This window comes from Chryseobacterium sp. MYb328, from assembly GCF_037572595.1.
GTDB lineage: Bacteria > Bacteroidota > Bacteroidia > Flavobacteriales > Weeksellaceae > Chryseobacterium > Chryseobacterium pennae.
This window is the reverse complement of the sequence record NZ_JBBGZQ010000031.1, coordinates 1-57,034: the sequence shown is the minus strand read 5'-3', so window position 1 is coordinate 57,034 and position 57,034 is coordinate 1. Positions and strand designations below refer to the sequence as shown.

At 34.7% G+C, this 57,034-nt stretch carries 44 protein-coding genes and 1 tRNA gene; 29 read left to right on the top strand and 16 right to left on the bottom strand.

All coding sequences use genetic code 11. The features are described from left to right. Positions 1–437: 437 nt before the first annotated feature. The gene (gene gcvP, locus WH267_RS22905) at positions 438–3,296 is read left to right on the top strand and encodes an aminomethyl-transferring glycine dehydrogenase (RefSeq protein WP_340011221.1); all 2,859 of its coding nucleotides are present in this window, start codon (positions 438–440) and stop codon (positions 3,294–3,296) included. A 113-nt stretch (positions 3,297–3,409) separates the two neighbouring features. Here the strand turns inward: gcvP and WH267_RS22900 are convergent, their stop codons facing one another. Next, on the bottom strand, positions 3,410–3,808 hold the full coding sequence (locus WH267_RS22900; RefSeq protein WP_340011219.1) for an XRE family transcriptional regulator: 399 nt from the start codon (positions 3,806–3,808) through the stop codon (positions 3,410–3,412). 248 nt (positions 3,809–4,056) lie between these two features. On the opposite strand from WH267_RS22900, the gene WH267_RS22895 reads away from it, so the two are divergent. Then, complete coding sequence (locus WH267_RS22895) at positions 4,057–7,614, top strand: T9SS type A sorting domain-containing protein (RefSeq protein WP_340011216.1); 3,558 nt, start codon at positions 4,057–4,059, stop codon at positions 7,612–7,614. A 66-nt stretch (positions 7,615–7,680) separates the two neighbouring features. Here WH267_RS22895 and WH267_RS22890 read toward each other — a convergent pair whose 3' ends face one another. The 4 genes from WH267_RS22890 to WH267_RS22875 all read right to left on the bottom strand — a co-directional run bounded on the left by WH267_RS22890 (position 7,681) and on the right by WH267_RS22875 (position 9,850). Further along, entirely contained in the window at positions 7,681–7,854 is a 174-nt protein-coding gene (locus tag WH267_RS22890) for a hypothetical protein (RefSeq protein WP_165852266.1), read from the bottom strand. 92 nt (positions 7,855–7,946) lie between these two features. Beyond that, complete coding sequence (locus WH267_RS22885) at positions 7,947–8,378, bottom strand: hypothetical protein (RefSeq protein ID WP_340011214.1); 432 nt, start codon at positions 8,376–8,378, stop codon at positions 7,947–7,949. 6 nt (positions 8,379–8,384) lie between these two features. Further along, positions 8,385–9,134, bottom strand: a complete 750-nt coding sequence (locus WH267_RS22880) for a YggS family pyridoxal phosphate-dependent enzyme (RefSeq protein ID WP_340011213.1) — start codon at positions 9,132–9,134, stop codon at positions 8,385–8,387. Then, positions 9,131–9,850, bottom strand: a complete 720-nt coding sequence (locus WH267_RS22875; protein WP_340011212.1) for an AAA family ATPase — start codon at positions 9,848–9,850, stop codon at positions 9,131–9,133. The genes WH267_RS22880 and WH267_RS22875 overlap by 4 nt, the downstream gene beginning before the upstream one ends. Before the next feature lie 1,003 nt (positions 9,851–10,853). Between WH267_RS22875 and WH267_RS22870 the strand changes: the two genes are divergently transcribed. Then, entirely contained in the window at positions 10,854–11,189 is a 336-nt protein-coding gene (locus tag WH267_RS22870; RefSeq protein ID WP_123318797.1) for a DMT family transporter, read from the top strand. On the opposite strand, the gene WH267_RS22865 is transcribed toward WH267_RS22870, so the two are convergent. From WH267_RS22865 to WH267_RS22855, 3 genes are all read right to left on the bottom strand, one after another. Beyond that, positions 11,186–11,842 (bottom strand): glycosyltransferase family 32 protein, encoded by a 657-nt coding sequence (locus WH267_RS22865; protein ID WP_123318798.1) that lies wholly within the window; start codon positions 11,840–11,842, stop codon positions 11,186–11,188. The two genes, WH267_RS22870 and WH267_RS22865, sit on opposite strands and share 4 nt — an antisense overlap. A 578-nt stretch (positions 11,843–12,420) precedes the next feature. Further along, positions 12,421–13,155: a DNA-formamidopyrimidine glycosylase family protein gene (locus WH267_RS22860; protein ID WP_340011207.1), complete on the bottom strand. Its 735-nt coding sequence runs from the start codon at positions 13,153–13,155 to the stop codon at positions 12,421–12,423. Between the two features lie 194 nt (positions 13,156–13,349). Further along, on the bottom strand, positions 13,350–13,976 hold the full coding sequence (locus WH267_RS22855; protein WP_123318800.1) for a class I SAM-dependent methyltransferase: 627 nt from the start codon (positions 13,974–13,976) through the stop codon (positions 13,350–13,352). Between the two features lie 160 nt (positions 13,977–14,136). On the opposite strand from WH267_RS22855, the gene WH267_RS22850 reads away from it, so the two are divergent. Beyond that, on the top strand, positions 14,137–15,492 hold the full coding sequence (locus WH267_RS22850) for a deoxyguanosinetriphosphate triphosphohydrolase (RefSeq protein ID WP_115972225.1): 1,356 nt from the start codon (positions 14,137–14,139) through the stop codon (positions 15,490–15,492). Between the two features lie 145 nt (positions 15,493–15,637). Further along, a complete protein-coding gene (locus WH267_RS22845) occupies positions 15,638–16,576 on the top strand; it encodes an SPFH domain-containing protein (protein WP_115972200.1) in 939 nt (312 codons plus the stop codon). 206 nt (positions 16,577–16,782) lie between these two features. Here WH267_RS22845 and WH267_RS22840 read toward each other — a convergent pair whose 3' ends face one another. Continuing rightward, positions 16,783–17,397, bottom strand: coding sequence for a DUF4377 domain-containing protein (locus tag WH267_RS22840; protein ID WP_228438785.1), 615 nt, complete (start codon positions 17,395–17,397; stop codon positions 16,783–16,785). 278 nt (positions 17,398–17,675) lie between these two features. Here WH267_RS22840 and WH267_RS22835 point away from each other — a divergent pair, with 278 nt between their 5' ends. The 3 genes from WH267_RS22835 to WH267_RS22825 are packed head-to-tail and all read left to right on the top strand — an operon-like array spanning position 17,676 to position 19,429. Continuing rightward, positions 17,676–18,482 (top strand): hypothetical protein, encoded by an 807-nt coding sequence (locus WH267_RS22835; protein ID WP_340011204.1) that lies wholly within the window; start codon positions 17,676–17,678, stop codon positions 18,480–18,482. Beyond that, a complete protein-coding gene (locus WH267_RS22830; RefSeq protein WP_115972202.1) occupies positions 18,479–18,940 on the top strand; it encodes a lipocalin family protein in 462 nt (153 codons plus the stop codon). The genes WH267_RS22835 and WH267_RS22830 overlap by 4 nt, the downstream gene beginning before the upstream one ends. A 24-nt stretch (positions 18,941–18,964) precedes the next feature. Further along, a complete protein-coding gene (locus WH267_RS22825) occupies positions 18,965–19,429 on the top strand; it encodes a hypothetical protein (RefSeq protein ID WP_115972203.1) in 465 nt (154 codons plus the stop codon). A gap of 236 nt (positions 19,430–19,665) precedes the next feature. On the opposite strand, the gene WH267_RS22820 is transcribed toward WH267_RS22825, so the two are convergent. The 3 genes from WH267_RS22820 to WH267_RS22810 form a co-directional block, all read right to left on the bottom strand. After that, on the bottom strand, positions 19,666–20,001 hold the full coding sequence (locus WH267_RS22820; RefSeq protein ID WP_115972204.1) for a DUF962 domain-containing protein: 336 nt from the start codon (positions 19,999–20,001) through the stop codon (positions 19,666–19,668). A 132-nt stretch (positions 20,002–20,133) separates the two neighbouring features. Beyond that, on the bottom strand, positions 20,134–21,816 hold the full coding sequence (locus WH267_RS22815; protein ID WP_340011201.1) for an APC family permease: 1,683 nt from the start codon (positions 21,814–21,816) through the stop codon (positions 20,134–20,136). A gap of 104 nt (positions 21,817–21,920) precedes the next feature. Further along, on the bottom strand, positions 21,921–24,161 hold the full coding sequence (locus WH267_RS22810; protein WP_340011200.1) for a CocE/NonD family hydrolase: 2,241 nt from the start codon (positions 24,159–24,161) through the stop codon (positions 21,921–21,923). Between the two features lie 258 nt (positions 24,162–24,419). Between WH267_RS22810 and WH267_RS22805 the strand changes: the two genes are divergently transcribed. The 11 genes from WH267_RS22805 (at position 24,420) to WH267_RS22755 (ending at position 38,630) form a co-directional block, all read left to right on the top strand. Next, positions 24,420–27,383 carry a tetratricopeptide repeat protein gene (locus WH267_RS22805; RefSeq protein ID WP_340011198.1) on the top strand — a complete coding sequence of 988 codons (2,964 nt, stop codon included), beginning with the start codon at positions 24,420–24,422 and terminating at the stop codon, positions 27,381–27,383. Positions 27,384–27,455: 72 nt separating this feature from the next. After that, entirely contained in the window at positions 27,456–29,234 is a 1,779-nt protein-coding gene (locus WH267_RS22800; protein WP_340011197.1) for a TonB-dependent receptor, read from the top strand. Between the two features lie 75 nt (positions 29,235–29,309). Then, positions 29,310–29,381, top strand: a tRNA-Arg gene (locus WH267_RS22795). A 236-nt stretch (positions 29,382–29,617) separates the two neighbouring features. Beyond that, positions 29,618–30,151, top strand: a complete 534-nt coding sequence (locus tag WH267_RS22790) for a hypothetical protein (RefSeq protein ID WP_340011195.1) — start codon at positions 29,618–29,620, stop codon at positions 30,149–30,151. A gap of 221 nt (positions 30,152–30,372) precedes the next feature. Further along, entirely contained in the window at positions 30,373–31,155 is a 783-nt protein-coding gene (locus WH267_RS22785; RefSeq protein ID WP_340011194.1) for a hypothetical protein, read from the top strand. Between the two features lies 1 nt (position 31,156). Further along, on the top strand, positions 31,157–34,312 hold the full coding sequence (locus WH267_RS22780) for a DEAD/DEAH box helicase (RefSeq protein ID WP_340011192.1): 3,156 nt from the start codon (positions 31,157–31,159) through the stop codon (positions 34,310–34,312). A 77-nt stretch (positions 34,313–34,389) separates the two neighbouring features. Further along, positions 34,390–35,214 (top strand): helix-turn-helix domain-containing protein, encoded by an 825-nt coding sequence (locus tag WH267_RS22775; protein WP_340011190.1) that lies wholly within the window; start codon positions 34,390–34,392, stop codon positions 35,212–35,214. A gap of 77 nt (positions 35,215–35,291) precedes the next feature. Beyond that, entirely contained in the window at positions 35,292–35,927 is a 636-nt protein-coding gene (locus WH267_RS22770; RefSeq protein WP_340011188.1) for an NAD(P)H-dependent oxidoreductase, read from the top strand. Between the two features lie 164 nt (positions 35,928–36,091). Next, positions 36,092–37,123 (top strand): alpha/beta fold hydrolase, encoded by a 1,032-nt coding sequence (locus tag WH267_RS22765; RefSeq protein WP_340011187.1) that lies wholly within the window; start codon positions 36,092–36,094, stop codon positions 37,121–37,123. Between the two features lie 217 nt (positions 37,124–37,340). Continuing rightward, positions 37,341–37,514 (top strand): bacteriocin-like protein, encoded by a 174-nt coding sequence (locus WH267_RS22760; protein ID WP_185018740.1) that lies wholly within the window; start codon positions 37,341–37,343, stop codon positions 37,512–37,514. A 402-nt stretch (positions 37,515–37,916) separates the two neighbouring features. Continuing rightward, positions 37,917–38,630 carry a hypothetical protein gene (locus WH267_RS22755; RefSeq protein WP_340011185.1) on the top strand — a complete coding sequence of 238 codons (714 nt, stop codon included), beginning with the start codon at positions 37,917–37,919 and terminating at the stop codon, positions 38,628–38,630. Between the two features lie 159 nt (positions 38,631–38,789). Here the strand turns inward: WH267_RS22755 and WH267_RS22750 are convergent, their stop codons facing one another. The 3 genes from WH267_RS22750 to WH267_RS22740 form a co-directional block, all read right to left on the bottom strand. Then, positions 38,790–39,059, bottom strand: coding sequence for a hypothetical protein (locus tag WH267_RS22750; RefSeq protein WP_115972213.1), 270 nt, complete (start codon positions 39,057–39,059; stop codon positions 38,790–38,792). A 118-nt stretch (positions 39,060–39,177) separates the two neighbouring features. After that, positions 39,178–39,735 (bottom strand): hypothetical protein, encoded by a 558-nt coding sequence (locus WH267_RS22745; RefSeq protein ID WP_340011183.1) that lies wholly within the window; start codon positions 39,733–39,735, stop codon positions 39,178–39,180. A 32-nt stretch (positions 39,736–39,767) separates the two neighbouring features. After that, a complete protein-coding gene (locus WH267_RS22740) occupies positions 39,768–40,169 on the bottom strand; it encodes a hypothetical protein (protein ID WP_123318816.1) in 402 nt (133 codons plus the stop codon). 421 nt (positions 40,170–40,590) lie between these two features. Here WH267_RS22740 and WH267_RS22735 point away from each other — a divergent pair, with 421 nt between their 5' ends. The 5 genes from WH267_RS22735 (at position 40,591) to WH267_RS22715 (ending at position 45,972) form a co-directional block, all read left to right on the top strand. Next, a complete protein-coding gene (locus tag WH267_RS22735; RefSeq protein ID WP_340011180.1) occupies positions 40,591–41,127 on the top strand; it encodes a hypothetical protein in 537 nt (178 codons plus the stop codon). 114 nt (positions 41,128–41,241) lie between these two features. After that, positions 41,242–41,712: a hypothetical protein gene (locus tag WH267_RS22730; protein ID WP_340011178.1), complete on the top strand. Its 471-nt coding sequence runs from the start codon at positions 41,242–41,244 to the stop codon at positions 41,710–41,712. Continuing rightward, complete coding sequence (locus WH267_RS22725; RefSeq protein ID WP_340011177.1) at positions 41,702–42,259, top strand: alpha-ketoglutarate-dependent dioxygenase AlkB; 558 nt, start codon at positions 41,702–41,704, stop codon at positions 42,257–42,259. Before WH267_RS22730 ends, WH267_RS22725 begins: the two co-directional genes overlap by 11 nt. 245 nt (positions 42,260–42,504) lie before the next feature. Then, positions 42,505–43,908 (top strand): hypothetical protein, encoded by a 1,404-nt coding sequence (locus tag WH267_RS22720; protein ID WP_340011175.1) that lies wholly within the window; start codon positions 42,505–42,507, stop codon positions 43,906–43,908. 132 nt (positions 43,909–44,040) lie between these two features. Further along, positions 44,041–45,972 carry a hypothetical protein gene (locus tag WH267_RS22715; protein WP_340011173.1) on the top strand — a complete coding sequence of 644 codons (1,932 nt, stop codon included), beginning with the start codon at positions 44,041–44,043 and terminating at the stop codon, positions 45,970–45,972. 219 nt (positions 45,973–46,191) lie between these two features. Here WH267_RS22715 and WH267_RS22710 read toward each other — a convergent pair whose 3' ends face one another. Next, on the bottom strand, positions 46,192–47,034 hold the full coding sequence (locus WH267_RS22710) for a M12 family metallopeptidase (RefSeq protein WP_115972220.1): 843 nt from the start codon (positions 47,032–47,034) through the stop codon (positions 46,192–46,194). 626 nt (positions 47,035–47,660) lie between these two features. Between WH267_RS22710 and WH267_RS22705 the strand changes: the two genes are divergently transcribed. The 5 genes from WH267_RS22705 to WH267_RS22685 form a co-directional block, all read left to right on the top strand. Continuing rightward, positions 47,661–49,283, top strand: coding sequence for a T9SS type A sorting domain-containing protein (locus WH267_RS22705; RefSeq protein ID WP_340011170.1), 1,623 nt, complete (start codon positions 47,661–47,663; stop codon positions 49,281–49,283). A 7-nt stretch (positions 49,284–49,290) separates the two neighbouring features. Then, positions 49,291–52,077, top strand: coding sequence for a hypothetical protein (locus tag WH267_RS22700; RefSeq protein WP_340011168.1), 2,787 nt, complete (start codon positions 49,291–49,293; stop codon positions 52,075–52,077). 67 nt (positions 52,078–52,144) lie between these two features. After that, a complete protein-coding gene (locus tag WH267_RS22695) occupies positions 52,145–55,795 on the top strand; it encodes a DUF6443 domain-containing protein (protein ID WP_340011167.1) in 3,651 nt (1,216 codons plus the stop codon). A gap of 9 nt (positions 55,796–55,804) precedes the next feature. Further along, positions 55,805–56,269, top strand: coding sequence for a hypothetical protein (locus tag WH267_RS22690; RefSeq protein WP_340011166.1), 465 nt, complete (start codon positions 55,805–55,807; stop codon positions 56,267–56,269). Positions 56,270–56,574: 305 nt separating this feature from the next. Further along, on the top strand, positions 56,575–57,034 hold a 460-nt coding region (locus tag WH267_RS22685; RefSeq protein WP_340011164.1), incomplete at its 3' end, for an RHS repeat-associated core domain-containing protein.

The window sequence follows — 57,034 nt, the reverse complement described above, 5'->3', positions numbered from 1 at the left end:
AATATAATTAATAAAATTTCATAAAATTCTTAAAACCTGATGAATAGAAGATTGAGCTCCTTTTTACAATCTCAGATTACTTTAAAATCGTACTGTATTTTGAATTTAAATTTTCACATTTTCATACCAAAACATATACTTTTTACCTGTTATAAATAAAGATATTTTCAATCCTATTTTAAAATTTTTTCCAATTTTCAAGGAATAACTCATTGTTTTATTAATAATAAACTGCCTGTATTTTTGAATACTATTTGTAATATTGAGACAATAGTTGTTTAAAATAAACTAAACTATATTTAATAGCTATCAAAAGCTTATAAGGTTGTCGTAACTAAACTATTTAGTGAATTATCATTGCAGATATGCTGTTGTACAATCGTGTAAAAAATTGTAATTTTACCCATCTTTTTACAAACAAAATCTAATAAATAAAAATGAATACAGAACAGTTTGTGAGCCGTCACATTTCCTTAAATGAAGCCGATAAACAGGCGATGTTGGAAAAACTTGGCGTTTCTAGTATTGAAGAGTTAATTTCTCAGACCATTCCTTCTTCCATCCGTTTAGAAAAAGATCTTGAGATCTCAGAACCGCTTTCGGAGTACGAAATGCTGAATCACTCTAAAGAGTTGGCATCAAAAAACACTGATTATACAAGTTATATCGGTTTCGGATACCACAATACCCTTTTACCATCAGCTATTCAGAGAAATATCTTTGAAAATCCTAGCTGGTATACTGCATATACACCATATCAGGCAGAAATTGCACAGGGAAGACTGGAAGCTCTTCTTAATTTCCAGACTGTAGTGTGTGATCTTACAGGCTTCGGTCTTGCTAACGCCTCTTTGTTGGATGAATCTACTGCAGCTGCTGAAGCTATGCACATGTTCTTTAACAACAGAACGAAAGACCAGAAGAAAGGAGAAGCTAATAAGTTCTTTATTTCGGACCTTGTATTACCTCAGACAATCTCCGTATTGAGAACTAAAGCTGAAGGGTTAGGAATTGAAGTGGTTGTGGGTGACCACAAAACGCATGCATTTGATGCTTCTTATTATGGCGTTCTATTACAATATCCTGGTAAAAACGGAATTGTTCTGGATTATACAGAAAACATTGTAGAATATAAAAAAATAGACCTTCAGGTAGCTGTTGCATGTGATCCTATGGCATTGGTGAAATTGAAATCACCGGCTGAAATGGGTGCTGACTGTGCAGTAGGAACTTCTCAGAGATTTGGTATTCCATTAGGGTACGGAGGTCCTCACGCGGCATTCTTTGCTTGTAGAGAAGAATATAAAAGAGATATCCCTGGAAGAATCATTGGGGTTTCTCAGGATATGTACGGAAGACGTGCATTAAGAATGGCATTACAGACAAGAGAACAGCATATTAAGAGAGAGAAGGCAACTTCAAACATCTGTACTGCCCAGGTTCTTTTAGCGGTAATGGCAGGGATGTATGCGGTTTACCATGGTCCAAAAGGATTAAATTATATCGCAGATCAGATCCACTTTAAAGCAAATGCTTTGAAAGGAGGTCTTTCAGCATTAGGATATCAGGTTGTAGAGGAGCCAATCTTCGATACTGTAAAAATCACAATGCCTGAAGAAGAAAAAGGAAGACTGATGAGAATGATGCAGGACCACAGACTTAACCTTAACTATTTCACAGAAGGGGTGGTAAGTGTTGCGATCAACGAAAGTACTACATTAGAGAAATTAAACTATCTGATGGCTTCTTTCGCTCAGTTCAAAGACAAGCAGACTTTTAAATTAGAAATCAAAGAAGGATACAGCATTCCTGAAGAAAACCTGAGAAAAGATCAGATTCTTACAGAAGAAGTATTCAACAGATACCATACAGAAACCGAATTGATGCGTTACATCAAGCGTCTTGAGAGAAAAGATTTATCATTAACACATTCAATGATTTCTTTAGGATCTTGTACGATGAAACTGAACGCTGCGACTCAAATGTTACCACTTTCATGGGCAGATTGGGGAAGTGTACACCCATTTGTACCGGTAGATCAGGCTGGAGGATATCAGCAGATGATTGCAGAACTTGAAAAAGATCTGGCAACAATTACTGGTTTCGCAGGAACTTCATTACAGCCAAATTCCGGAGCTCAGGGAGAATATGCAGGATTAATGGTCATCAGAGAATACCATATTTCAAGAGGAGATCACCACAGAAATGTAGTATTGATTCCTCAGTCTGCACACGGAACCAACCCGGCTTCTGCTGCAATGGCAGGAATGAAAATCGTAGTTGTGAAAAACCTTGAAAACGGAGAAATCGACTTCGAAGATCTTAAAGCTAAAACAGAATTACATTCAGCGAACTTATCAGCTGTAATGATTACATATCCGTCTACTTACGGATTCTTTGATGCTAACATCAAGGAAATTACTAATCTGATCCACGAGCACGGAGGACAGGTGTATATGGATGGTGCTAACATGAATGCTCAGGTAGGATTTACAAGTCCGGGAAACATCGGAGCAGACGTTTGTCACTTAAATCTTCACAAGACTTTTGCAATTCCTCACGGAGGTGGAGGTCCTGGAGTAGGTCCAATCTGTGTTGCTAAACACTTAGTACCATTCCTTCCTTCTAATGCAAACATCAAAATCGGAACTAAAGAAGCAATCGATGGTATTTCTGCAGCACCTTACGGTTCAGGATTAATCCTGAATATTTCTTATTCTTACATCAAGATGTTAGGAACTGAAGGCCTGAAAAAAGCTACCGGACATGCAATTATGAATGCTAACTACCTTAAGTTGATTTTAGCGGAGCATTTCCCAATTTTATATTCAAACGAAAACGGAAGAGTGGCTCACGAATGTATCGTAGATTTCCGTCAGTTCAAATCTTTAGGAATTGAAGTGGCTGATGTGGCGAAGAGATTAATGGATTATGGCTTCCATGCTCCTACAGTTTCTTTCCCGGTTGCTGGAACATTAATGATTGAGCCTACAGAATCTGAAAGCAAGTCTGAAATTGACCGTTTTGCAGAGGCTTTAATCTCTATCAAACATGAAATTGATGAGATTGCTAACGGACAGGCTGATCCTGCAAATAACGTATTGAAAAACGCTCCTCACACAGAGCAATTGGTGATCTCTGATTCTTGGGATAAACCATACAGCAGAGAAAAGGCAGCTTATCCATTAGAGTGGGTAAGAGACCACAAATTCTTCGCTTCTGTATCAAGAGTGGATGAAGCTTACGGAGACAGAAACTTAGTATGTACTTGTGAGCCGATTGAAGCTTATATGTAATTAGAATTTTTTCTAGATATAACAAATCCCTTTCAGTAATGAGAGGGATTTGTATTTTTTGTAATTCTGCAAAGTCTCCTGACTTTGTAAAGTGTTATGTATTATAATCTTATTTATTTGCCTTTAATTAATGCCTCTAATCTAGACATCATATCATCCTTTTCCGTCAGCATTCTTTCGTAAAGAGCAATTTTTTCCTCATGAAGTTGGATGATTTTATCAATAGGATTGTAATTATTCACAATAACACCTGTTGCGTTATCATGAAAATTGCTTGAAATAATATTTATAGCTTGTTCTTCATCAAAATTCTGGAATGCTTCCACAGGAATTTTCAAAACTTCAGAAATTTTTTGAAGAAGAGGATCTTCAATAGTTTCTTTCTGTTCCAATAATGAGACTTTCTTTTGATTCCAGTCATCACCCAAATCCAATGCTAAAGATTCCTGTTTGATGCCCAGCATTTCTCTGAATCTTTTTACGTTTCTTCCCTGATGTATTTTTTGTTCCATTGGTGGTTTTTAAGCTTAATTGATGGTTCGGATAGTAAAGATAAAAAAATATATGGAAGCGTGAGGCTACTTTTGTAATTCAGTAGAAGCTTTGTTTTTGAATAATGAGTAAGTACATTCTATGGGGGTGTCATTGAATTTTAGTGATTTTTTATAGTATTAATGATAGTTATGTATATTTTTAATGAATACTTACTATTTTTTCTATTTTTGCTGAAAATTAAAATTAATAACCAAATAACTTTTGGATGAAAAAAATAATCATCTTAGCTTTTTCCCTGGCATCTTTAATGGGATTTTCTCAAACGGGGTTACCTCAGAATTTAATTATTGACGGAACTTTTGGGATCCCTGATCCTGAAGATATGCTCTCACGGGATCTTAATAACGATAACAAAAAAGACATTCTGGTTAAAACCTATTACCGCAATCTTTTCTGGATAAAGAATAAAGGCAATGGATTTGAACATCCGGAACTTATTTATGAATCTCCTGTTGAATATATTAATGATTTTGACAGTGCAGATTTTGATGGGGATGGAAAAGCGGATATTATTTTTAGTACGGCAAAAGGCCTGTTTCTCATGAAAGGAACTGGAGTTGGAGCTGCTGCTTCTTTCAGCCAGCCAGTTAAATTGGTAGATGAGAGTATTTCTCTTTTCAGGGTTGGTGATATCGATGGGGATGGAGATCTGGATATTTATTTTCATCAGCCTATCTCGGGAACATGGTTGATAAATAACGGAAATGGAACATTTACTCAGGGAGCACTTATTTTTACCTCTCTTCAAAAACCGGATACTGTTATTCTGAAAGATCTGGATAATGATAACAAACCGGATCTTCTGGTTAGATTTAATGCAACAAGGATATTAAGGTGGTACAAAAATAATGGGAATGGGAGCTTTACCTTCAAACAGGAGATTGATGATTTTGCATTAGGTGAGTTTTTTGACCTTGGTGATGTGGATGGTGATGGAGATTTGGATATCATTCACCTATTTGAAAATGGGAATGTTAAACAGTTTAAATGGTATAAAAATACAAATGGGGCAGGTACTTTCTCTCCCTCTATCTTAATATCCAATGTTCCTTATAAACCGTATACTGTGCAAAATGTAAAAAGGTTTGGAGTGAAAATGTTTGATCTTGATGCAGATGGTATGGAGGATCTTGTATTCTGTGTATTATGGGATAATAAATTATCATGGAAAAAGAACCTTGGGAACGGTATTTTCGGAGCTGAACAGATTGTTTCTCAAAATGCAATAAGAATTTCTCAGTTTGATGCTGCGGATTATAACAATGATTCAAAAATTGATTTAGTATCCGTTTCTGCAGGAGACAGTAAAGTTGCTTGGTACGAAGGAATTACCGGGACAGGCAATTTTTCTTCTGAGAAAATTCTTACAACAGATGTTTACGGGCTTTCATCAGTAGAAACAGGAGATATTGATGGGGATGGGGACGCAGATATTGTAGCAATGTCTTCAAGTAAAATTTCGTGGTTTAAAAATACAGATGGACATGGTGGCTTTTCAGATCAGCAGAAAATAATAAAAAATAATATGAAGTATGTTTCTGATATGTCGTTGGCTGATATTGATAATGACGGGGATACTGATATTATTTTTAATAAAGAATTGGATACCAATCCTACAACATACAAATATGTATGGCTTGAGAATAATGGAACAGGAGATTTTAATACAGAACATACGATAGGAAATAGCCTGAGTCTGGGCCATCTTAATACAGTAGGTGATTTTAATGGCGATGGTAAGAAAGATTTTGCTTATATAGGAAATGCCACTAAACTGACTGTATTAATGAATACAGGTAATGGGAATTTTGGTGCTCCTACAGAATTTTTGGATAGCATAACAAGTTATGTTACTTCATTTAAAAATGCTGATATGGATGGAGATGGAGATCTGGATCTTGTTATCGCTCTTTTAGATGGTAACATTATCTGGTATGAAAATGTAAACGGGCAGGGAAGTTTTACGGTAAAACATGTTGTCGCCAGCTCTTTGTTTGGATATATCAAACTTCATATAGCGGATTTGGATGGTGATGGAGATAATGATATTTCTTACGTAAATGATAATGGAAATAAAATAAGCTGGTTTGAAAATACTGATGGAGCAGGGAATTTCGGACAGGGGAAAATTGTAGGAGCCGGAACTGCAATAGGACCATTCGCACTCACTATAATTGATATTGATGGTGATGGACTTAAGGATATTGTCACTAACTCTAAAACGGAACCAAAACTAAGATGGTATAAAAATAACGGCAATGGAATTTATGACAACGTTCCGAAATTAATTACCAATAATAATATGGGAATTGCAGCATCTTTGCTGAGTACCGATTTAAATGGAGACGGAAATAAGGAATTAGTGGTAGGATCAAAATACTTGGCTAATGATAAAGAATACATGATCTCATGGTTTGAAACGGGAGCTGCTTTCCAAAATAAAATAAAAGGAAAAGTACGGTATGATATTGATAATAACGGTTGTGATGTGAATGATATTTCAGCGACTATGATGATGGTCTCCACACAGGATTCTGCTCATAAGTATTCCACTTTTACCAATGGGAACGGTGAATATTCGCTCGTAGCAAAACAGGGGCAGTATAACACGTTTGTGGATAAGGCTCTTCCTGATTATAGTATAAACCCTCAAAATGATTCCTATAATTTTGCAGCAACCGGAATGACACGTACTGCCGATTTTTGTATTACTCCCAATCAGGTATATAAAGACATAGAAGTGAGTATCTATCCGATTTTAACAGCCAGACCAGGATTTGATACAAAATACAAAATGATAATCATAAATAAAGGAACCCAGAAAGTGAGTGGAGATATTTTCTTCAGCTATAATAATGCAAAGATCAGTTTCCTTCAGGCTTCCGCCATACCTACATCACAAAATAATGGGAATATAATCTTTAATTATCAGGATCTGGCACCGTTTCAAACAAAAACTATTGAGCTGAAATTTAATGTTCTTCCAATGCCGGCAAACAATATTGGCGAACAGCTGGGTGTGCATGGAGCAGCCAATGTCATTGGTGATATAAATCCATCTGATAACGAATTTAATTTACTGCAAACTATTGTGGGATCTTATGATCCAAATGATATAACAGTTATTGAAGGTCCGCAAGTGCTTTTACAGGATGTTGATAAATATCTGCATTATATCATCCGTTTTCAGAATACAGGAAACCATTTTGCAGAAAAAGTAAAGATTCATAATCTTTTAGATTCCAAACTCGATAGCTCTACTTTAGTTTTGGAATCTTATAGTCATGCGAATGAGGTAAAAATTACTGATGGACATGATATAGAGTTTAATTTCAATGGGATCTATCTTCCAGGGTCTAATGATGAGCCAAATTCACATGGGTTTGTTACTTATAAAGTGAAGCCTAAAGCAAATGTTCAGGTAAATGATATCATTAATAATACTGCTGATATCTATTTTGATTATAATCCGGCAATTGCTACTAATGTGGTCTCAACTAAGATTATTAATCAGACATTAGGAACTCAGGAGCAATTGAAAAATAGTTTAAGGATTTATCCTAACCCAACTACTGGAATTATTACAATCAATACCCAGGCTATTTCTGAAAAGGTGGAAGTGTATAATATGGCAGGACAAAAGCTGAAAGAATTTCAGGATGTAAACAAAATCGATATTACGGAGCTTCCGACAGGAATTTATATGCTGAATATTACCTCAAAGAATAAAGAGGTGACTAAAGCTAAAGTTGTAAAGAAATAAAATCCGGTATCAATAAATAGGAACACCTCTCATTTTTGAGAGGTGTTTTTTAATATATTAATGCTATTATCTTCTCTTATAGCTGTAAGCCACCAGAATGGCTACTCCCATAGTAAGAACAGTTATCATTGAAATCGTTTCAATGGAGATTCCACTTTTCATCTGTGTGTTTTCTTTTTCACATGAATAAAAGAATAATACTGTCAATAAAAGACAGCTCGATAGTAATTTTCTGATCATAATTGCATTTGTTTGGTTATTAATGTTTTATCATCAAAAAGTATACCGATTTTGTGGACTATATGTAAAGCGGTTTTTAGGAACTGCTACATTTAGTTTTCGTTTATTTTCCGTGAGACTTTAGCAATCACTGCCTGATGTTGGAAATAATCAACAGTGGTAAGAATAATAAAAAACAAGCCCGGAATCACAAGTTCTATGATCAAATGTTGAACGGAGAAATATAAAATTAGGAAAAGAATACCTGCATACAGCAGATTAAATAGGATGGGATAAAAGGCTTCAACCTTATACGTTAGAGTTTTTGCACTTTCATTGTAAATAAAATATTCTTTGCCGGGTGATAGGATCAGGGGAGATCTTTTTGAAAAATCGAGTTTAAAAAGACTGTCTTTTCCTGTAATTATATTGTCATGAATTTGTACATCATTTACTTCTCTTTCCATAAATGAATCGTGTGCAGCATCAGTGACATTTTTTGCAGTTGTTCCCTCTTTTATTTTTATTTTAAATGTATAGAACATATTTCGTTATTTTTTACTCTTATCATTGTTTCCTTCATCCCAATAATAACTGTCCGGATAGATTCTTGCTCCAAATACAGCCGTTCCAACACGTATAATAGTAGCTCCTTCTTCTATGGCGGCTTCAAGGTCACCACTCATTCCCATTGACAATTCCTTCATTTCTATGTTGGGAATATATTCACGGATGATTTGCTGTTGCAGGTTTTTAAGAATTTTAAAACACTGTCTTACTTTTTCAGTTTCTGCGCTGAATAAGCCGATAGTCATCAATCCTTTTACTTTTAATGTAGAGAATTCTGAAACCTTTCGGGTTAATTCAATGGCCTGGCTGGGATCTATTCCAAACTTGCTTTCCTCATTCGAAGTATTGACCTGAATCAAAACTTCAATTGTTCTGTTCTCAGCTAAAAGCCTTTGATGCAGTTTTTCTGCCAGATCCAGGCGGTCAAGCGACTGTATACAGGTTATGTCGTATTTCAGGATATCTTTAATTTTATTGGTCTGGAGATGTCCTATAAAATGATTGATGTGAGGCGTTTCCTTAAGATCTTCATATTTCTCCTTCAGCTCCTGAACTTTATTTTCTGCAATGAGAGTCTGTCCGTTTTCCAAAGCAATTTTAATACGTTCTGCGGAAACTGTTTTGGTTGCTAATAGTAGTTTAACTTCATCACGATTTCTTCCTGCTTTTTTACAGGCATTTTGAATCCGGGTATCGATGACTTTCAGGTTGTGAAGGATGTCTTCTTTCATGATCGGATGATTTCTTTAGCTTCCAGTTTTTGAATAAGAGCTGTTTTCACAGCCGTTAAAGCATAATCCTTAGCCTCTGCAAAAGAAATGGAGTATTTCCTTTCAATGGATCTCATATCTTCAGGGAATCGATTGAGGAGAGTGTCATAAAAAGTATCCAGAAATTCTGGAGAAGGCATTTCATAATTGATTTTCAGCTGAAAACGTCTCAGTAGAGCTGTATCAATAATCTCAGGATGATTGGTGGCACATAGTAAAAGTGCGTTTTCAGGATAATAATCAATAAGCTGAAGCAAAGTATTGACTAATCGCCTCATTTCGCCCACATCTTTATCATCACTGCCTCTTGCTTTTCCGATCTGATCCAGCTCATCAAGAAATAGAACAGATCTTTCCCTTCCGGCTTTATCAAATATCATTTTGATATTCTGAGAAGTTTCACCTATTCGGGATGAAACAATATTACTTAAATTTAAAATGATAATATTTTTCCCCAGAGCACTTGCAATTGCTTTGGCAGTCATTGTTTTTCCACATCCTGAGCTTCCCTGAAGAAGAATCTTATGATTCACCGGAAGACCGTATTCCTGCAGTTCCTTGCTGTAGGTATGTTCCTTAATAAGCTGTACAAGCTGTTCCCTGTTGTTCTTACTGAGAAATACATCGTTAAGGTTTACCTGTTCTTTATCTTGAATAATGAGATTGTACAGATTCATGGTAGCAATTAATGGTTCTAGATTCTAACAAAGATAAGGCTTTATTAAATGACGTAAACATCCTGATTGAGAATAAACGGGTAGGCCAGGGATGAGTATGGGTGATTAATGATGAGTAATAAGTAATGAGGTGGTTTTAGCAGATAATTTAAATATTAAGCTTAATTACTATAAAAAATAAATCCGAACTAATGTTCGGATTCATCATTTGGATATAAAAATTTGTTATGAAACTAAGATCTTTTTGTTTATGTTTTTGGGCCCTTTTACCTCATAGGTAAAAGAGCAATCTGATTTCTCAGAGTAAAAACATAAAACAATATAATTAGTATAGTTTTGCTATAGGCTTATTTATTTGAGTGATTAGTTTCTTTCTCTTCTTGCTGTCATGAAATATGATGAGAATACTACTAAACATGTTGCGATACCGATATAAGTTACCATTTTGTATTATTTTTAATTATTTGACTTTTTTTTATCAATCTTTCAATTGCAATATTACAGCTTTCAAATCACGTGCCAAAGCAAATCACTATGATGTATATCAGTGTGTTATGGGTGTTTTATTTAATTTTTAAGAGATTTTTTGTTTACATTTTGTTAATGTATTATTGTGAATTTATTAATATATTTATTGTTCTGTCTTTAAAAAAATATGAAAATGTTAAGCGTTTGTAGACTTCTATATTAGACTTGATAAAACAAACAATAAGTAATGTGATGCATAGTATTGATGTGAAATGAGAATTTTATGTGTAAAATTTCAGCGTAAAACAGATTTCTATGTTAAGAAAATTTATTTTTATCAGTGTTTTTTGCGTTGAATTTTTTTATTGCCTGTCAGATTCTATGACATCCTTTTTGTGCCAGAACCGGAAATGTCTCTCTCATTTGTCAGCTTGTTGAGGTTTAAATGTAAATTAAGAAAACGAAATATAGAAGTTGAAGACTTCTTTTTGGGAACAGGAAAGAGGTTTTGTTATTTTTGCATAAATAATACTTTATGGGACGCAGTTATCTTTTTCTGGCTTTGGCCATCGTATTTGAAATCATAGCTACAACCTTTCTGAAAAAATCAGAAGAGTTTTCTAAGCTGTGGCCATCCGTTGTTACGGTAATAGGATATGCCTGTGCCTTCTATTTTTTAAGTCTGAGCCTTCGTCAGATTCCGGTTGGGATTACTTATGCGATCTGGTCTGGTGTAGGTATAGTTTTTATTACAATAATCGGGGTTGTCGCATTTAAGCAGGTTCCGGATTTACCTGCCATCATCGGAATAGCATTGATTATTTTGGGGGTAATCGTAATCAATGTGTTTTCAAAGATGGGAACTCATTAAATAATAATATCCTGTGTGGTTTGAAGCTGTTTCCAGTGCTGTGATCTATTTTTATACAGAAAAAATTTTCCCAGCTTATATTTAAACTGTAAATAACCGCGGAATTCAATTCCATTAAATAAAGTGTAGGAAATATGCTGATTTTCTTCTAAAGACTGTTTTATCCCTTCGCTGAATACACTAGGACCTGTTGTAGCATGTACATTATTAGGATAGCAGTGGTTTTCTATATTGTAAAGCATTAGTTCCAATGTTTTCTTTAAAAAAGGATGGTCTTTTCTAAAAATAAGTGCCCATTGAACATATAGATTTTCATGTCTTTCTTTACAGATCACTGCTTCATCTTCATCTTTTATAAGACGCCTGAAAGGTTTGGTGATTGTACTGTCTATATCCAGATATATTCCTCCTTTTTTGTATAAAATGGCATATCTGAAAAAATCTGCTTTTGCTGCACCAATGGTGAGCCTGCTATAACATTCAATATATTGTGGTGGAAACTCTTCAGACAAAAATTTTACGATATCATGATCATCATAGAAAAAATACTGATATTCAGGATTCTTCCTTCTCATATTCCAAATGTGAAATTTTGTAAGTAAAGGCAGCTTTTTTGTTTTAAAAGTCTGAAATATTTGTTTGGGTATAGCCATATTCTTTTTTTATCATCATTATTAATTAAGCATGAAATTGCTTTTTATCAATGGGATTCATGTTTTGATAAATTTTCGCTAAAGAGAATGATGGTTTTAATGGAATAGTTTTGTTTGTGTTTTTTGATTTTTTTTTGTAAAAAAAAAGGTTAGAACTTATGTTCTAAATGTTGCATTTAAAGCTTTGCTTTCTTTAAAAAATTAATTCGCTATTATTGAAGTTGTTATAGCTGTGTTTTTATTGTTGTGTTTTTTTTAAATTTTTTTTCTGCTTGGTACAAAACTAAAGTGACCAAATTAGAATTTCTTTGGAATGGGATTAAAATATCATTAAGGAGATTAAAATGACATTAGAAAATTGTTAAGAGAAATTAATATAGGAAAATAAGCAGCACAGAAAGTAAGAGGGGGTTAGAGATAATTGCATTCCGAATAATCCCGTAGATCACTTGGTGGAATTGATTTGTTGAAAAATATATGGTGCTTTTTAAACAGCTCGTAGATCTTTGTAAGAAATTAATAAGTGATAATCTGAATGATCTGTGCCATTAATAAAATGATAAATGGATTTCGATTCTTTAATAAAGTTTCTGGTCATTTTCACAATAAAAACTTCTTCGTTTTCCGATTCCTGTTTTTTTCTTAATAAGTTTTTGGCCACAGATCGAACAGGTGGATTTTGTATGAACCAGCCAGTGCTTTTTCAAGGTAAATTCTCTTTTCCAAGCCAAAAACTGGAAACTGTAATTTCTGGCTTCTGTAATAAGTTCCTTACGCTTTTTAGCGGGTAGATTTCCTGTTAAGCTTTCCGGTTGTACACCAATTTTGAAAAGAACTTCATTTTTGATGATATTTCCGACTCCTGAAAATAGATTCTGATCCATTAAAGCGTCACATACCATCATATTTGGATGGGTTTTCAGTTTCTTTTCTGCTTTTTCCGGGTTCCAGAGATTGCTCATCACATCTGCTTCCCAATCGATCGTAGAAAGAAAATCTAATTCTACAGATTTTACAGAGCATGTATAAAAATACATTCCTTCGTTTGAGAAAAGCAAAGCTAGCCTTAAGGTATTTTTCGGCTTTGTCTGTTCATTAATACTGTAAGAACCAAACATAAGGAGATGAATACGGATGGCTGCTTTTTCAAAGACCAGATAGGTTTGCTTTCCAAAAGTGCGGATCTCATGAAGTGTTTGGCCAATGAATGTTTCTTTATCGAATTTTGCATTACCTGATGCGTCTGTTACCTTATGGCCAACAAACTGCTGCAGGCTTTCTTTCATTAAAATAATGGATGGACCTTCAGGCATGATGTTACTTTTCAATAAAAGTTCAAATACTGTTCCGTTAAACTAAAATGTAGAACTCAGATTAATCCATCCGGGTGTATCAGGAACTTAAAATAATGAATTCATCATCCACTTGTCATTCCGTAGGAATCTCAATAAAGTATTTTCAAAATCCAAAATCAGATTCCTACAGAATAAGAAATAAACGTTTATATTTATTGCTTTTGTCCCACAAAACGAATCACAGAACCCGTTCCGTTGTGAAATAATCCTTCCTTAAGTTCAATTTCTGTTTCCTCAAGTTCTATAATGGAGTAATTCGGGAAGTCAGCCTTAATTTCTTCTATTGAAAATAAATCCTTTATATCTCTGGGTCCACCTACTTTTTCATTTTTTGTGACGTAATCAAGATGCTTTTTACTGAAGGCTTCGAAAATGATAAATCCACCTTTACGAAGATACTGATCAAGCATTTGGTGGATGGATGATTTAATATCCCCCGGAAAATGAGCGTAGATAAGGGCAATTACATCAAATTGCTGTTCATGATAATTTAAGGTTTGAAGCTCGCCAATCTGATAATCTATAGTTACATCATTCTGCTCTGCAAGTTGCAAAGCTTTAGATCTGCCTTGCTCACTGATGTCAAAAGATGATGTTTTCCAGCCCTCTAATGCTGCATAAACAGAATTTCTTCCTTCGCCGTCGGCAGGAAAAAGAATAGTGCCGGGATTTAATTTGCTGAGCTGTTCTTCCAGATAGATATTGGGAGCTGTTCCATATACAAACTCCTCATGGGTATACCTTTCATTCCATTTGTCAAGCCATGTGCTGTCTTTCATTTTTAATAGTTTAATTTCTATCAAATGTAAGGTCTTTTCATCTGTATTAATCAACGGAAAAAACTCTGATGCTAATAGATTTTTTGAATGATAATGTCTGCTTAATAAATATCTAAATACTATTCCGTAAAATTAAAATTTGGAGTAATTTTGAAAAATGATGAATTTAAACCAGATTTTCACCAATCAACGTACAGGAAATAATCCAAATACTAAAGCTTCAAGAACTGATTTTCAAAGGGATTTCGACAGAATTATCTTCTCTTCTGCATTCAGAAGACTGCAGAATAAAACCCAGGTTTTCCCTCTTCCCGGAAGTGTTTTTGTGCACAACAGGCTGACGCACTCTCTCGAAGTATCATCTGTGGGAAGGAGTTTGGGAAGTATTATTGGTGAATTCATTGCTGAGGACTATAAAAATGAACTTACTGAAGATTCAAAGAATTTTTATCTATATAATTTAGGAAATGTAATTGCGGCGGCATGCCTTTGTCATGACGTTGGAAACCCGGCTTTCGGACATTCAGGAGAAGATGCTATTGCAAGTTATTTTGAAAGAAATGAAAAAGATCTGAAATTCAAGTTCAATGAAAAAGAATGGGCAGATCTGGTTAATTTTGAAGGAAATGCCAATGCTATCAGGGTTTTGGCTCAGCAACAACAAGGGAAAGATGCCGGCGGAATCCAGCTTACATTTTCTACTCTGGCGAGTATTGCAAAATATCCGTGTGAGGCAGTAGCCAAGAAAAAAGGAATTATTCACCGTAAGAAATTCGGTTTTTTCCAGAATGAAAAAGATATATTCCTTGAAATTGCAAAAGGAACCCAGCTGATTTCCGAATGTGAAGAACCACATATTTTCAAAAGGCATCCTTTTGTATGGCTGGTAGAAGCTGCTGATGATATCTGCTATAATATTATCGATATGGAAGATGCCCACAGATTGGGAATAGTATCCACTTCTGACTGTGAAAATCTTTTCTTTGAACTGGTAAAATCAGAAAGTAACGATATTGATAAGGTTAAAAATAAACTGTCTTCCATTTCCAATGAAAATGAAAAAATCTCTTATTTAAGAGCAAAAGCGATCAATGCCTTGATTAACAAATCACTTGAGATTTATAAGCAGAATTTTGAAACCATTCTGGAAGGAAATCTTGACAAAGGACTTCTGGATGTCTACAAATCCGAAAACAATGCTTTACAGGATATAGAATCATTCTCTATCGAAAAAATTTACAACCATAAAGCTGTTGTAGAAATTGAGAACGCAGGATACAATGTAATGTATGAATTGCTGGATCATTTCATTCCTTCCATCCTGAAACCGGATGATGAGAGAAAATCTTACGATCAAAAGGCATTAAAGCTTCTTCCAAGACAGTTTGTCTATGAAAACGGAACCGATTACCAGAAGGTATTGGGAATTATAGATTTCGTTTCCGGAATGACAGATAATTACGCTACCGACCTTTACAGAAAAATCAAAGGAATTGATATCGGAATGACGGTATAAACCTATTAGATTAAAGGCTGGAAGAGGGAATAAAGGATGCTGGATGTTACTATTTCACACCTCAATTACTCCCGCTTCCCGCCTTAAATATCCACGGTTTAAATATTATTTCTATCTTTATAAGAATCAATATAAAAACTAAACTATGGGTATTTTTCTGGCTCCCGTTATTATTTTCGGGTTAATTATTTTATTTGCATCGTTTTTTGTGGTTAAACAGGAGACGGCAGCAATCATTGAACGTTTTGGAAAATTCCAGGGAGTAAAACATTCAGGGCTTCATCTTAAGCTTCCCATCATAGATCAGATTGCAAAAAGATTAAATCTCAGAATTCAGCAGCTGGACGTGATGATTGATACTAAAACACTGGACAATGTATTTATCAAGATGAAAATCTCTGTTCAGTACCAGGTCATCAGAAGCCAGGTAGGAGATGCTTATTATCGACTGGAAAATCCTGAAAATCAAATTACTTCATTTGTGTTCGATGTGGTGAGAGCAGAAGTTCCAAAGCTGAAACTTGATGATGTTTTTGTAAGAAAAGATGATGTGGCGATTGCCGTAAAAAGTGAGCTTCAGGAAGCGATGAACAGTTACGGATATGATATTATCAAAGCATTGGTGACAGATATTGACCCTGATGAACAGGTAAAACATGCCATGAACAGAATCAATGCTGCAGAAAGGGAAAAAACTGCTGCAGAATATGAATCTGAGGCTCAGAGAATCAGAATCGTAGCCGTTGCAAAAGCTGAAGCCGAATCAAAAAAACTACAAGGACAGGGAATCGCAGACCAAAGAAGGGAAATTGCAAAAGGACTTGAAGAATCTGTAAGAATGCTGAATAATGTAGAAATCAATTCACATGAAGCATCGGCTCTTATCGTAGTGACACAGCATTATGATACCTTACATTCCGTAGGAGCAAGTAACAGAAGTAATCTTGTTCTTCTTCCCAATTCACCAACAGCAGCAAGCAGTATGCTGAATGATCTTGTTGTAGCCATGACAACAGCCAATACAGTGGGAGAAGCGAGCAAGGGAAAATACCCTGAACCACCACGAAAAGAAGGGGGATATTAATAAGGAAAGGATGATGGAAGCTGGATGATGGAAGTTGTGATTACCGAAAGTAGGGATGAAGGGTTATTTTAAACTACTTTCAGGGTAATATCTATACAATACGATAAAAATATGTTCACTGGCTGATGGTAACTTCCAGCCTTCAGCTTCAGGCTTTCATACAATAAAACAAAAAACGCTTCAGAAATTTCTGAAGCGTTTTTATTTTATTTCTTAGTTTTAGAAACCTGCTCTACCAATGTGTATTTTATTGAAGAAGCATCTGCCGGTGGATTATCTATTTTTTCTGTTTTCACTTTTAAAACATATTCGTAACCCGGTTCATAAGTGAATCCTTCAATGTTGCTGTAGAAATTACTCCAGTTTTCAGAAGCGTTTTCTTTTACCTGCAGGCATTTCATACGACCTGCTCCTGCAGAACAGTCTACGGTTTGTGCTCCTACAATAAGTGTTTTTTCACCTGCTGCTGCAGCATCTTTCTTAGTTTTAGAAACCTGCTTTATCAATGTATATTTTATTGAAGAAGCGTCAGCTGGCGGGTTTGCAATTTTTTCTGTTTTTACCTTTAAAACATATTCATACCCTGGTTCATAAGTAAATCCTTCGATGTTTGTGTAAAAATTAGTCCAGTCTTCTGAAGCCTTTTCTTTTACCTGCAGACATTTCATTGGAGCTACTCCTGTACAGTCTGCTGTCTGTGGTCCTACGATGAACGTTTTTTCATCTCCGGCAGAAACTCCAGCTGTTGTTGTACACTGCGTCATTGCGAATAATGCTAATGCGGGTGCTGCCCCTTTTAGAATTGTTGCTATACTTTTCATAAACTTGATTTTAAAACCTTACCTCACAATTACCATGCCGAAAATTCCTTGAATTAGCGGATTTCCGGGATTGTTTTTTTATTTTTTAATCATTTAATTTGAGGACTCTAATAAGTGAAGAAAGGAAGAATGATATGTTAAATATAATGAAATTCAGGTACGAGATATTGGATGCCAGTAAATTATAGACAGGAAAAAGCTCCTGAATTGAATCTTGTTTTATGATAAACTTAAAGATATAATTGAGGTATTTAGAGTGTAAGAAAGAATTTGAATTGATGAGAAAAATATTCGTATTAATTTCTGCTGTTTGTATTACCGGTAATACGTTTGCTCAAAAGGTAGATAATGCATTGCAGGGATACTTTGAAGAACAGGGAAATGAGACTTTTTATAAAAGTTTTAATTTTGACGGGAACGGTAAAATAGTGGATGGGTTTAAAAGCAGTTATTATTTTACAAGAAATGATAGCTTAATTGTGATTCCGGATAAAGATGTATTTGTTTTTAAAATCAAAAAAGATAAACTAATCGGTATTTCAGACTGGGTTAAAAACGGAGTCTGGGTTCGTAAAAAAGACAGTACTGAGGTTAATAACAGAGTGAATCCTGCAGAATCTCAGAAAAGAGCAGTTTTATTGGCGGGGTATTATGATAAGACGAAAAATATGTCTGGATTGGATGCGTTGTTCTCCAATGCTAACGATTATACCAGGATTAGTGAAGACTTTTGCAATCAGGGGTTAGCCAAAGCATGCCTCAATGCCTTTGGATTAAAGATGATGGAATATACTCCCGGCTTCTTTGGTGACCTTGAAAAAATCAAAGATAAAAAACTCAAGCCCCATCCGGAGCTGATAGAGCTTTCCAAAAAAATAACAGACCTTGGAGAACCGGAAGGATATAATGTTCTTGGAGCTTATTATCACCTCTTAGGACTTCGGGAAAAAGCTTTTGAAACCTGGAAGGAAGGAGAGAAACATGGTGATCCGGCTTCTATGTTATCTATGGGACTTATTGAAGTGGGAGAAGAAATGGATAAAGCTCCCAAGACCCCTAATGTTAAAAAGAAAAAGAAAAAATGATGAAGAAGAAACTGTTGTTTTCATCTGCTTTGGTTCTTAGCGCTTTGGTAAGCGCACAGAAACTTAAGAAGGAAGATGTTGTAGGCTTTTGGAAGCTGAAAGAAGCGGGGTTTTATGAAGGGAAGAAGAAGGTGGTGAAAGAGTTTGATAACTGCAGACTGATGCGTAACTATGCTATAAGAGAAGATGGTTTTGCTGTGTATAACTATATAGGAGGAAAAGTAGGAGATTGTACCCCATCAGAACCAAGGCTTTCTTTTTGGAAGATTGTGGACAACAGGGTCCAGTTTTATGTAGATGATAAAAATATTCTTGAAGAAGTTGTTGTGACTTTCAATAAAGATAAAACCATGACATTTTCGGACTATAAACCGGTTTTTGTTAAGCTTGACGGAGATGCATTAGCGGAAAAAGTGACGAATACCATTCATTATGATATTCTTGAAAAACAGTATTGAATCTAAAAATTTAATTGAAATCCTATGAATTTTGTTACAGTAATCTATCTGGTCAACTTATTGTTATATGCCATTTATTTCTTTGGAAAGGGGAGTAGTGAAGAGGTTATTACCATTGTAGATTATTCGATTTCTGCAATAATGTCTCTTTTTTTAATGATTGCCGGATATGTTAATGCGAAGCAAAAGATGAAGTACAGATCTGTCTTGTGGATGTTTTTTGTAAATGTTGTTTTCTTTGCAATGTCCGGGTTGTTTGATCAGTTTGGAAATAATTTTAATCTTTTGTCAATGGGGAATGATAATTTTATTTTTACCTTAGCTTTAATAGCCTATAACGGTTATTTATTTCCGCTGATTGTAAAACTGGAAAGAACCGGTTTTTCCCTTGTATTGCCACTCGTATTGTCTTTTATTCTACCGTCTTTAGGCTATTGGATAGGGAAAATGATTGCACCGAAAAATTCAACTTCATCTGAAGAAATTTAACCTGAATGTTAAGTGTTTTTGAGTGACAAGGTATTTGTCATTGACTACGTCGAATCTTCGATTTCCGACAAAGAAGGAATCTCATTCATAATTGAGATTCTTTATTTCACTCTATTCATTCAGAATGGCATACTATCTTTAAAGGGAAGCTATAATATTAGTATTCTTCCCGTTTTAATTCCTTTTAATAATTAAAAAAAACATGATGTTGGAAGCAAAAATAGAATGGGGTATCGTTACGGATTCTGTACTTGATTATCAGTTCCTGTAAATTTTTGTCTGCCGATTAATAATTCAAAGAAAAGCTTGAAATCCGAGATCAGTGACCACAACGGATATTTAAAAGTAGCAGGCTTATTCCTTTCAATCACAGCATGGCTAAACCAGGCAAACCCATATCCAACAATCGGAATGTACCATAGAAATCTTTCTTTTCCTGAACTGATCACATATCCTATGACAACAAATATGAGCAATGTACCAATAAAATGGAAAATTCTGGTTCCTGTTTTACTGTGTTCCGTGAGATAAAACTGATAAAATTCCCTGTATGTTTTGATTCTTTCAGACATAGCGGCATTAGTTTATTGTTTCTGTTGAATTTGTAGCAATAATTCTGCCGATTTTTAAATAAGCAATAAAAAAGAAAAAGGCAAAATAGCTCATTGTGCTATTTTGCCTTTTTTAACGTTGTATGTATTGTCTTAGCTATTCTTTAGCTCTTTTCCAAGTTTACTGTTTTTATAACCGTAGAAGAAGTAAATAAACATTCCAATCAGGAACCACATCCCAAACCAGAACCAGTTTTCATGGCTCATTCCGGTAAGCAGGTATAAACAAGAGCTTAATCCTATTAATGGAATAAGAGAAAGGTTCTTTATAAAAGTAATCACACATAAGATTAGGTTGATAATAATAAAGAAGAAAATAGAGGCTCTGAACTCACCGTCTTTAGGATCACTCCAATTCATCAATGTTTGGAAAAACTCAGGTTGCCAATAGTAGAAAGCAATCAGTCCACCAATGAAAATAACCGGGAAAATAATTTTACCGTTGACATAAGGAAGGTGGAATCTGCCTTTTATTTTTTCTTTGGCAGGAAGAGTTAAAACTCCGGCACAAACCAAAACAAATGCGAATATAGTTCCAATACTTGTAAAATCAAGGATGAAAGTTTTATCTGTAAATAAGATAGGAATTCCTACCACAATCCCGGTAACAATAGTTGCAAAAGATGGCGTCTTGTATTTTGGGTGAATCTTAAGGAACTTCTGAGGCATCAATCCGTCACGGCTCATCGCATACCAGATTCTTGGCTGTCCCATCTGGAAAACCAATAATACAGTGGTGATGGCAACAATCGCTACAAAAGAAACCACAAGTTCCATCCAGGCTACATTGGCATTGGTTTTTTCAAAGATGAATGAAAGCGGGTCTCCCACGCCGTCAAACTTTTTGTAATCTACCATCCCTGTTAATACCAAAGTAAGAGCAATATAGATCACTGTACATAATACAAGAGAGATGATCATTCCTTTTGGTAAGGTCTTTTGAGGATCTTTTGTTTCTTCAGAAAGAACACTTAAGGCATCAAAACCAATATAAGCAAAGAAAACTCCTGAAACAGCACTCATAACTCCTGTAAACCCATTAGGCATAAAGGATGGAGTACCTGTTATAGGACTTATTGGTGTCCAGTTGTCTGTATTGATATAAGCGAAACCTACTAAAATAACTAATATAATTACTCCCAGTTTTAAGATAACCAGGGAGTTGTTGAAGTTTTTACTTTCCTTTACTCCAACATAACAGAGCCATGTAATTAAGCCATTGATGACCAATGCAGGAACGTCAACGATGAATTTTAGATTCCCAATAAGCGGTGCGGATTTCCATGCATTTAATAGTTCTTTATTCTCAGAGCCATTCAAAAAAGCTTTTTTAGCTTCTGTATAACTGCAGGTCAGATAGTCAGGAATATGCATTCCGATACGCCCTAAAAAGCTGGTGAAATAATCAGACCATGAAAAAGCTACGTAAATATTTCCAAAGGAATACTCCATAATCAGTGCCCAGCCAATAATCCAGGCAATCAATTCCCCAAAACTGGCATAAGCATACGTATAGGCAGATCCAGCTGTAGGAATCCTGCTGGCAAACTCAGCATAGCATAAAGCGGTAAAACCACAGGCAAAGCCACATATCAAATATAGAAGTATAACACCGGGACCCCCTCTGAAAACGGCTTCTCCCAAACTGCTGAAACTTCCAGCTCCTATAATTGCCGCAATACCAAAAAATACGATGTCCCATACACCTAATACCCTTAAAAGTCCTGTTGAAGTATCTGTATCCGAATAGACTTTCCTTCTAAAAAGTTGACTCATTCAATAAACTATATTTGATTTGAAAAAAACAAATGTAATGATTTTTTATTTTGATGTTAACAGTCGTTAAGAACATTTAAGTAAAAATACTTAACGAAAAGCCTTTAGTCTTTATAAACAGGTATTTCCACATAGCTGTCATTATACCATTTTATTTCCAGCGGTTCCCCGGAATCCTGTATAGTTTCTTCACTTACATCTTTACCCGTTCCATAGTTGATCTGCCAGTTCGGACTTTTGCCAATGCCTACAAATAAAAGCAGTTTACTTCCTTTTTCAACCTTTTTACTGGTAAACATCGATTGTCTGATAGGGATTTGCTCCATCTTGTTCGGTTCAAGAAGCTGACGGACCTCATTATTTTTTGAATAACTGGCTCTTGTCTTATGGGTAGACAGTAAAGAAAGTTTTCCGTTTGGCTGTACCTGATACAGATAGATATCGGTATCCATATCCTTTTTATTGATGGATACATTAAGTAATCCTGACAGGTTTCCGCTGATGATAATATCCTTATCAAGAGGTTCACTCTCAAAATGAATGAGATTATTAACCTTTGCACTGTCTGTTTTACTTATCTTGTAATAAAGATCTTTATCATCTCTGCTTTTGAAATCAACAGTTTGTTTGGTAAAGTCAGGCCTTTCTGGTTTTGTAAAAACAGATGCGCTGTTCTTATGGTCTTTCAGATAGAATTTAAGAGTAGAGGTATGCATTCTGTCAAGAGTAGGAACATGTTTCCATGTATTGGTATTCATCACCTGGAAATTAACCCTGTCTTTTAAGAGCTCTGGTTTTTTTCCATCTTTAAGAATATAGTCAAACCATGAGAAGGCAAGCTCATCAATGCTTATTCTGGCAACGGGATCAATAGGATTACCATTCACATAGGTTGTCCCGAAACTTTGTGCTGCTCTATGATCATAAGGGCCTATTACCAGATAGTGATCAGCATCTTTATTGTACTGGTAATGTTGTTTGAAATAATAAAGAGCACCAATCTGATCATCGTCATAATACCCTGTAGTCGTTAATACAGGAATATTGACCCTGGCAAAATCCTCTTTATAAGGAACCATTTTTTGCCAGTATTGGTCATATCCCGGATGATCCAGCCATCTTTGGAATATCTTGTTGGGCTTTCCACTGATAGTGTCCAGAGATCTGAATGATCTTCCGCTTTTATACCATGCAGTATTGATGGAATCCCATTTTGCAGCATTACTGAAGTCTGCTTCATCAGTATATTTATTGTTTGTAACATATTGTATCCATTGCAGCATATAGCTCATGAATACATTATTCTGTGCCGGATAATCTATCCCGATTCCTACAGCAACCTGTGGGACAATCGTTTTCAATGCCGGATGCAGTTTCTTTACGGCAGCCCATTGACTGAAACCCAGATAACTTCCACCGATCATACCTATTTTACCATTGCTCCATGGTTGCTTGCTTATCCAGTCTATTACCTCATAGATATCCTGTGATTCATGCTCAAAAGGGTTGTTGATGTCATTGCTGTTTCTCTTACCCCGGGTATTGACTACAGCGCCTACATAATTATAGATGGCCGCTCTCTTTCCAAAATAGTCGTCAAATGGACCTGCATAGATGTTGTTGGCGAGGATAACAGGAAGTGGTGATTTATTTTTCTGTTTTCTGACAATAGTAATGGTCAGGGTACTCCCGGTCTTTGTTTTTAGATCCTGGGTTTCAATGATGAAATTCTCCTTATCTTTTGCAGCAATCACCTGTGAAACGTACGGCTGAATACTTGAAAATACTTTATAGTTCAGATAAGTTTTGCATAAGGCAAGGGCAGAGCCATATCCAATACTGTCTTTCCCTTTTTGTTTATCCACTATTGTTTTCAGTAGTTTTCTGAAGTTCTTTACATCTCCTTTGAGAACAATGCTGACTCTTGGGATTATTTTTTCGTCCATACTTTCGTATTTTTTATTGAAAGCAGCCTGGAATGCTTTTGGAAAAGGCATTTTGTTTTTCAATTCATTCAGCTTGGCCATACTGTAGACTTCGTAAGCCAGAGATTTGTAACCCGCCATATTGTTTTCTGCAAATTCCTTTCGGTGCTCCGCTAAAGTAATAATGGAGCCTTTGTAGTCTTTAGCAACAACCTGCAGACGGGAAAGGTCGTCTAAAAGGTCTACATTGTTCTTAGGTTTGTTCTTCGTTGTCTGAAGTTGTGAAATTACTTGCAGAGCAAGACCGGGTATATGTTTTTCGAAAACAACAGAGTCGGTTACAGCGGTTTGCGGAAAATAAAATTTTTGAGCCTGCATCAGGTTGATAAAAATTAATGCTAAAAGTATCTTAAATTTCATATTGTAGTGCATTTATGGTATGTTTTTAGCTGCTGTTGAAAAAGTATCAGGTCGAAAATGTATTTTTGATAACTGTTTACTGAAATTGTTTACATTTTATCAGACGAAATTAAGAATTTTTATCATGCGATAGTGAAATGTTTTTTACTGTTGTGAATTCTTTGCTTTATGGCATTAAATCTGTTAAAACTTGCTTAAACAATAAGTTTTTAATATTTTCGTTAACTTATTTAGACTAATTTTCTTATATCGAGAAGAATGAAATCAAAAAAAATACTTTTAGCGGCTGCGGTCATTTACTTCGGAATCTCCGATGCTCAACAGTCCCAATATTTTACCCAGAAAGAAAATTATAGATTCAATCTAGCTGAAAATCTTTATCAGACTAAAATATACAACGCCTCCCAATACGAATACGCAAGACAATACTTCTACAATCAGAATTTGTCCCGTTCAAAGAAGGAGGCGGCTCAGTTTTTTGATAATGTGATTGGCGTAATTCTTCAGAAAAATCATGCTGAAGAAGGATTGACAGCTTTCATGAAAGAATATCCTAATTCTGCTTATTTTGCACAGGCTAATCTTCCTTTAGCTGACTATTATCTGGCTAAAAAAGATTTTGACAAAGCATTGGAAACTTTGAAAAAGGTAAACCAATATCAGCTATCAAAAGAGGAGAATACCCAGTATATTTTGAAATTGGGCTATGCCAAGTTTATGATGGGTGATTCTAAAGGGGCCACTGATGCTCTGGAAGAAGCGTATACAACAGCAGATCAGTCTCAGAAAGGAGAAATTGCTTATATGCTTGGTCACCTCTATTACAGCAACAGACAAAATGATAAGGCTTTCCAGTATTTTGATTCCATAAAAGATCAGGATAAGTTCTCGAAACTGGTACGTCCGTATTATGTACAGATGTATTACAATGATAAAAACTATGATAAGGCTATATCTGAAGGAAATGCTTTATTGAACGAAAATATTTCAGAATCTTATAAAGCAGAAGTACACAAGATCATTGGGGAAAGTTACTTCATGAAAAGGGATTACAGTTCAGCCTATCCGCATTTGAAAGATTATCTGAATGTACAGCAGAACCCTTCTGAAAATGATCTTTACGAAATGGGATTTGTTGCTGCTCAGCTGAAAAAGTATGATGAAGCAGTTTCCTATTATAACCAGCTTGTTAACAGTAACTCAGCATTGGCACAGAATGCTTATTACCAATTGGGGAATGCTTATTTAGCTGTTGATAAAAAACAGGAGGCTCTTTCTGCCTTCCGTTCTTCTTACCAGATGGATTATGATGCGAAAGTGAAGAAACTGGCTCATGAGCAATATGCTAAACTGGGTTACGATATTGGAAACCCATTTGAGAATCCGTCTACTGTTCTTCAAAGTTATATCAACGAAAACCAGAATGCTTCCAATGCTTCAGAAATGAGATCGCTATTGGTGAAATCATATCTGTATTCAGGAAACTATAAGGAAACATTGAATGCTATTGATAGATTACAGGGTTCAACACCTGATATCAATAAAGTAGATCAGGAAGTTTCTTATTTATTGGGAACAGAAGAGTTCAATAAAGGGAATTATGATGAAGCGGAGAAATATTTCTTAAGAAGTTTAGGCTTTAATATCAATAAAGAATTTAACAGCAGAGCTTTATATTGGTTAGCTCAGGTATATTACCAGAAAGGAAATTATCCGTCTGCGATTGCCCGTTATGAAAAGCTTCTTAATGAAAGCTTCCCGGAAAAGCAGCAGCTGCCTTATGATTTAGGATATGCTTATTTTAAAGCTAAGAAATTCGACCAGGCTGCTACTTATTTCAAGCAGTACCTGGCCAATCCTAAACCTGAATTTAAAAACGATGCAGAACTTCGTCTGGCAGATATTCACTATGCGAATAATGACCTGAATGAAGCAATTGCAATCTATGATAAAAATGCTGACGCTACAGATTATACTGTATATCAGAAAGCAATGGCTTTAGGATTTAAAGGAGATACTCAGGCTAAAATTACCAACCTGAAAAATCTTTTATCCAAATATCCGGATTCGGAATATTATGATGATGCACAGTATGAAATAGGAACGGCTTATGCGGCTCAGGATGACTTTGCGAATTCCAATGATTATTTTGGAAAAGTTATTAAAACATCTTCAGACAAAGACCTGATCGCTAATGCTTCTATCTACAGAGCACAAAATTATATTGATCAGAACCAGAATGATAAAGCTCTTTCTGAACTGAAATCGTTGGGAGAGCAGTATAAAAATACAGCGTATGCTCAAAAGATCGTTCAGGCTGCAAAACCAGTTTTCACGAAAAACGGTGATGTTGCAGGCTATGAAAATTTTGCAAGAACTATTGGAGTAAATGTTGATGCTTCTGAAATTGATGAGATCAACCTGTCTACCGGAAAACAGTTGTTCGCGAAGAAAGACTACAAAAATGCAATTTCTTATTATGAGAAATATCTAACGCAGAATCCAACGGGAGAAGGTCTTTATCAGGCTAAATATGAATTGGGAGAAAGTTATTATCAAACCAATAACTCAACGAAAGCTTTACTTGTTTTACAGGAAGTAGCTGGAGTTCAGAATGATTATCAGGATGATGCCCAAACCCGTTTAGCACAGATCTTTATTACACAGGGGAATACTGCTGAAGCTAAAAAATATCTTGAAGGAATTAAAAATTCTTCCAATATCAGCATTAAAAATTATGCGAATGTTGAGCTGATGAAGCTGTATGCAGGTGAAAAGAATTTTTCTGAAGCAGAAAAACTGGCTAATGCAGTCATTGCAAACTCCAAAAACTCAGCAGCAGTAATAGAAACCGCAAAAGTAATCAAAGCAAGAAGTCTGATGAATTCAGGAAAAGATAAAGATGCCCAAACAGCTTATACGTCTCTTGAAAAATCATCTAATACTTCAGTAGCTGCTGAAGCTCTGTATGCAAAAGCTTATTATCAGAATAAAGGAAAAGCTTTCAAATCTTCTAATGAAACGATCTTTAAGCTTGCGAATAATTATGCATCAGAAGAATATTGGGGTGCAAAAGCATTGGTAATGATGGCTAAAAACTATATTGGCTTAAAAGATAATTACCAGGCAAGTTATACTTGTGACCAGATTATTGCCAATTATAAGAGCTTCCCGGATATCGTAGCAGAAGCGAAAGAAGTTAAAAATCAGATTAAAAAGTAAAAATGCAGTATCCTGTTCATGTAAACAGTCATTAGTACATTTTACATGGATACATAAATACAAGAAGTAGTAATGAACAGAAAAATTCAATTATTATCCATCATATTTTTAGGGGTTTCGCAGTTTGCGTTTTCCCAGATCAAAGAGGAAAAACTGGTTCTTAACAAAAAGAGAGAACCGGAAGTGAAGAAGATCGAGAAAAAGAAGACTTCCGTGGAAACGATTAAAAACTATCCACCGGAAGAGAAATCCCAGACTCCTGTAAGGTACACCATTACAGACGTTCCTGCAGTTTCTGATTTCAAAACTTCTACCATTCAGGGAGAGGATGTGGCTCCGAAATTTGACGGAACAGCTCAGAATAACTATGTCCAGTTTGGAATGGGAAATTATGGGAAGATTCTGTTGGATGGAAATGTATCCAAAACCCTTCAAAATAAGTTCGAAGTAGGAGCAGATGTACATTTGCTGTCTACAAGTGGTCTTAAAAATGATTACGACTGGAAATCAAAACAAACATCCGCAACGATAGGTGCTTTCCTTAACTCTTATGGAGATAAAGGGAAATTCAATATCAATGCTGAATATGGATTGAATAACTATAACTATTATGGGGTTTATGCTTTAGCACCATCAGCAGATGTTGATTTAAAGCAAAAAGTCAATCAGTTCAAAGTAAATGGATACTATGATTTTTATTCCAATGAAATTCTGAATGATGTAAGAGTAAAATCTTCCTTCCTGAAAGATCATTTTGATGCTCAGGAAAACCAGGTTTCTATTTTGGCTAACTTCTCTAAGCATGCTGTTGAGTTAGGAAAATCAGGGATCAATCTGAATGCAGATTTAGGGGTAGGTTTAGAAGCTGTGAAAACAGATTTTGAAATGGTAGACAAGAACTCTTCCAATTTCTTTAATACCAGCTTAACTCCAAAAGTGACTTTCAGAAAAGGAGAGTCTTATTTGATGCTAGGATCAGGATTTTCTTTCCTGAATGCTAAGAACTCAAACAGACTAATGGATCAGGTGAAGAACAATAAAACGTACTGGTTTCCACAAGCTGAGTTCCAGGTGGCTGCTGCCAAAGAATTTAAATTCTATGGTGGGGTAGATGGAGGTCTTAAACTTAACACTTACGGAGATCTTCTTCAGGAGAATCCTTATGTGCTTTCTGACCAGTATTTAAAGCCTACAGAAACAAAATATCACTTTTATGTAGGATTAAGAGGAGATATTGATGAAACATTGAAATATGATGTCTCTGCCGGTTTCGGAAAAATGAAAGACATCATGTTCTTCAGAGCAAACAGTCTTTTTGATAATAATTATACCATGAATCGTGCCGCTTATGACTATGCAAACACATTCTCTGCAATCTACGATGATGGGAATGTAAGTGATATCAAAGGAAGTGTACAGTATTTCCCATTAGAAAACTTAATGATTGACGGGGAAGTAAGGTTTACAAAATATAACTTGAAGAACTACGATAATATCTACAACGTTCCATTAGTGAACGCGAGTATTGGCGCAAAATATACGATGCTTGATAAGAAATTATTGCTAGGTTTCAAAGGAATTTTCGCAAGCGACAGAACAACTAACTCTTTTTCAATTGAAGGAATTGCAGATGTTTCAGCTCCTAATGGGATGATTTACCGTTCATTAGAAAATACGAACGATAAAGTTGGTGGTTACGCTGATTTAAATCTTTCTGCAGAGTATAAAATTCACAAAAATTTCAGTATTTTCGCACTCGGAAATAACCTTCTAAGCTCAAAATATCAAACCTACAAGGCTTATAAAGTCTTAGGCCCACAGATTCTGGGTGGTGTGAAGATTACCTTCTAAACCATAAGTAATCAGCAATGAATGATAAGTAATTTAAGTATTACGTATTACTTATCATTCATTCCTGATGAATACGGCTGCATAGTTTAATGGATAGAACTTCGGATTTCGGCTCCGACAGTGAGGGTTCGAATCCTTCTGCGGTCACAAAAGCTCCTTTTTTAAGGAGCTTTTTTGTTTGTATGCCCCTGAAAATACCTCCAATATCAATTTACTTTATGTATTCCTGTCATGAAGATTTTTAAACTTTCTACGAAACTTATTCTTTTTGGTTTGTTATTGTATAGTGGTTAAGAGTGAAAAATAATTCGAAGTATGGGGAAATACCTATGTTTTTATTGGATGATTTTACTTATCATTGTATGATAAAAACACAGATCCAAATGATAAATTATTATGTAAAAGAAGGGCAATCCCTTGTTGACCTTTGTCATGAGATACAGCTTGAAAATCCTGAGTATTTAAAGGAGTATCATAATCAAAATTGTTCTTTGACGGAACGATTGAAAGATGATATTGTTCAAGGAATAAAACTTTATATTCCATCATCATCTGAAATCCACGAGATCAATAAGAGAATCAGAGACGACAACCAAAGCTTTTATGATTTTCCAGCTAAAGGAAGATTTCCTTTTGACTTTAAACTCTGTGCGGGAAATTATCAAATTACCCAGACTACCTATTCCGATGATATAATTCTTGCAAAGTATGAACATAAAGTTAGGTTAGGTTTTGAAGGAATCAAAAATGGTTATTATAACTTGCTCTTTTCAGCATTTGATTTCATTAAGAATGAAGATTTCTCGGAGACCAAAGCGGATACACTTGCCAAAATGTGTATAGAGGTTATCTACCCAATTCGATATATTATAGATACAATTCAATGCGTTGATAATATATGTTTTACAAGAGTGTAAGAATGCAAACATAATTTAAAATACGCAACAAGTTTAAATATATATGATTTTTCTTATGCAACCGAATTGTATAGACAATTTAATAAACCCTTATTTCTAATTTTTTCACAAAACCACGGAAAACCATAAAGGAAGGTATTCATGTTTTTATTATATTTGTTAGAATAGTAATATTTTGATTTTGCTGTTTTTATATTTACCATGAATAACCATTATAGTTTATGCCCTTCAACCTTATTGATACAGATTGTTCCCCGTTAGTCATTGACTATGAATATGAGATAAAAAATAAAGATTTACTAGCAGAGTATGTTGGGGAAATGTTACTGGGTCATCACCTACACATCAATCGTATCATTAATTCTTTGAGTACTATTTTTCCTGTACATCCTAATGACTCCATTGATAAGGTGATTAATAAAATAACATCAACCACTATTGAAAAGCGTGATGGATGGATTTTTCAAATGATATCCTGGATCGTATTGGCGCAGAGAAGTGCTGGTGAAAAATTCTTTTCTAATTATCCTCATTTTGCACCAGCTCAACATGGTATTGATGGTTTAGCTTTAGTTCTAAATGATGATGATAGTTTGAGAAGTATAATTATAACTGAAGATAAATGTACTACGGGTCCGAGAGGTAAAATTACTCAACAAGTTTTTCCTGAATTTGAGGAGTTTGAAAATGGAGAGAAAAATAATGCCTTGGTATCAATAATTTCTATCTTAATTGGTCAGCTTGATGCTGGGAACATACTTCAAAATGTCCAAAATGATATTTTTGATAATAAATATCGTCTTTATCGCATAGGAATAACCAGAGAAGGTAGACATAATGACAATGAAGGTAGAAAGGATTTATTCAAAAATTACGATAATTATATTTCTGGAATTACTTCAGAACGTAGAAGTGGAGCAACTATTTATCTTGATAATATGAGGAATTGGATGCAGGACTTTTCAGATAAAGTTATTGCCTATTTACAATCTAAAAAGTCTTGATATGTATAATAGTAGAACCGAAGAAAAGATAAAAGATATTCCTGATATTGGAGATATTGACATTAATAGACTTCCTCAGGAATTAACCAGAATATATGCACAGATTGTCAGCTTAAAACGTCAGGTTGCAGATGGAACCATTAATTTTCAAGATGAACTTTTGGTATCTGGGTTAAAACTGTTGAGAAAGTTAGCAAACAATCTTGAAACTATTTTGCTCACGGTTCCCCGTCATGAGCAAAAAGAATCTATTGCTTTCGTTGCCGCCACAGCAAATAATCTTATCCATAAGATGGGATTAAACGATGAAGAACCTGAAAAGTTATTGGAGAGCGACTCTATATCATCGTCTATAGCATCAATTATTCTTTTTTTAATTGGCAATAGTCAGGCTGATGCTGCGGAAACAGCTCTATCAATAATAAGAAGTGACACAGAAGACCGAACGGAAACGCAGTTGATTTCATGTATTGTTTCTTTAGCTACTGGGAAAGTAGTGGGAATAGCTGAAAATACCTTTAGTGAAGAAGAGATATTTAATGTGGATGATTTGGCGCAAACTGCTCTAAACTACTTATGGAGAGAGGTAGGGCTTGGTATGGTACAAATAGGTCAAAGATTAGTTCATCAATTTACGGAGGAACGGCAAAATCATTTTGAGAGAGTAATAGAACTTTCGATATCAGACACCGGCCTATTTGAACAAAGAAGTACTTTTTCAGGTCCTTATCGTCTGGCAAAATTATTAAAACTATTAGAAGAAGATATATTCACGAGAGCAATCATTGATATTCCTCCTCCATCAGGTGTTGATCCCATACGTTGGCAGACCTTTTTGGGAAAACTGGCAAAAGATCGGCCTTATTTATGGGAGAACCATAAAGATGCTGTAAATACTAGTTTTTTAGATCCGGGAATATCTGCCGTATTAACATTCCCTACGGGGGCTGGGAAGTCAACTTTATCGGAATTAAAGATCGCATCGTGCCTATATTCCGGAAGAAAAGTAATTTATTTGGTTCCTACCCATGCTTTAGAGGATCAGGTAAATAGAAATCTACGGCCACTATTTAGCGAATTTGAACCCATTAACATTGAATTTGGAAGCGAGTTTACAGATTTTGAGGAGATTGACAGCTTTCCAATCGTTGTCATGACTCCTGAAAGATGCTTAACGTTTCTCAACATTAATCCTGATTTTTTCAGTAGAGTCGGACTGGTTGTTTTTGATGAGTTTCATTTAATACATGGCACAGACATAAGAAAAGATAGAAGATCTGTTGATGCGATGTACTGCCTTTTATCCATATTCACTTTAGCTTCTCATGCTGACTATTTATTAATATCGGCAATGGTTGAAAATGGCGGTGAAATTGCTTCTTGGCTTGCTGAGGTTACTTCCCGAGAATGCTACGTTTTTAGTTCGACCTGGAAACCGACACGCCAACTTCATGGATGCTTAATATTTGAGGAACGGAAAATTGAGGAATTAAATGAAATTATTAACGAACATAGAAAAATTGCTACAACCCAAGCTCCTCCTGCTAAACTTAAAAGGGAAATGATTATTGATCCCCTTTGCTTTTTTAGTTTAAAAAATATTTGGGAAACAGAAGCTGATAATGATTATCTAAAATCTCAAATTCTTAGTCATAGTACATTTTTGGGAATTAATAATAGATGGCAACTGACAAGCAATAGAAATTTTATTGCAGCCGACTTAGCAATACACTTTTCTAGCCTAGGGCTTAAAACACTTGTTTTTGTTGATGATCCGAGAATAACCAACTCAACATCACGTAAAATTGCGGAAGCTCTTGCTGACAGAAATAATACATATGATGATTATATTAAGGCCAATCAGCGGTTAGTAGATAGCATTAGCTTCGAATTAGGGAATTTTAACCACTCTTATTTCAATGATTGTAAAAATGTGGGAGTACATCACGGTTTACTATTACCCACGGAAAGATCCTTAATCGAGGGTTATTTTAAATCCACTGAAGGTTCAATCGTTCTCGTCGCAACAGCGACGCTTGCCCAAGGGATTAACTTGCCTGCCGAAATAGTTATTATTGCCGGAGATGATCGCTATGATGAAGATGGAGAAAATAGACAACGAGTAGATCCGCATGAATTGCTAAATGCTGCCGGAAGAGCCGGAAGAGCTGGGCTCTCGTCCCAAGGTGCTGTTATTCTGATTCCAGGAAAGATTGTTACGATCCAAGATTCTACTATTTCTCATAGATGGTGGCAGCTAAAGAATGAGGTATTTTCAAAAGGAGATCAATGTCTCACAATAGAAGATCCTTTGAAATACTTTTTAGATACAATACAAGAGAATAGGGACGAGTTAAGTGTTGATCAAACGAATATATTATATAGGTTTGTACCGGAGAACTTATCTGATACGGGTAGTAAAGATTTGTTAGGAAAATCTTTTTATGCTTATAAAGCTGCTGAAATGGGAACTAAAGCCCAATTTGATGAACAAGTTAGAAATTTGTTAGACAGGCGAAATGAATTGGATAGTTTGACAGATGAATATTTATGGCAAAAGGAGATAGGAATTAAAACAGGAGTTGAACCATTGGTAATATACGAGCTGGGAAATGCTATCGATTTGGAAGGCATAGAAAATCTTTTATCTAAATCTGTAATAGCATTAATTGAATGGTTTTTTGTGTGGATAAAGGCTAATCCGATTTTTTTGTTAAAGATTTTTACCAAGCAATCTACAATTGAACAAATTAAGAAAGCTCTTGGATTAAAAACGGACTCAGAAGTTTCAGATATAATAAATAGGATTGATTTATTAGCAGATATACTTAAGCACTATGTGAAAGGTGTTCCTTTAAATAAGTTAGATGCCGAAATTCCAAATCTAAATAGACCCGATAGAACCGGTTATTTGAGTAAGGCACGGAATTTCGTAAATCGGCTTGTGCCTGAACTAAGTTTTGGAATTGGGTTATTATCCATTGTTTTATTGGAAAAAGCAAAACAAAGTGGAATTGAAAATATAGATATTTCCTGGGATATCAGAGTTTTAGCGAGTTGTATTAGAGAGGGATTTGATTCTGCTTCTAAATTATTTTATAAGAAGAATAACCAATTATTAATGCGAGTGGAAACGCATTTGGCCTTTAATCAATGATTGAGATTGTAAACTTTGTATCTGATTTAGGTTCTACTGCTTCTGATCAAGATTATAAATATGCTGCATAACCAATAATGAAATCAGACAACCAAACCTATCACCATTATAGACTGCCCGTTCCAAAAGAATTTGAGACGGTGTTTTCTCATTTTTATTTTGCAGAGAACACTTCGACAAGTCCGATAATCAAAACTTTGCTGCCATCTTTTCAGACTATTATGGTGTTCAATTTCGGTACTAAAGCCCGGTTGGTTTCCAGCGCGCAAAGCGAAATTGAAGTAGATAAATGTATCGTACTTGGTCCTATAAAATCTGCTTTTGAATATACCCTTACTCCCGGAGCGCAAATTTTAGTTGCTAATTTCAAAGGTGATGCTTTTTATCGCTTTTTTGGCCAAGCATTTCTTTCTGACCATCTGCCAATAGACCCTGATGAAGTAATGGAAGAAAATTGTTTTACCTATTTATGGCATCAATTAAATGACATCCCAAACATTTCAGATAAAGTAGATTGTATTCTCGATTTTTGCAGACCCTATCTAAAATTGCAGGACTCTACTTCTGCTTTGCTGGCTAATTTTAAAGATGACACCCTAAATCCTATCAAATCTATTGCAGAAGAAACCGGACAGACTGAAAGGAATGTACAATTGATGCACAAAAAGCATTTTGGATATAGTGCCAAAGAAGTCAGCCGATACAAACGTTTTGTAAAAGCAATCAGACAAATAGAACAAGTTCTTTTGTCATCGAAGAATGTGGATTGGTTTGAAGTTGTAGATCAATGCGGATATTATGACCAAAGCCAGCTTATCCACGATTTTAAGCATTTCATTAATCTTTCTCCTAAACATTTTGTAAGGTTCCAGCAAGATATTTGCCAGGCTTCAGCTGAATAGCCTTTTCGTTTTCTTACAATTTTCCCGTTTGCTATCATCCTACTTTTGTTTTGTTCAATTACTTAAAAACAAACAAAATGAAACATCTTATTATTTATGCCCATCCTAATAAGGCAAGTTTAAATCATCTATTTAAACAAACGGTTGAAGAAACATTACTGCAACAAAAGCATGAAGTTGTCATCAGGGATTTGTACCAGATTAATTTTGATCCGGTGTTATCCCTTGAAGATATTGCCGGACAACGCAAAGGCATTGTTAGTGAAGCCATCAGAACTGAGCAGGAATACATTGCCTGGGCGGAAGTGGTAACATTTATTTATCCGATATGGTGGACGGGTATGCCGGGCATTATGAAAGGGTACATCGATAGGGTATTTAGCTATGGATTTGCCTATCGGTACGACAACGGTGTACAAAAAGGACTTTTGACTGGTAAGACCGCTTATATTATCAATTCGCACGGGAAATCAAAAACGGAATATCAGGAAACAGGGATGGAAGACGCTCTAAAGCTCACCTCAGACACAGGTATCTATACATATTGCGGCTTCGACATCAAACAGCATTTCTTTTTTGACCGTGCTGACCGTGCAACCGCAGAGATTATAGAGGCATGGAAAACGGCAATAGTTGATGCTTATGCCATTAGCAAACCTAATGATAAAATGCAAGAGGAAATAGAAAAAGAAATACCTCACTGGCAAAAATAGCAGTTCCACAATCATACATAAGCCTTCTTTTCCGAGGGCTTTTTTGTTATATTTGCGCAAAATTAATAACGATGCCCATTCCAAAGACTCCTTAGGCTTATTGTAGTTGAAAGATTCTCTCTCGGCATTTCCGCCATTAGTCAATATGAAATTTAAAAATAACTATGAAATTAACGCTGAAAATACTGAAGTTTACTGGTAAGCTTATAGTAGGAATTCTAATATTATTATTTCTCTCTGGGATGTGTTACCGGTTATTGAGTTCAAAACCAGTCCCGCCAGGTAAATTAGTTAATGTTAATGGTACTAATATTCATGTGCGGGTAGAAGGTGAAAAAACATCATTGCCTACCATTATTATGGAAGCTGGGGCACACAGCAATACAGATATGCTGCACTGGATAGCAGAAGGTTTGAAAGACAAAACAAGAGTTATCCGGTATGACAGAGATGGAAAATGGTTTAGCGAATCTAGTAATAGTGATCATATCTCTCCTGAGTTGTATGCACACCAGCTTCATAAATTATTAGAGAAAGTTGGTGAAAAACCACCTTATATTTTGGTTGGTCATTCTATGGGAGGTCCTTATAGTAGAATATTTAGAGATCTTTATCCAAACGAAGTTGAAGGAATTGTTTTCATAGATTCAAGTCATCCTGAACAATGGAAGCGCTTAGCTCAAAAAGAATTGGTTCCTGAAGGGCAGGCAAAATTATTGAAAATAGGATCTATCCTTGCCGATTTAGGTATTTTGGGTATTTATAACAAAACAATGGGTAAAGCACCATATCAAGGTGATGGTTTACCTAAAGAGTTGTATGGCCGTTCACAATTGCTTACTAATTATTCTGGTGATGTTTATCGTATGTTTTTAAGAGAGAATGAAGTTACTAATGATGTGCTGAAGCGTGCTGGTAAAGCAAAGGCTTTAGATTCACTACCTGTGTTGGTTTTTACTGCGACAGAACAGTATAAAGAATCCCAAAAAGAAAAATACAGAAAATCAGGAATTGACCCTGAAAAGCAAGTTCAATTATGGTTTGACATGCAAAAAGAACTAAAAGAACTCTCTTCCAATGGAAAACAAATGATTATGAACGCCAGTCATGGTACTATCATTACGAAAAAAGAAAATGCTGATGCAATAAATAAAGAGATTCTTTTATTAGCTGAAAATACTGGAAAGAAAAATTAAACCCTTCATGCGAGCATCTTGTTCGTGTCCAGAATAAAGTTTTTTTAGAGATTTAAAGAAAGAAATGCCGATGTTACTAAAAACAACAGGTACTCAATAATCTACAAGTAATCTTTGTTGGTAATAAAATATATTAATATTTTGAAATTAGTTTTATTTAGTTATATTTGGAAATGAGAACGATATGTTCTAAAAACTAACAAACTAATAAACAACTATGAAAAATCTTAAGAAAATCACAAGAGACAGTATGAAGTCTATCAAAGGAGCAGGCCCAACTTATTGCAGAGTGGGATATATTTATATGTGTGCTTCTATTTATGAATGTATTCCAGAGCAGGACATTTGGGACTGTGCTTGCGGATGTGTTCCTGTCATAAGAAATTTCTAACTAATTTTTTTCAGAATATCTGATTATAAAACAATTAATTAAGCCACCTTTTCTAGGTGGCTTTTGTTATATTTTTGAGAGACTAAAGCCTTTCAGATATAGAAAAATATAAAATTATTTTCTATATACAATAAAGTTCTTTAATTTATAGATTACAAATATTTTCAAACTGTAATAGTGGGGCATACGTTCGGAAACTCTGATAGAAAATTATTAAACAATATTTTTTAACATGACAATTGTGTACTTATAAAATTATATTAGCATAGTTGGGATAATGAAGGAAATTATGTTGACTTCATATGTAGTATTTACCATAGTTTTATTAAAAATTATTAATGTTTTAGAAAAAAAATAGTTGATTAGAACCTATGTAAGCTTCTAATTTTATAATTTTAATATATGATCAAAAAACTAATTGAAGAGATTAAAGTTGATGTTGGGGTAACATTCCTTAAAGATTATCTCCCTTTAATAATATTTACGCCTACAATTTTAGGAGGTTTAACTCAGTTTTTTATAATTCTTAAAATTTCCCCATTTCTAGTTAATAAATGTTTTTCAGTTTCTCAATTAATTATTGATGGAATTCTTACTATTGTAAGTCTTCCCTTATTATTTATAGGTGTCTTGAATTATTATTCTTTTATAAAATTAGGATTGCAAGCTGGAATTACATTTTTATTACTAACTCTATTTGGTTTTTTTGCGCTTACATTAATATTTTATTATCAAGAAGATATCTATTATTTCTTTTTTATCTTATCTTACTTTATAAGTAATATATTAATTTTTCTATTATTTAAATTTCAGAGAAAAGATCTAAAAACTCGAAAATCAAAAATAATTTATCTCTTAATATTTACCGTAATATTTTCAATAGCTATAGACACTATACTAACTATAATTAAAGATGATAATCAAATAATAAATTTTAGAAATGTCAGAAAGGAATTAGAAAAACAATATACCAATATTACCTATCAATATGCAAATGATAAATATATCATTTATAAAGTAGTTCCCAAAAATGGTGACGATACAGGATATATTATACTTGAATTCCAAGATTTATTTAAGTACAATGATTTAAAAACAGTAGAAAATGATAAATAATTTTCTAAATTATCTCAAAACATGCCGATAAAATAGAGTTATGACCATAAAAATCATTATTCTCCATTTCTCTGATTGCTAAAAGCACTGCTATTTCAAGGAATGTATAACGCCTTAGAAGATGCAGTAAGTCTGCTGTATCAACATCAACTATTTTTATTAGGATTTGAAATTAGAATAAAAGAGATTATTATCATTAAAAAAAACTTCAAGTTCCTCAAAACTGTTAAAATTATGTAATTCATCCTTTGTATAAGTAGATTCATCATCTACGAATCCCGTAGGACATTCTTCCCAGGTTAAAATAATCTGATCGTTATATAACCAAACCTTTATTAAGCCAGTATTTTCGTTTTGTTCGTTTTCATTGTAAATGTAATAACACGATTTGTGTGATTGAATTTTGGAAATAAACTTTTCTCTATTCATTTTTTCTTTTAGCACAGGATTAGGGTCAATGGTGTATTTTTCATAATGGTTTCCGGCTCTTGGGTAAAAGATCTTGCTCCTTACATTAAGGCAAATGTATTAATATTAACCAACTCTATCAGGTTTTAGAAACAGAATTGAATAAAGCCCGATTAATATCGTTAAAAAACGCTAGGAAAGAAGAAGTACAGGCGATCAGTGTATCTTTTTGTATCTGGACTTCATAAATTTCAGTACCATTCTGTTTATACCAATACTTAAACTTTATGATATTATTTTCAAGAGTATAAAAAATCATGATCTCATCAAAAAAAAAGCTCGTCAATATATTACCTGTTTTAAAATAATTCCGATCAAAAAAAATGACATTTTCGGTACCTTCTATTTCGGGATCTTCTGTAATAAGGTCCATAAAATCTTCCCATTCTTTCCAATGCTGTAAGATGAGTGAGTCTGATATGTAAAATAAATCATTTTTAATGGTTGTATTTGCCTCTAATATTGCTTTAAGACTTTCACAGTCAACATAAAAATAGCTTAGATTGTTTTCATCCTTATTGGCAATATCCCTTCCGTCAATAATCCATTTTAATGTACCAAATAGGTTATTAAAAGAGTTATTGTGGCACAATTCTACTTCTAATACCAGATTTTTAGACTCATATATTGTATTCATTTCATGATGGTATTGGTGACAGACTATGTTTTCTAGTTAATTTTGAAAGGAATCATATCGGATGTTGAGCCAAAGTATTCCATTTGAAAATAATAGGTTTTATTTTGGGTAACATTGAAATTGGCTCCTCTAAAATTGAGAAATAATTCATCATACATTTCTTCAAGCTTAGCTGGTATCACAAATTGAGCAGTTGCCCCGGTTTCAATGGCAATTACATTCTCAGTGTATGTAGTGGGTGATATATAATTGACGCCTCTATGTACTTTATTTTGATGCTCATCATACAAATTAACAGTTCTTCTTGTGAAGCCTCCCGAATCATCAGAGATATTGGAGTAGATAATTTTTTCAGAAAAATTATGTACGGTTATCGTAAATAACAGGATTGATTCTGTCTGTTTGATATCTACACTTATCTTAATTGTATTCATGTTTCCGTGGTTTAGTTTATGATGTATTGATGCTTTTTAACTCGGATAATTACCGTTGATTTTTTCTGAATGGCACCTTTACATTTTCATGGGATATTTTCTGCAATATCAGCTAAATTTTTGTTTGGAAAAAATATTAAATTAAAAAAACGCTGCTTATAAAAAGAAAGACATTTATATCAGATTATTCTTCAGGTGATTTTAACTTGGAGATACTGTTGATTTCTATGTTTTCACCATTACGTTAAGCCTTCCAAAATTCAGAATAGTGATCTTAAATTTCAATGAAACTTGTTATATTGCGAAAAAATATAGTCATAAAGTTACATTAAGATTAATTAAAGTTAGAGCTTAATCGCTATTTTGAACAGCTAAAATAAACCAATAATCTAAAGCTTGATTATGTAAACTAAGATTTAAGATGGAAGAGTCAGCCGGTTTTATACACAATAAAGAAATTCACGTAGAGTTTTTCTTAAAAAAGAAACATATTGTCATTGATGATTTAAACAATATCTCACAGAACTGGAAATCTTATTTTCTTCGTTTTAATGAATTGAATGAAAGTGAATTGAGGGAATATTTAACGGATGGTGATTTTTATATAGAAGGAGCCGTTTACATCACAAATTTTGGAAAAGAGCTCATCGGATTTAAATATTGGGATTTACTGGATCAGTTATGTTCATATTTTATTCATTCGATTGATGAGATAACTCGGAACAATAAAGAATCTGAAAAATTTTATTTTCCGGATCAGCCTGTTGATGTTACTGTAACAAAAGAAAAAGAAATGATAGGAATTAAAATAGGCAATGAAGATATTTTTTATCTGAACAAAAATATCTTTATTAAAGAATTTCTAAATGCCTGTAAAAATTTGTATCAAAGAATAAATATAAATTCTTACGAATTGGAAATAGAGAAGATAGATGAAATTCTAAAGTGTGTAAGATAAATTTGATGTGAATTGTGATAAAAACATTTCGTTTGAAATAGGTGATCAGTAAGATCTTGACACTATTATTCTGATGAGCTAAATAAATCCGAAATCGTAGAAATCAATAAAAATATGGGGATTAAAAAGATTATTGAGGTAGATAACCTTATGCAGAATATTGCTGCAAAGTACAGGGTTGATACTTTAAATGAGAAAAAGATAGAACGTCTTTGGGAAGAAGAAACGTTAAGTATCATGAAAGAAGCTCCATTTATAAAAGATGATGCCTATTTTTATTTTTTAAGCGAATATGGAGGCTGCAATATTTATATAGATCATTTTATTATAGGTATTTGTAGTTTTGATGATTGGCTGAACCCCAGTCTTCTTACCTCTCCTTTACTTAATGACGCAGATATTTATTTACTGGCAGATCTTTGTTATGATAATAGTGACGAAACTGTTTTTTATGGTTATCATGCCACAAAAGAAAATGAAAATTCAATTTGGGTTTCTAATGAATTGGAATCCGGATATCAACCGGTTTACAAAGATTTCATAGGTTTTTTAAAATATATTTTAACTATTGAAGATGCAGAATAATATCATTACTGGTCTTGTCTATGAGGATCATTTTTTAAGTACCGAAGAAGAAAAACTGATTGTTTCTGAAATAGATAATGCAGAATGGGATGCCAATTTAAAGCGCAGAGTTCAGCATTATGGATATATTTATGATTATAAGAAAAAAAACATTAATCAGGACCTTAAAATAGGGGAGTTGCCCAATTGGCTTCTTTCATTGGAAGAAAAGATTAAAAAGAATTTTAACCTTGAAAATTCTTTTGATCAGGTTATTATCAATGAATATGAACCCGGACAGGGAATATCCAACCATATAGACTGTGTACCTTGCTTTGAGGATATTATTATCTCTGTAAGCCTTTTATCTTCCTGTGTTATGCAGTTTTCAAAAGATAGGGAACAGCAGGAAATCCTATTACAACCCCAAAGTCTTTTACTGTTAAGTGGAGAGGCAAGATATCATTGGAAACATGGTATAAAAGCCGTAAAAAATGATAAGTGGTCAGATACAATAATCCCCCGAAAAAGACGGATATCTATAACTTTCCGGAAAATTAAAGAATAAAAAGGTCCCCTGTTTGAGGAAGAGCCGAAGGCTATTTATCAATTTACAGTCTGAAAAAGAATATAAAATAATAAAAACTGATACAAATAGTTTAAAAAAATATTAGAAAACAAAAAAATGAAACCGCTCTTTTAGAAATAATCTAACTGTCAAAAAATATGGATAAAGTTCCTATATTGCGACGGATTTTTCAATGTAATAAACTAATACAACCAAAAAACGGCTAACCCTGTAACACTAAGACCATGATAAACCCAAGACAATTTACCAGTTATAAAAAAGCTGGTTCTTCTGATACTGCTTCTGTTCAGCCTGACAGAATACTGACAAGCTATCCTACCGAAACTTTAGTTGAAAAAGATAAAAAATACAAGGAACAGAAGATTCTGATTCCTGAATTCTCCTTGCCAGGAAGTCTTGCAAAACCGGAATTGGAAGGATTAACTTTTCATTTTATGGCATTTCCGACGCTTTTTGAGTACGCAGATTTCAGATTAATCGATGGAAATAAATATGAGTTGCTGGGCTTTAATGGTAAGCCTGTTCCTGAGCTTACTTCTGAATTGGTAGATTTGTATACCGAAGCCATGCAGGTTTATTTTGAGCAAAATAGTGAGCCTTCAGTATATAGTGAAAAGGATACCTTTTATCATAAAGAAGATATAACATTACTTACAGGGAAAGTGAAGTGGGATTTCAGTACCTATCTGAGGCAGACCACAGAGGTGGAAAATGAAAGCCTTTATGAACTTGAAAAAGAAGGAGAACTTGAATATGAGGAATTTGATGAAGATTTCAATTATACCACCGATTATGATCTGCCTGTTTTCAAAGACGAAAACGGAAATACTTTAGAATTTGTATGCCGTTTGTATGCGCCAAATTTTCCGGGTTCACATTATCTTTTTTATTCAAAGGAAACACAACTTGTCCGTCAGTTTTCTAAGTCTTCGAGAAGGCAAGAGCATCAGATTTATTTTAACAGACTCGAAAATCCTAATCCGGGTATAGATGTTTTAGAAGAAATTTCAGATCCGTCGAAAGTTTTTACCGATCCATCTTACTTCCATCAGATGGTTCTATTACCTAAATACAGTTTTCCAGGGTCCGTTGCCCATAAAAAATATGCTGATCTGAGGTTCCATTTTGTGATTGTGCCGGTTTTTAATAACTGGGTAGATTTCAGATTAACTGAAGATAATACCTATGAAGTATTGTGTTTTGACGATAAGTTACCAGGAGATTTTACCCCTGAGTTTATCAAAAGGTGCGAGAATGATATAGATACCTATTTTGAAGAAATTCCAGAAAAAACGCGTTATTTTATTGCATCTGATACGGAGATGGGATATGATTCATTACTGTTAAGCACCGGTACGGAACCTATCTGGGATCAAGCAGATTATATGCGTGAGAAAACAGAAGAAGAAATCCAGGCCGATTATGATGCTAATCATATGAATATATTAAGCGATCCTTTTCAGGATAGAGACTATGTAACCGATTATGATGCGCCGGAACTGAAGGACGAAAACGGAGATACCATGGTGTTTATTGCCCAATTGTACGAAGGGATACTGTTCGGAAGCTATTATCTGTATTATTCTCCAAAAACAAGGTTGGTTCGACAGTTTTTTCAATGTACTTAATAAAAATTGTCGCTCATTGCTCTTAACCATCACCAGGAAAAATTGCTGTCGAAATATCAGAAGAAATGATATTCCGATAATGGAATGAAGTCCATACTTAAATAGTATCACCGGAAATTGAAAACAGGCCAAATGAAAGAAGGCAAAGTAAACATAACATCGAAAACAGATGAAGAAATTAAGCAGATTTTGGGTATAAATCCAGAAGTTGATTATAAAAAACCAGATTTTATCCGTAGCTTAAAACTCAAAGACTTAATAATTGATGATTTTTCCAGATTTTTACCTTATCTCAGCGAGCTGAGAACATTATATCTCACTAATTGTACTATTATTAATTTTTCCGAATTACTGAAATTGGCTCATTGCAATTATTTCTACTTAGATAATGTGACGTTCAGAAACTCTGATTGTCATACAATAAGGGAGTTTCCATATGAAATGCGCTTTTCCAATATGAACTTTGATGCCTGCGGTTTGAACGGCCTTCAGGCAGCTGGACCTAGAAAAGGATATAAACACTTTGAGATTGAGAACTGCCATATTGATAATATTCAGGAACTAAACAATATTGAAGGGTTATCTACATTGGTGCTAGATAATATCTCCTTTACCTGGTATCCTAAAAAAATAAAAGAGAAATCAGTTCGGAGAATAAGTATTTCGAACTCGCAGTTTGATGATGTTTCTTTTATACCTTTTAAAAAATCGGTAGAAGACATTGAGTTCATAAACTGTCAGATAGGAAGTATTGCAGGGCTTTCTGAGTTTAAGAAGCTTGAAGAAATTGAAATTGATACCGGTACCACTGTTGAAGATATGAAGGAGCAGGGAAATCCTTCCAATAAAGAACTTACGTGTTGTTTTTTCGTTAAAGAGGAAAAGTCAATCAATTTAAAAAACGTACAGGCACTCAAAAATTATATTAATCATTTCCATTTTACCAATTTTAAAGGAAAAACCATTGAGGGTCTCAGGGAATTTGAAAAGGTAAATAAGCTTTCATTGGATGACTCTACATTTTATGTGGATGCTTTTTTACCCATTGCAAAGCAGATTAAAAGCGTAAATGTTAGTGATTCTGTTATCAAAAAACAGAACTATTTTAGCGATTTTCCTAATTTGACCTGTTTTAAACTATCATGCCATGGAGAAAGTAATATAAAGTCTCGAAATTTTTCAAAACTGCTTCCGTTAAAAAATCAGCTGAAAGAACTGTTTTTTTATGAATCTGTGGAAGCGGTGGCAACCTATCCAATCAAACAGTTTAAGGCTCTGGAATCTTTAAAAATAGGGTATGAGGTTTCTGTAAAAACTACGGAATCTATCATGAAACTTAAAAAATTAAAAAAACTATCTGTATGTACTGAAAAAACTAAGACAATTTTTGATGTAGGAAACTTAAAAAAGTTGGAATTTTTAATTTTTAACTCAAGAGCACGTTTTACAGGGTTTGAACATTTGAAACGCTTAAAGTCACTGGAAATCATCAATGATAGAATATTTGATATTAAAACACTTCCCAAAATGAAATCCTTAAAAAGATTGCAGTTTTCTGCCTATGACTGTAAAGTGAAGGGACTGAGTCGATTTCCTAATTTAGAATTTCTGAAACTTCAAGGGGTAAAAGAGCTACAATTGAAAGACTTGAAAAAGTTAAAAGTTCTGGATCTGCAAAATAGTGAAATTAAAGACTTTTCTTCATTCGGAAATTTACCTTCCCTTGAAAAATTAGATGTTTCAGTTCTTCAAAATAGGATTAATTTAAAAGGAATATCGAAATTTCCTAATTTGAAATGGCTGACATTCTCGGAAAGTATGGAACTTGATGATATTTCCGGTTTAGAACCATTAAAAAAATTAGAACGTCTGGATTTATTAGATACAAGAGTTACAGACGTACGGGTGTTGAACTCTTTACCGAATTTGAAGGATGTCAATATAGCTGTATGGGATGCGGATGTAGATCTTGAATCGCAGCTGGACCGCCCGGAAATAGCTATTTATTGTGGATTGCCAACAAGGAATTTATGTGTTTGGGAAAGAGACGAATTTGGGATTTAAAAACTTTATTTTTTACTTATGCCATTAAGCAGACTGTAAGTTTTAGAACAAAGTACTATTTGAATATAATAACTACGATTTAGGTCATCACTCACTGCAAAGTCTCCGGACGCTTACAGAAAATCATTTGAAAACTATTCCGCTGCATACCGGTTGTGAACAAACAAAGTCTGCCCTGATTTTACCCAGGGCAGACTTATATGGAGATAAGTAGCTTACTTATTTTGGATATACTGATGCGATAAACTGTTTGTCTGTAGGAGATAAAACAGTATTATTTCCCACACTGAATCCGTTTGTAGTCAGCGTTGAACTGATGCTATAGTGCATAATTGATAATTTATCATAAGCACTATACTGTGTTTGAGAAGTTGAGTATTTTGCAAAAAGGTTATTATCTACCTGAGCCTGAGACCAGTAGTTTGGAGCTCCTGCATAATAGGCATATACTTTTGGCTTATCCCATGGAATAGCTGCTAGAGGATGCTGATGCTCGTGGATCATTCCCAGAGCATGTCCGAATTCGTGGATGGTTGTTCTGCTGAATTCTGAATCACTTGTTGAATCATTAAACCAGCCGAAGTTCATTGTTTCCTTATTGGAAGCTATACTAAGAGCATCTTTTCCTATATATGAATAAGAGCCTGCGTTGGCAGTGAAGGTAACACGGATTTGTGCTGTTCCACTGGTGATAAAGTTAAATTTGATGTTGGCATATTGAGACCATTCATTAGCATATTGCATCACTTTGTTACGAACTTTAGTGGTTCCTCCATTAAGACTTACAGTGATTACGCTGCCATTAGGCCATTTTTTACTGGTAACGACTGCTCCTTTTGAAGCTGTTCCGGGAATATAATCCTGCCCAGGAAGATAAACATCTTTACACATTTGTGTTTTTTCAAAACCGGCAGGGATATCTGCCTGGGGTATAGCTTGCAATGCTGAGAGTGTTTGTTGTTCTTGTGGGTTTTTTTCTTCTACATTATCATTTGTAGTATTACATGATACTATAGCCATTGAAATAAATGATCCCAATAAGATCTTCTTGTGTAATTCCATAATGTGGGTGTTTTTTGGTGATTAATGTTTTTTTAGACTATAGGAAATATGGATAACCTATTGTGTTGAAATTAAAACTAAAATAAAAAACAAAGCATCCTCTGTTTTTCTTTTGTAAATTAATATTGGACTGGTTCTACATAGATACTACATTTAACCGAATAGCCCTTATATAAAAGGATTTGATGGATGCAAAATCTTATAATTTTAATTGTATAGTATTCAATATTGACATCATTATCCGGTATACTACACAAAATTGAGTAGGTATAATGGCTGAAAACCTCACTGAATTAATCCCTTTTTTGTTAATTTCTGTCTCCAAAAATCAAAATTGAGTGATTTAAGTGCGGGAATATCTCATGGGTGTGAGTTGCATTTGAAAGCTTGACTAATTAAATACAATAATTTGTTGAGTATCCTTTTGTAATTTATTTAAATAATACGACAGGTTCTGTCGCAGTCGCATTGTAGCTTTGTAGGAGAATGATATGAAATGACAAATATTGATAGAAATATCATCATGTTTAGAAGTATTATATGTTAAATCATATTGACGTGATTTAAAAAAAGTTAAATTTGCAAAAATTTGAAAACTAATCATTAAACTCAAAAACAACACGGGAATGAAAAAGATTTATCTCAGTGCATGTACTGTATGCACAATTCTTGGCGTATCTGCCCAGAATGTTCTCTGGCAGAAAGATGTCAAGTCCTCTACTCAGGATTTCCTTAGCCAGGTGACCACCACTATTGATCAGCAGTATCTTATCACAGGAAGCTCTATCCAGAGCGACAAACGGCAAACTTCAGGAAGTAAACAGAACAATGGTTACGATTTCCATCTGGTTAAACTCAATCAACAAGGAGAAGAAGCCTGGGAAAAGTATTTCTCAGGAAATAACCATGATTACTTGTCAGCCACTGTAAGCACTCAGGAGGGAGGATTTCTTTTAGCAGGAACCTCATACTCCGGAAAAGGACTGGATAAGAAAGAAGATTCCAAAGGAGGTTCAGATATCTGGCTGATCCGGATCAATGAATTTGGCGATGAAATCTGGCAGAAAACATTAGGAACCTCTTCCGATGAAGAAGCTAAAGCAGTCATTCAAAGTACAGATTTAGGCTTTTTTGTAGCCGGGAATGTACAAAACTCTTCCCAAGGATATGGCTCCAAAGATGTCTGGATTACCAGACTCGACAAAGACGGAAAAGAACGATCCCAATTGATAGTAGGCGGAAAAGGTTTGGATGAAGTAGAGAAAATGATTCCTACAAAAGATGGTGGCGCCTTATTGGGAATTTATTCAAGAAGCTCCGAGGTGAAGAATTTCGGGGTAAGAAATCCTGAGAGTCAATCTTCAGATGAAAGATCTGTCAGTTCAACAGCCATTAGCCAGACGCCAAAAGCCAGCAGCAACTTCGGTGAAGGAGATTACTGGATCATCAAGCTGGATAAAAACGGAAAAGTAGAATGGGAAAAAAACTATGGTGGAAAAGGAGATGACCATATCAGAACGCTGTCTTTAACCTCAAATGGTTATATCATTGGTGGGGAATCCAGATCCGAAAGATCAGGAAACAAGACTGTTGGAATTGAAGAGGGAACCGATCTGTGGCTGATTTCTTTAAATGAAAGAGGTGATGAGCAGTGGCAGAAATCTTACAATTTCAAAAACCGTGATATTCTGATGGGAGCCAGTGTGATCCGTTCAGGAGACGACAAATCCTCGAAAGGAATTCTGTTAGGTGGTTATACCCAGGCAGAAGGAAGAATAGAAAAAGATGATGAGACCTTCTGGATGATCTACCTGGATGGAAACGGAAATGAACAGTGGCGAAAACATGTAAGCGGAGAATCCAGACAGAAAGAAGAGAGACTTTCAGATTTGAAACTTAACAAAGACGGTTCTATTATTCTGGCAGGAACCAGTGCCAAAGAATTAGGGAAAGAAAACTGGAAGATTGTAAAGCTTGGTGATAAACAGGTAAATGACCTGATTGAAAAGTATGATATCAAGATCTATCCCAATCCTGTATCTGATTATGCATATATAGAAATTGGCTTTGACTTTAAAGAGGCTGATATTATGCTGTATGATATGAGCGGAAGACAGCTTCAAAGCTTGAAAACAAAGAACAATGTGACCAAGATTAATACCCAGGCTTTGGTACAGGGAGCCTATCTGGTGACGATAAAAACGGATACTAATAATAAAACAGCGAATGCTAAATTAATTAAGAAATAAAACACGTATGAAAAGAATATTTTTAATATTAATATTACTCTTTAACTGGAGTTGGTCACAAACTTCATCTACTCAAAGAAACTTTGGGGATACTTCATTTCCCGTGCCATCAGTTTCTTCTATGGCATCTTATATCAATACGCCTGTCTCTCTATCTACAGGAGTTCCTGATATATCCCTTCCATTATTTTCATTGCCCACAGGAAATCAAAACCTGAATCTTTCAGTGAGTTTAAACTATCACGTATATAACTCCGGACCCAATAAAAGAGGAACTGAAGTAGGTGTTGGATGGTCAATGATTAAAGGAGGGGTCATTTCTAAAGAAAATGTTAATGATCCTGATGAGAAATATCAGGATGCCAGTAAATATGATTACAAAAAAAATAAGTTTGATGATATTTATTATTATAATTTCCCTGGGAATTCAGGGAAATTCAAGATTGTAAGAGATACTATAAATAACACTTTTACAGTAAATAATATCTCAGTAAATAATCTTAAAATAGAATATACCAGAGATTCTAACATGGCAACACTTATCCTGAATTCATTTACAATAACTGATACTAAGGGTTTTAAATATGTTTTTAGTGATTATAGTATTGCCCGATTTGATGTTAGATACAGTAGTGGATTTAACTACAGATCCGCTTTTTATTTAACTAAGATTATAGATGAAAGTAATACTGAGATAGCCAATTTTACCTATGAAAAAAAGAGTAAATATGGAGGCTATCAGTCACTTGTTCTGCTGTATCAATATTGTAAATTGGAAACCATATCTACAAGATATGGTAAAATAACTTTTGAAAACGTGTTTGATCAGGATGTTGAGACATTTGATAAAAATGAAGATCCTTATAAGATAAAAACGATTTCACAATGGGATAAGTCTTCACATTTGATTTCTAAGTACAGCTTTGATTATTGGAATAGTAATCTTAAATACTTGATTAAATTGGATAAAAGCCTTAAGGAAATAGAAAAACGAACGTTTGACTATAGTAGTGAATCGTTAAACAATTACGGACCCTTATCCGATCCTAATAAATACGGGGATTATGTGTGCACCGATACCAGACCAATAAATCCTAAATATTTTGTCTCTGCTTTAAAGAGTATGACACTGCCAGAAGGAGGGCAGGTCGAATATAATTTTGAAGCAGGAGAAATCTATGCAAATAAGGCTAATTCTCAATTGTCTGATGATTATATTGGAGAACCCAATCATCAATATTTAAAGGTCGTAGATAGCATTAATTTTGACACCCATACTACTCGTAATTATACCTTTCAGGTTCCAAAGAAAAAAATGTACCGTGTGATTTTTAATGCTGATGAAACCTATGTTATTAAAAATATGCATGGGGATATTATTATCCCGCCAACGTATGAGCTCTTTAATTCTGCAGGACAGAAGTTGGTTGAGTATCAAAAACGATGTCCTTGGATAGAAAATTATGATCTGCCTACAGGTACTTATACCATTAAAATCAGTGGAAATGGTAATGGGTCACTCACTAATTATGCCGTTTTCAATACTGATGGCCCTATTAGAAATAGTTATTATGTAAAAATTCCGCGTATAAAAAGTATAAAATATTATGATGCTAATAAAATAGTAAAGAAAACAATTACTTATAACTACGACCTTTTTACAGATTCCAATTCTTCAAGTGGGAAGATGTTCTATAACGAAACATGCACTCATGGGGAAGATATTGATTATGATGATAGATATATAATCTATACAAATGTCAAGGAAATTTATGGAGAACCTTCCAGTAACCTGGGATATACCAAACATTATTTTAAAACGCTTGATGACTACATTCTGAATAATCAATCGTGGTACAGGCCTTACTACAACATGGTGTCTTCAGGGGTGAAGGTGAAAATGGAGACTTTTAATAAGCAAAATCAATTATTATCAGATGAAAACATGGACAATGTATTTGATGAAATTAGTGGAGTAGATGAATATATGGTATGTGGTGGCTATAAATCAAGAGCGTCTTGGTTGAAATCATCCAAAACAGTGTCTAATACTTACTACAGCAATGGAACAAAACTGCAAAATATATCAGAATTTACATTTAATCCATCCAATTTTCAGCTGTCAGCCATGAAAGAAACTGCTCCGGATGGAAAAATTACTGAAAAGAAAATACAATATGCCGGAGATCTGAATAACACCCGTCTTATTAATGCCAATATGATTTCTGTTCCATTGCAGACGGATGTAAAAGTGAACGGAATTCTTGTAGGTAAAACGGAAACAAAGTATGATGCTGCTTCATCTCTGCATCCTTCGTCCGTAACAAGCTTTAATACACAGAACCAAAATCAGGTCACAGAAGGGTATATGGAGCAATATGATGATAAAGGAAATCTGCTTCAGGCACGTGGAAAAGATAATGTTCCGGTTACTACCATTTGGGGATATTACCAAACATACCCTATTGCAAAGATTGAAGGGCTTTCCTTTAATCAGGTATCAGTATTGCAATCTGTTATAGCTGCTGTATCAGCATCCAATGCTGATGCAAATAATCCTGATAATGAAGCAGTTTTATTACAGGCTTTGGAGAATATGCGTAAAGATCCTGCCCTAAAAGATTATGTTATGACCACCTCTACTTATGATCCGATGATAGGGGTTACCAACAGTATTTTACCTAACGGAATGAAAACAACTTATGTTTATGATGCATTCAACAGGCTGATAAAAATAATGGACGGGAACGGTAAGACAGTCAGTGAATATCAGTATAACTATAGACATTATTGATTTTCCGATGATCGTATATAAGACAATTACAGAGATCATGTTTCACAATTTATGATGATTATCAACTATGAAAAAATATTTAAATATACTGGGTATTGTGTTGACTTTGGGATATTCTCAGGCTCAGACATTAAATACCACGACTACAGAGAACTATACCTATGTCAAGAATTGTCTTGATGAAAACTGTGTCAAAAAAACAGAGACTGTCCAATATTTTGATGGACTGGGAAGAAATACCCAACTTGTGGATATTGCAGCCACTCCGTCGGGAAAGGATATAGTTACCCATATAGAATATGATGATTTCGGGAGAATAAATAAAGAATACCTTCCTGTTCCGCAAACGGCTACACAGTCTGGTGCGAAGTATACATCACCGCTGGCTAATGCTCCGGGGATTTATGGCGCTGAAAAAATCTACTCTGAAAAACAGATGGAAAGCTCTCCTTTAAGCAGAGTTAATAAAGTGATTCCGATTGGAAATGACTGGGCTTCGCATCCGGTTCAGATAGAATACAGTGCCAACATGAATGGAGAAGTAAAAAAGTATGCGGTATCCAATTCGTGGAGTGATAGCGCTACTGTTTCTGCTGTGACTGAAAATGGAACCTACGCGAATAATCAATTGATAAAAACTACGGTTACTGATGGTGATGGAAATATAACCGTTGAGTTTAAAAATACAGCAGGACAGCTCATTCTAACCCGTAAAAATGATGGAACCCAGAATATAGATACCTATTATGTGTACAATGATTACGGACAGTTGGTTCTGGTAATTCCTCCATTGGCTTCTGTTGTTTCCTTGGATGGAACGGTAAAGGATAATCTTTGTTATCAATATCGATACGACGGATCAGGAAGGCTTGTAGAAAAAAAGCTACCTGGAAAAGGCTGGGAGTATATGGTGTATGATAAAGCCGACAGATTGGTCTTGACCCAGGATGCAGCCATGGCATCGAAGGGCAAGTGGTTCATTACAAAGTATGATATTTTAGGAAGAGTTGCCTATACAGGTATTGTGGTATCAACCGCAAAAAGAGCAGTTTTACAAGATTTGATTAAAAATGATATCATTTCAGAACCTCGAAGTACGCAGGGATTCACCAAAAGTGGGATGACCGTTTATTATGTCAATAATTATTTTATGGTGGATACAGAATCTATTCTAAGTGTTAATTACTATGATACTTATCCTTCTGGGATTCCGGCTGCTCCTACGCAAATCATGGGACAAAATATTATTAAGGATGACATGACCGCTTCTCTGAATACCAAAAATCTTCCTACGGCTTCTTATGTAAAGAATATCGAAAATGATGACTGGACCAAAACCTGGAACTGGTATGATTCCAAATCCAGAGTGGTGGCTACCAATTCTATTAACCACCTGGGAGGCTATACCAAGACAGAATTGGAGCTTGATTTTATAGGATTAACGAAGCAGTCTAAAGTATATCATAAAAGACTGGATACTGATGCCGAACAAGTGATCACACAGACTTTTACCTATGATGCTCAAAACAGATTACTTGTTCACAAACATAAAATCAATGAGAAGCCTGAAGAAATTTTATCCAGAAATGAATACAATGAACTTTCTCAGGTCAAAAATAAAAAGGTGGGTGGTATCGATATCGCTAATCCCCTTCAAAGTATAGATTATACCTATAATATCCAAGGTGGGCTTTCCAAAATAAATGACCCTGCAAATCTTGGGAGCAAGCTTTTTGGTTATGAAATAAAATATGTAACCCCTCAAAATCCGAATGTTGCTCCCGGAAAATACAATGGAAATATTGCGGAAATAGATTGGAAAAATGCATCAGAAGGCATATTGAAACGTTATAATTACAGCTATGATCAGGTAAACAGGCTTCGGGATGCTGTATATTCTGAGCCGAACTCAACGACTCCCTTCAATAATACTTTTAATGAAAGGGTGACGTATGATATGAACGGAAATATAAAAACATTGAAAAGAAATGCTATCCCAATTTCCGGCAGCACTACAGTAACACAAGTGGATGATCTTGACTATCAGTATACAGGAAACCGATTGAATCAGGTAAAAGAATACGCATTAAACGATACCGGTTATGAAGGAGGGGATAATATGATTGATTATGACTCAAACGGGAATATGATCAATATGAAGGATAAAGGGATTCAGTCTATTGTTTATAATCATCTGAATCTTCCTCAGAGATTATCCATTGTTCAAGCATCTGATTTTGGGACCTATTCTTATAGTCTGGATTACCTTTACCGTGGAGATGGAACTAAGCTTAGAAAAACTTATTTTAAACAGGGAGGGCGAAGAGGAGAAACTCCTGTTGCAAAGATTACGGATTATCTGGATGGTTTTCAGTATCGTTATTTTGAGGGAGGCGGGATCTGTCTGACCTGCCGTACAGAATCTGCTTTTGAAGAACAGGCTTATACAAATAGAGGCACAATCTTTCCTGATTCTGATTTAACACCAACGTGGAAACTGGATTTTGTGCCCACTGCCGAAGGTTTTTACAGTTATGCAGAAAACCGCTATATTTACCAGTATAAAGACCACCTTGGAAATACCAGGGTAAGTTTTGCTAAAAACAGCGAAGGAGCTCCTGAAATTATCGATACCAATAATTATTATCCTTTTGGGATGAATCATATCCAGGGATCATTAGGAACGTCTAAGTTTGGAAGCCATTATTCTTATAAATATAATGGTAAAGAGCTTCAGGAAACGGGAATGTATGATTATGGGGCAAGATTTTATATGTCGGACATTGGAAGATGGGGAGTGGTGGATCCTCTGGCAGAGATCTCCCGTAGATTTTCTCCATATAATTATGGATTAAATAATCCGATAATGTTCATTGACCCTGATGGCAGAAAGATACTTCCTTATGATTATCAGGCAATGCAGGCAGAGTATACAGGTTTTATTGAAAGCCAGGGCGGTGGAGTGATGGGACAAATGCTGAGCGGTGGTGGAAGATTGAGTACAAGCTTCTACCCTGGAAATTTAGGTGGGAATACCAATTTTGGTGGGAGTGCCACCTTTGGCCAGACTCAGGCTTATAAAGATTTAGTCTCAGTATTCGCTAATGGAGGAGAGTATTCACTGCGTAGCCATAATGGTTATATGAGTTGGTGGACAGGAGGTGCAGAAGGAGATGCAAATACATCACAGGAAATGGTGGCGCATATGTTGAAGCTTAATAGCTCTGGTATTCCTGAGATAAGAGAACCATCTTATAATTTTGGTACTACTCAAAAAGGATTCGATTTGGGACATACTGGTAATGTCATGATTGCAGGAGGAATTGCCTATTACGCTTTAGAAAAAAGTATTTATAGTAAGTACCATTGGGTAGACGCAAAAGGTATTGTCAAATCTACCAAAATTCTAGAAAAAGGAGCTAATGGTAAATTTATAAGAGGAGTACAAGGGCTTCGAAACGGATACGCCGCTGCTGGAAAAGCAACTTCTGCGTATTCTATAGCGGGAAAAGTTGTAGGTGGTGTAGGAATGGGAGTAACTGTAGCTCAATGGTTAAGAGGGGATATTACTGGTACAGAAGCAAGTGTTGATTTAGCAATGGGGGCTATTGGCTTTACTCCATGGGGTGCTCCTGTAAGCCTTATTTATTTTGGAGGAAAATTTTTATATGAGTACTCAACAGGTAATTCTTTATTCCCTAAACCGGGAGAAAATTAAAATTTAGAAATGAAAGCATATTATTATTTTTTGTTCAGAATTTATAGATACTATAAAGATAAGCAGAATGAGAATGAATTTCAGGCATTATTTAGTGCTACAGCAGTTAGTACAACGATTATAAGTATTAATGTAATAACTATAATAGGTTTAATAAGTTTTTTTTATAACATACAATTAATTGCATCAACCAAATATATTGTAATTAGTATGCTATTGATTGGTATTCTCAATCACCTTTTATTTGTTAGAACAAAAAGATTTTTACAATATAATTTTCAAAAAGATAAAAACGGAGGTGTCTTAATAATAACATACCTTATTATTTCTGCCTTCTTAACATTTATTGTGGGACACTACAATCGTGCAAAAATATTTGAAGAAAGAAGAAAAAATCCTACCATAGAAAATACAGGAAACAGAAAATCATTAATAGGAGATATTGTAAAATGGTTTGAAGAGAATAATTTATGAATATTTATAAGTATGTAAAATTAGAGTATTGTATTACCTAATTTAAGTAACAATCTTCTATCTAGCTTAGGAAGCTATAATGCCTACAATGCCCCTTTGATGGCGTGAGCATCATGCTTGTGCTTTCAACAGTAAAATAATAAAGAAACCATTGCCGATCATGCAATGGTTTTCTTCTATTAAATTAGAAAATAATTATATATTACCAGTATAAAGACCACCTTGGAAATACCAGGGTAAGTTTTGCTAAAAACAGCGAAGGAGCTCCTGAAATTATCGATACCAATAATTATTATCCTTTTGGGATGAATCATATCCAGGGATCATTAGGAACGTCTAAGTTTGGAAGCCATTATTCTTATAAATATAATGGTAAAGAGCTCCAGGAAACGGGAATGTATGATTATGGGGCAAGATTTTATATGTCGGACATTGGAAGATGGGGAGTTGCCGATCCTCTGGCAGAGATCTCCCGTAGATTTTCTCCATATAATTATGGATTAAATAATCCGATAATGTTCATTGACCCTGATGGCAGAAAGACACTCCCTTATGATTATCAGGCAATGCAGGCAGAGTATACAGGTTTTATTGAAAGCCAGGGTGGTGGTGTAATGGGACAAATGCTGAGCGGTGGTGGAAGGTTGAGTACAAGCTTCTATCCTGGAAATTTAGGTGGGAATACCAATTTTGGTGGGAGTGCCACCTTTGGCCAGACTCAGGCTTATAAAGATTTAGTCTCAGTATTCGCTAATGGAGGAGAGT

Coding starts and splice junctions, on each gene's coding strand:
- gcvP (WP_340011221.1), top strand. CDS start 438: ATGAATACAGAACAGTTTGTGAGCCGTCACATTTCCTTAAATGAAGCC.
- WH267_RS22900 (WP_340011219.1), bottom strand. CDS start 3,808: ATGGAACAAAAAATACATCAGGGAAGAAACGTAAAAAGATTCAGAGAA.
- WH267_RS22895 (WP_340011216.1), top strand. CDS start 4,057: ATGAAAAAAATAATCATCTTAGCTTTTTCCCTGGCATCTTTAATGGGA.
- WH267_RS22890 (WP_165852266.1), bottom strand. CDS start 7,854: ATGATCAGAAAATTACTATCGAGCTGTCTTTTATTGACAGTATTATTC.
- WH267_RS22885 (WP_340011214.1), bottom strand. CDS start 8,378: ATGTTCTATACATTTAAAATAAAAATAAAAGAGGGAACAACTGCAAAA.
- WH267_RS22880 (WP_340011213.1), bottom strand. CDS start 9,134: ATGAAAGAAGACATCCTTCACAACCTGAAAGTCATCGATACCCGGATT.
- WH267_RS22875 (WP_340011212.1), bottom strand. CDS start 9,850: ATGAATCTGTACAATCTCATTATTCAAGATAAAGAACAGGTAAACCTT.
- WH267_RS22870 (WP_123318797.1), top strand. CDS start 10,854: ATGGGACGCAGTTATCTTTTTCTGGCTTTGGCCATCGTATTTGAAATC.
- WH267_RS22865 (WP_123318798.1), bottom strand. CDS start 11,842: ATGGCTATACCCAAACAAATATTTCAGACTTTTAAAACAAAAAAGCTG.
- WH267_RS22860 (WP_340011207.1), bottom strand. CDS start 13,155: ATGCCTGAAGGTCCATCCATTATTTTAATGAAAGAAAGCCTGCAGCAG.
- WH267_RS22855 (WP_123318800.1), bottom strand. CDS start 13,976: ATGAAAGACAGCACATGGCTTGACAAATGGAATGAAAGGTATACCCAT.
- WH267_RS22850 (WP_115972225.1), top strand. CDS start 14,137: ATGAATTTAAACCAGATTTTCACCAATCAACGTACAGGAAATAATCCA.
- WH267_RS22845 (WP_115972200.1), top strand. CDS start 15,638: ATGGGTATTTTTCTGGCTCCCGTTATTATTTTCGGGTTAATTATTTTA.
- WH267_RS22840 (WP_228438785.1), bottom strand. CDS start 17,397: ATGAAAAGTATAGCAACAATTCTAAAAGGGGCAGCACCCGCATTAGCA.
- WH267_RS22835 (WP_340011204.1), top strand. CDS start 17,676: ATGAGAAAAATATTCGTATTAATTTCTGCTGTTTGTATTACCGGTAAT.
- WH267_RS22830 (WP_115972202.1), top strand. CDS start 18,479: ATGATGAAGAAGAAACTGTTGTTTTCATCTGCTTTGGTTCTTAGCGCT.
- WH267_RS22825 (WP_115972203.1), top strand. CDS start 18,965: ATGAATTTTGTTACAGTAATCTATCTGGTCAACTTATTGTTATATGCC.
- WH267_RS22820 (WP_115972204.1), bottom strand. CDS start 20,001: ATGTCTGAAAGAATCAAAACATACAGGGAATTTTATCAGTTTTATCTC.
- WH267_RS22815 (WP_340011201.1), bottom strand. CDS start 21,816: ATGAGTCAACTTTTTAGAAGGAAAGTCTATTCGGATACAGATACTTCA.
- WH267_RS22810 (WP_340011200.1), bottom strand. CDS start 24,161: ATGAAATTTAAGATACTTTTAGCATTAATTTTTATCAACCTGATGCAG.
- WH267_RS22805 (WP_340011198.1), top strand. CDS start 24,420: ATGAAATCAAAAAAAATACTTTTAGCGGCTGCGGTCATTTACTTCGGA.
- WH267_RS22800 (WP_340011197.1), top strand. CDS start 27,456: ATGAACAGAAAAATTCAATTATTATCCATCATATTTTTAGGGGTTTCG.
- WH267_RS22790 (WP_340011195.1), top strand. CDS start 29,618: ATGATAAATTATTATGTAAAAGAAGGGCAATCCCTTGTTGACCTTTGT.
- WH267_RS22785 (WP_340011194.1), top strand. CDS start 30,373: ATGCCCTTCAACCTTATTGATACAGATTGTTCCCCGTTAGTCATTGAC.
- WH267_RS22780 (WP_340011192.1), top strand. CDS start 31,157: ATGTATAATAGTAGAACCGAAGAAAAGATAAAAGATATTCCTGATATT.
- WH267_RS22775 (WP_340011190.1), top strand. CDS start 34,390: ATGAAATCAGACAACCAAACCTATCACCATTATAGACTGCCCGTTCCA.
- WH267_RS22770 (WP_340011188.1), top strand. CDS start 35,292: ATGAAACATCTTATTATTTATGCCCATCCTAATAAGGCAAGTTTAAAT.
- WH267_RS22765 (WP_340011187.1), top strand. CDS start 36,092: ATGAAATTAACGCTGAAAATACTGAAGTTTACTGGTAAGCTTATAGTA.
- WH267_RS22760 (WP_185018740.1), top strand. CDS start 37,341: ATGAAAAATCTTAAGAAAATCACAAGAGACAGTATGAAGTCTATCAAA.
- WH267_RS22755 (WP_340011185.1), top strand. CDS start 37,917: ATGATCAAAAAACTAATTGAAGAGATTAAAGTTGATGTTGGGGTAACA.
- WH267_RS22750 (WP_115972213.1), bottom strand. CDS start 39,059: ATGAATAGAGAAAAGTTTATTTCCAAAATTCAATCACACAAATCGTGT.
- WH267_RS22745 (WP_340011183.1), bottom strand. CDS start 39,735: ATGAATACAATATATGAGTCTAAAAATCTGGTATTAGAAGTAGAATTG.
- WH267_RS22740 (WP_123318816.1), bottom strand. CDS start 40,169: ATGAATACAATTAAGATAAGTGTAGATATCAAACAGACAGAATCAATC.
- WH267_RS22735 (WP_340011180.1), top strand. CDS start 40,591: ATGGAAGAGTCAGCCGGTTTTATACACAATAAAGAAATTCACGTAGAG.
- WH267_RS22730 (WP_340011178.1), top strand. CDS start 41,242: ATGGGGATTAAAAAGATTATTGAGGTAGATAACCTTATGCAGAATATT.
- WH267_RS22725 (WP_340011177.1), top strand. CDS start 41,702: ATGCAGAATAATATCATTACTGGTCTTGTCTATGAGGATCATTTTTTA.
- WH267_RS22720 (WP_340011175.1), top strand. CDS start 42,505: ATGATAAACCCAAGACAATTTACCAGTTATAAAAAAGCTGGTTCTTCT.
- WH267_RS22715 (WP_340011173.1), top strand. CDS start 44,041: ATGAAAGAAGGCAAAGTAAACATAACATCGAAAACAGATGAAGAAATT.
- WH267_RS22710 (WP_115972220.1), bottom strand. CDS start 47,034: ATGGAATTACACAAGAAGATCTTATTGGGATCATTTATTTCAATGGCT.
- WH267_RS22705 (WP_340011170.1), top strand. CDS start 47,661: ATGAAAAAGATTTATCTCAGTGCATGTACTGTATGCACAATTCTTGGC.
- WH267_RS22700 (WP_340011168.1), top strand. CDS start 49,291: ATGAAAAGAATATTTTTAATATTAATATTACTCTTTAACTGGAGTTGG.
- WH267_RS22695 (WP_340011167.1), top strand. CDS start 52,145: ATGAAAAAATATTTAAATATACTGGGTATTGTGTTGACTTTGGGATAT.
- WH267_RS22690 (WP_340011166.1), top strand. CDS start 55,805: ATGAAAGCATATTATTATTTTTTGTTCAGAATTTATAGATACTATAAA.